51 protein-coding genes (2 of these 51 cut by a window edge) are annotated in these 57,671 nt (G+C 61.1%); 11 read left to right on the top strand and 40 right to left on the bottom strand.

Features of this window, described 5'->3' with window-relative positions; genetic code table 11:
• On the bottom strand, positions 1–396 hold the beginning of the coding sequence (locus tag C9422_RS24770) for a sensor histidine kinase KdpD (protein ID WP_116582472.1). The gene continues 732 nt to the left of window position 1, outside the view; the window shows 396 of its 1,128 coding nt (coding positions 1–396); its start codon is at positions 394–396; its stop codon lies off the left edge, out of view.
• Between the two features lie 250 nt (positions 397–646).
• Between C9422_RS24770 and C9422_RS24765 the strand changes: the two genes are divergently transcribed.
• Positions 647–5,917 (top strand): dermonecrotic toxin domain-containing protein, encoded by a 5,271-nt coding sequence (locus tag C9422_RS24765; protein ID WP_116582471.1) that lies wholly within the window; start codon positions 647–649, stop codon positions 5,915–5,917.
• A gap of 66 nt (positions 5,918–5,983) precedes the next feature.
• Here C9422_RS24765 and ureC read toward each other — a convergent pair whose 3' ends face one another.
• The 25 genes from ureC to cbiE form a co-directional block, all read right to left on the bottom strand.
• Positions 5,984–7,684: an urease subunit alpha gene (gene ureC, locus C9422_RS24760; protein ID WP_116582470.1), complete on the bottom strand. Its 1,701-nt coding sequence runs from the start codon at positions 7,682–7,684 to the stop codon at positions 5,984–5,986.
• A gap of 153 nt (positions 7,685–7,837) precedes the next feature.
• Positions 7,838–8,146, bottom strand: a complete 309-nt coding sequence (locus C9422_RS24755) for an urease subunit beta (protein ID WP_116582469.1) — start codon at positions 8,144–8,146, stop codon at positions 7,838–7,840.
• Positions 8,146–8,679 carry a GNAT family N-acetyltransferase gene (locus C9422_RS24750; protein WP_116582468.1) on the bottom strand — a complete coding sequence of 178 codons (534 nt, stop codon included), beginning with the start codon at positions 8,677–8,679 and terminating at the stop codon, positions 8,146–8,148. The genes C9422_RS24755 and C9422_RS24750 overlap by 1 nt, the downstream gene beginning before the upstream one ends.
• 6 nt (positions 8,680–8,685) lie before the next feature.
• On the bottom strand, positions 8,686–9,219 hold the full coding sequence (locus C9422_RS24745; RefSeq protein ID WP_116582467.1) for a GNAT family N-acetyltransferase: 534 nt from the start codon (positions 9,217–9,219) through the stop codon (positions 8,686–8,688).
• Between the two features lie 9 nt (positions 9,220–9,228).
• Entirely contained in the window at positions 9,229–9,531 is a 303-nt protein-coding gene (locus C9422_RS24740) for an urease subunit gamma (RefSeq protein ID WP_007945249.1), read from the bottom strand.
• A gap of 151 nt (positions 9,532–9,682) precedes the next feature.
• On the bottom strand, positions 9,683–10,522 hold the full coding sequence (locus C9422_RS24735; RefSeq protein ID WP_116582466.1) for an urease accessory protein UreD: 840 nt from the start codon (positions 10,520–10,522) through the stop codon (positions 9,683–9,685).
• 165 nt (positions 10,523–10,687) lie between these two features.
• Positions 10,688–11,386 (bottom strand): urea ABC transporter ATP-binding subunit UrtE, encoded by a 699-nt coding sequence (gene urtE, locus C9422_RS24730; RefSeq protein WP_116582465.1) that lies wholly within the window; start codon positions 11,384–11,386, stop codon positions 10,688–10,690.
• A gap of 108 nt (positions 11,387–11,494) precedes the next feature.
• Positions 11,495–12,364, bottom strand: coding sequence for an urea ABC transporter ATP-binding protein UrtD (urtD, locus tag C9422_RS24725; protein ID WP_116582464.1), 870 nt, complete (start codon positions 12,362–12,364; stop codon positions 11,495–11,497).
• On the bottom strand, positions 12,361–13,440 hold the full coding sequence (gene urtC / locus C9422_RS24720; protein WP_102700441.1) for an urea ABC transporter permease subunit UrtC: 1,080 nt from the start codon (positions 13,438–13,440) through the stop codon (positions 12,361–12,363). Before urtC ends, urtD begins: the two co-directional genes overlap by 4 nt.
• Complete coding sequence (urtB, locus tag C9422_RS24715) at positions 13,440–14,942, bottom strand: urea ABC transporter permease subunit UrtB (protein WP_116582463.1); 1,503 nt, start codon at positions 14,940–14,942, stop codon at positions 13,440–13,442. Before urtB ends, urtC begins: the two co-directional genes overlap by 1 nt.
• A gap of 162 nt (positions 14,943–15,104) precedes the next feature.
• Positions 15,105–16,370 carry an urea ABC transporter substrate-binding protein gene (gene urtA, locus C9422_RS24710; RefSeq protein WP_007979634.1) on the bottom strand — a complete coding sequence of 422 codons (1,266 nt, stop codon included), beginning with the start codon at positions 16,368–16,370 and terminating at the stop codon, positions 15,105–15,107.
• A gap of 328 nt (positions 16,371–16,698) precedes the next feature.
• Positions 16,699–17,121 (bottom strand): hypothetical protein, encoded by a 423-nt coding sequence (locus C9422_RS24700; protein ID WP_116582462.1) that lies wholly within the window; start codon positions 17,119–17,121, stop codon positions 16,699–16,701.
• A gap of 201 nt (positions 17,122–17,322) precedes the next feature.
• On the bottom strand, positions 17,323–18,333 hold the full coding sequence (locus tag C9422_RS24695) for an iron ABC transporter permease (RefSeq protein WP_102700446.1): 1,011 nt from the start codon (positions 18,331–18,333) through the stop codon (positions 17,323–17,325).
• Positions 18,330–19,289, bottom strand: a complete 960-nt coding sequence (locus C9422_RS24690; RefSeq protein ID WP_116582461.1) for an ABC transporter substrate-binding protein — start codon at positions 19,287–19,289, stop codon at positions 18,330–18,332. The genes C9422_RS24695 and C9422_RS24690 overlap by 4 nt, the downstream gene beginning before the upstream one ends.
• Entirely contained in the window at positions 19,286–20,074 is a 789-nt protein-coding gene (locus C9422_RS24685; protein ID WP_116582460.1) for an ABC transporter ATP-binding protein, read from the bottom strand. Before C9422_RS24685 ends, C9422_RS24690 begins: the two co-directional genes overlap by 4 nt.
• A 180-nt stretch (positions 20,075–20,254) precedes the next feature.
• Complete coding sequence (locus tag C9422_RS24680; RefSeq protein WP_116582459.1) at positions 20,255–21,634, bottom strand: PepSY domain-containing protein; 1,380 nt, start codon at positions 21,632–21,634, stop codon at positions 20,255–20,257.
• 106 nt (positions 21,635–21,740) lie between these two features.
• A complete protein-coding gene (locus tag C9422_RS24675) occupies positions 21,741–23,858 on the bottom strand; it encodes a TonB-dependent copper receptor (RefSeq protein ID WP_116582458.1) in 2,118 nt (705 codons plus the stop codon).
• Between the two features lie 191 nt (positions 23,859–24,049).
• Entirely contained in the window at positions 24,050–24,493 is a 444-nt protein-coding gene (locus C9422_RS24665; protein WP_116582457.1) for a DUF2946 domain-containing protein, read from the bottom strand.
• Positions 24,494–24,514: 21 nt separating this feature from the next.
• Positions 24,515–24,994 (bottom strand): copper chaperone PCu(A)C, encoded by a 480-nt coding sequence (locus tag C9422_RS24660; RefSeq protein ID WP_007979618.1) that lies wholly within the window; start codon positions 24,992–24,994, stop codon positions 24,515–24,517.
• Positions 24,995–25,041: 47 nt separating this feature from the next.
• The gene (locus C9422_RS24655; protein ID WP_116582456.1) at positions 25,042–25,440 is read right to left on the bottom strand and encodes a DUF2946 domain-containing protein; all 399 of its coding nucleotides are present in this window, start codon (positions 25,438–25,440) and stop codon (positions 25,042–25,044) included.
• A gap of 110 nt (positions 25,441–25,550) precedes the next feature.
• Positions 25,551–25,874 (bottom strand): DNA-binding protein, encoded by a 324-nt coding sequence (locus C9422_RS24650; protein WP_007979614.1) that lies wholly within the window; start codon positions 25,872–25,874, stop codon positions 25,551–25,553.
• 4 nt (positions 25,875–25,878) lie between these two features.
• On the bottom strand, positions 25,879–26,214 hold the full coding sequence (locus tag C9422_RS24645; RefSeq protein WP_116582455.1) for a type II toxin-antitoxin system RelE/ParE family toxin: 336 nt from the start codon (positions 26,212–26,214) through the stop codon (positions 25,879–25,881).
• Between the two features lie 56 nt (positions 26,215–26,270).
• Positions 26,271–26,996: a cobalt-precorrin-6A reductase gene (locus C9422_RS24640; RefSeq protein ID WP_116582454.1), complete on the bottom strand. Its 726-nt coding sequence runs from the start codon at positions 26,994–26,996 to the stop codon at positions 26,271–26,273.
• Positions 26,993–28,090 carry a cobalt-precorrin-5B (C(1))-methyltransferase gene (locus tag C9422_RS24635; protein WP_116582453.1) on the bottom strand — a complete coding sequence of 366 codons (1,098 nt, stop codon included), beginning with the start codon at positions 28,088–28,090 and terminating at the stop codon, positions 26,993–26,995. Before C9422_RS24635 ends, C9422_RS24640 begins: the two co-directional genes overlap by 4 nt.
• Positions 28,083–29,294 (bottom strand): precorrin-6y C5,15-methyltransferase (decarboxylating) subunit CbiE, encoded by a 1,212-nt coding sequence (cbiE, locus tag C9422_RS24630; RefSeq protein WP_116582452.1) that lies wholly within the window; start codon positions 29,292–29,294, stop codon positions 28,083–28,085. Before cbiE ends, C9422_RS24635 begins: the two co-directional genes overlap by 8 nt.
• Positions 29,295–29,462: 168 nt before the next feature.
• Here cbiE and cobG point away from each other — a divergent pair, with 168 nt between their 5' ends.
• The 6 genes from cobG (at position 29,463) to C9422_RS24600 (ending at position 35,567) form a co-directional block, all read left to right on the top strand.
• On the top strand, positions 29,463–30,785 hold the full coding sequence (gene cobG / locus C9422_RS24625; protein WP_116582451.1) for a precorrin-3B synthase: 1,323 nt from the start codon (positions 29,463–29,465) through the stop codon (positions 30,783–30,785).
• A complete protein-coding gene (locus C9422_RS24620) occupies positions 30,778–31,404 on the top strand; it encodes a precorrin-8X methylmutase (RefSeq protein WP_007979603.1) in 627 nt (208 codons plus the stop codon). The genes cobG and C9422_RS24620 overlap by 8 nt, the downstream gene beginning before the upstream one ends.
• Complete coding sequence (locus C9422_RS24615) at positions 31,404–32,135, top strand: precorrin-2 C(20)-methyltransferase (RefSeq protein WP_095964814.1); 732 nt, start codon at positions 31,404–31,406, stop codon at positions 32,133–32,135. Before C9422_RS24620 ends, C9422_RS24615 begins: the two co-directional genes overlap by 1 nt.
• Positions 32,135–33,838: a precorrin-3B C(17)-methyltransferase gene (cobJ, locus tag C9422_RS24610; protein WP_116582450.1), complete on the top strand. Its 1,704-nt coding sequence runs from the start codon at positions 32,135–32,137 to the stop codon at positions 33,836–33,838. Before C9422_RS24615 ends, cobJ begins: the two co-directional genes overlap by 1 nt.
• A 206-nt stretch (positions 33,839–34,044) precedes the next feature.
• Positions 34,045–34,860: a hypothetical protein gene (locus C9422_RS24605; protein WP_116582449.1), complete on the top strand. Its 816-nt coding sequence runs from the start codon at positions 34,045–34,047 to the stop codon at positions 34,858–34,860.
• A gap of 155 nt (positions 34,861–35,015) precedes the next feature.
• Positions 35,016–35,567 (top strand): hypothetical protein, encoded by a 552-nt coding sequence (locus C9422_RS24600; RefSeq protein WP_256590027.1) that lies wholly within the window; start codon positions 35,016–35,018, stop codon positions 35,565–35,567.
• 84 nt (positions 35,568–35,651) lie between these two features.
• On the opposite strand, the gene C9422_RS24595 is transcribed toward C9422_RS24600, so the two are convergent.
• From C9422_RS24595 to gcbA, 14 genes are all read right to left on the bottom strand, one after another.
• Complete coding sequence (locus C9422_RS24595; protein ID WP_116582447.1) at positions 35,652–36,248, bottom strand: MarC family protein; 597 nt, start codon at positions 36,246–36,248, stop codon at positions 35,652–35,654.
• A 65-nt stretch (positions 36,249–36,313) separates the two neighbouring features.
• Positions 36,314–39,091 carry a hybrid sensor histidine kinase/response regulator gene (locus C9422_RS24590; protein ID WP_116582446.1) on the bottom strand — a complete coding sequence of 926 codons (2,778 nt, stop codon included), beginning with the start codon at positions 39,089–39,091 and terminating at the stop codon, positions 36,314–36,316.
• Between the two features lie 100 nt (positions 39,092–39,191).
• Positions 39,192–40,487: a phosphoribosylamine--glycine ligase gene (gene purD / locus C9422_RS24585; RefSeq protein ID WP_116582445.1), complete on the bottom strand. Its 1,296-nt coding sequence runs from the start codon at positions 40,485–40,487 to the stop codon at positions 39,192–39,194.
• 155 nt (positions 40,488–40,642) lie between these two features.
• The gene (purH, locus tag C9422_RS24575) at positions 40,643–42,250 is read right to left on the bottom strand and encodes a bifunctional phosphoribosylaminoimidazolecarboxamide formyltransferase/IMP cyclohydrolase (protein WP_015093300.1); all 1,608 of its coding nucleotides are present in this window, start codon (positions 42,248–42,250) and stop codon (positions 40,643–40,645) included.
• Positions 42,251–42,332: 82 nt separating this feature from the next.
• Complete coding sequence (gene fis, locus C9422_RS24570; RefSeq protein ID WP_015093301.1) at positions 42,333–42,653, bottom strand: DNA-binding transcriptional regulator Fis; 321 nt, start codon at positions 42,651–42,653, stop codon at positions 42,333–42,335.
• A complete protein-coding gene (dusB, locus tag C9422_RS24565; RefSeq protein ID WP_007971370.1) occupies positions 42,650–43,660 on the bottom strand; it encodes a tRNA dihydrouridine synthase DusB in 1,011 nt (336 codons plus the stop codon). The genes fis and dusB overlap by 4 nt, the downstream gene beginning before the upstream one ends.
• Before the next feature lie 184 nt (positions 43,661–43,844).
• The gene (locus C9422_RS24555) at positions 43,845–45,089 is read right to left on the bottom strand and encodes a DUF3426 domain-containing protein (protein WP_116582444.1); all 1,245 of its coding nucleotides are present in this window, start codon (positions 45,087–45,089) and stop codon (positions 43,845–43,847) included.
• 30 nt (positions 45,090–45,119) lie between these two features.
• Positions 45,120–45,998: a 50S ribosomal protein L11 methyltransferase gene (gene prmA, locus C9422_RS24550; RefSeq protein ID WP_007971366.1), complete on the bottom strand. Its 879-nt coding sequence runs from the start codon at positions 45,996–45,998 to the stop codon at positions 45,120–45,122.
• Between the two features lie 273 nt (positions 45,999–46,271).
• On the bottom strand, positions 46,272–47,630 hold the full coding sequence (gene accC / locus C9422_RS24545; RefSeq protein WP_007971365.1) for an acetyl-CoA carboxylase biotin carboxylase subunit: 1,359 nt from the start codon (positions 47,628–47,630) through the stop codon (positions 46,272–46,274).
• 17 nt (positions 47,631–47,647) lie between these two features.
• The gene (gene accB / locus C9422_RS24540) at positions 47,648–48,112 is read right to left on the bottom strand and encodes an acetyl-CoA carboxylase biotin carboxyl carrier protein (protein WP_007971363.1); all 465 of its coding nucleotides are present in this window, start codon (positions 48,110–48,112) and stop codon (positions 47,648–47,650) included.
• A gap of 24 nt (positions 48,113–48,136) precedes the next feature.
• Positions 48,137–48,592, bottom strand: a complete 456-nt coding sequence (gene aroQ, locus C9422_RS24535; RefSeq protein ID WP_007971361.1) for a type II 3-dehydroquinate dehydratase — start codon at positions 48,590–48,592, stop codon at positions 48,137–48,139.
• Between the two features lie 132 nt (positions 48,593–48,724).
• A complete protein-coding gene (locus C9422_RS24530; protein ID WP_116582443.1) occupies positions 48,725–50,473 on the bottom strand; it encodes a protein-disulfide reductase DsbD in 1,749 nt (582 codons plus the stop codon).
• A 182-nt stretch (positions 50,474–50,655) separates the two neighbouring features.
• Positions 50,656–51,699 (bottom strand): methyl-accepting chemotaxis protein, encoded by a 1,044-nt coding sequence (locus C9422_RS33005; protein WP_371924842.1) that lies wholly within the window; start codon positions 51,697–51,699, stop codon positions 50,656–50,658.
• A gap of 955 nt (positions 51,700–52,654) precedes the next feature.
• A complete protein-coding gene (gcbA, locus tag C9422_RS24515) occupies positions 52,655–54,325 on the bottom strand; it encodes a diguanylate cyclase GcbA (protein WP_104451493.1) in 1,671 nt (556 codons plus the stop codon).
• 485 nt (positions 54,326–54,810) lie between these two features.
• Here gcbA and C9422_RS24510 point away from each other — a divergent pair, with 485 nt between their 5' ends.
• The 4 genes from C9422_RS24510 to speA all read left to right on the top strand — a co-directional run.
• On the top strand, positions 54,811–55,878 hold the full coding sequence (locus tag C9422_RS24510) for a DUF2333 family protein (protein ID WP_116582441.1): 1,068 nt from the start codon (positions 54,811–54,813) through the stop codon (positions 55,876–55,878).
• 3 nt (positions 55,879–55,881) lie between these two features.
• Entirely contained in the window at positions 55,882–56,439 is a 558-nt protein-coding gene (locus tag C9422_RS24505; RefSeq protein WP_116582440.1) for an NUDIX hydrolase, read from the top strand.
• Positions 56,440–56,725: 286 nt separating this feature from the next.
• Positions 56,726–57,097, top strand: a complete 372-nt coding sequence (locus C9422_RS24500) for a translation initiation factor Sui1 (protein WP_007971354.1) — start codon at positions 56,726–56,728, stop codon at positions 57,095–57,097.
• A gap of 219 nt (positions 57,098–57,316) precedes the next feature.
• Positions 57,317–57,671, top strand: partial view of an arginine decarboxylase gene (gene speA / locus C9422_RS24495; RefSeq protein ID WP_007971353.1) — the start only. 1,559 nt of this gene lie beyond the right edge of the window; the window shows 355 of its 1,914 coding nt (coding positions 1–355); its start codon is at positions 57,317–57,319; its stop codon lies off the right edge, out of view.

Raw genomic sequence — 57,671 nt, 5'->3', positions numbered from 1 at the left:
TTCGTTGAAGCGGATCATGTCCTGGAAGTAGGCCAGGTCAGGCGATTGCAGGCTGTTGACCCACAGACGGATGACACAGGCGCGCAAATGACGGAACTCACTGGTCATCTGCACCAGGTCAAAACCCACGGTATGGCGCAACTCGCCATGGCTGGCACCGGCCTCGTCGAGGCTCGGGGTTTTCTCCGGGCCTTCGCCGCGTGCCTTGGCCGCTTGTTCGGCGGGTGTCTGGGGTTTGCACATGTCCCGGGCCGCGGCCAGCAGGATCGACCGGGCATGGTCGCGCAAGGCGGCGCTGTCCATGGATTCGGCGGCCGGGGTGATGGTTTTGGCGAACTGCTCCCACTCATCGACGATGCGATCAACCTGTAGCACGATGAATTCGGAAAGACGCATGGTGGTTACCTGAGCATGAATCGCGGGGGCAGCGAATCGAATAGTAGTCCCTTTACCGGAAAAAACACGACCGCTCGTTCGGTGGCATAAGTCCAGGTCTCTATGGCGGTACTTATGTATTGAAGGCTCTTTGAATTTCGAACGGTGGAGGCCTTTTTCCAGGGGCGGCCCAACGGTTATTTGGGCTTTTGTTTGGCGGGCGGGTTGGCGAAGCTGTGGGTTCAAATCCAGCCATCAAGGTGATGTAACAGTGTCTGAATTGCATGGAAGCCATTCACAGCAAACGATTGAAACCACAGACGTCGAACACCAGGGCGTGCATTACCGTCGCGTATTCGACGGGATACCGGGCGCCCTGAAAAATGCCCCGCCTGCAAGGCTCAAATCCCTCGAAACCCTGAAGCCGGCGATGCCCGAGTGGTACAGCGGAGCACGGGCCATCGACCGCCAGTACCTGAAGCAGTTGATCGAGGAGCGCTGGCGCGTGCAGGGCGTACTGGACAAATCCCTGGGCAGCTTGCAACACGACATCGAGGCCTTCGCCGAACCGCTGCTCAGGGAGATGTTGCAGGCGAATTTCAACTCGGTTGAACGCGCCGACGAACTCAGCGTGCAGCTCGAGGTGCCCAGTACGATTATCTTCGGCATCGACACCGGTGCCAGTCGCGTCCGTCAGTCGACCTTGCTGGAGGCGGCACTTCACAACTTCGAAGAGTCCGAGACCGTCAAAGGGGCGTTCCGAGACAGTTCCGGTATTTACCGCAAGGACAACCGGGGCAGTCTGCGCCTGGAGTCGGCCATTGCCCTGCCGGATTTTGCCGCGTTGTGTCGCAGCCTGGACATAGGCGGGCAATACCAGCGGCACATCAAGTCCGTCCTGTTGCCCGATACCCCGCAAGCACAGCGAACCTTGCAACAAGACTCGGTGGCCAGTGAACAGGCGGCCTTTCATGTGGCCGCACTGATTGCCCGATTGAAGGGTGATATCAGTGACCATGCCTACTTCAAACTGGGCCAGGTGCGTGAAGGGCAGGCAAACATCACGCTCTACGACCGGCCGTTGCAGAGTCATCGATTGTCGCTGATGGGGTTTCGCTTGACCGGTATCGTGTTGTTCAGCGCGGTCAGCGAGCCATCGCAAATAAAGCGCGAAATTGAAGCGTTGACACCGGCCCTGTTGAAATTCTGGATCGACTGGTCGCACCGCGTCCCGGTTCTTCCGGGCCGGGAATACGATCAATTCAAACTGCTGCAAGCCTTCTTCGCCAATGGGCCGCAGGGGTTGAACGATGAGCTGTTGCGCCGCGAGGACATCTATCAACAGAGCCGTGTTACCGGGCCGTTGATTGCCTATGTGCCCGATGATCCTGACCATCCGTTGAAAGAGTATCCCTCGCTGACCGCGTTCATGAAGGCGCTCCTGGGTCAGTTGAGAAGTACCGATTACCAGGCCTTTTTCAGCCGCTTTGTGGCGCAGAAGGACAAGGGGCTGTTTTTCGCCCGGGTCAAAGAACGTCTCACGACCTACACCTGGCACGAGCGCGAACCGCTGGACATGGGCCCATGGTGGCGTGAAACGGCGGTCGAAAATCCTGATACGGAACCGGTAACCAACCAGATAGCGGATGATCTGTGGATCACCCTGTTTGTGGAACGGCGTAACAAGGCCATCGCCGATGCCCGGCTGATCGCCGTACCGACCGGTGACGAGGATGCCAACGCACGCTTCAAGCGCCTGAGCGGTTACCTGTCGATAGGCTGGAATGTTTTCAATTTCGCCGCAATGCTGGTGCCGGGGCTGGGCGAAGCCATGCTCGGCATCATGGTCGCGCAAATGCTCGCCGAGGTTGCCGAAGGTGTAGAGGACTGGAGCAAGGGTGACAAGGAACAGGCTTCGGCGTACTTCAACGGGGTCTTGATCAACTTCGCGCAACTGGCACTGATGGGCGCCGGACATGTGTTGCCCGGCACTACTGTCGCACCGATCAAGGTGTCGCCATTTGTCGAGGGGCTCAAGCCAGTGGAAGTCGGCGGCAAGGAGCGGTTGTGGAACCCTGACCTCGCGCCTTATGAGCAATCGATCACATTGCCCGATGGGGCGAAGGCCGGTGACACCGGACTGTACCGTCATCAGGAACAGGACCTGCTGCGCCTCGATGACAAATGCTATGCCGTCAGACAAGACCCGGAAACCGGCCGGCATCGGCTGCAACACCCGACTCGCGCCGAGGCCTATCAGCCGCTGTTGGAACACAACGGTGCCGGCAGCTGGAAGACCGAACTCGATCAACCGCTCGAATGGGATCGGCGTGCGGTGCTCAGGCGTCTGGGCGCTTCGGTGCAGGGGCTTTCCGATGAGACCCTGGAACAGATTTTGACTGCCAGCGGCGTGCATGAAAACGTGCTGCGCCGACTTCATGTCGAACATGAAACCCCGCCCGCGTTGCTGCTCGACACCCTGAAACGCTACAAGACCCACGCCGATGCCGACGCTTGCGCAGCGCATATCCTGGCGAACCGGGTCGATGCGGAATGGGCCGGTTTTCTGCCACGTTTCATGACTGAACTGCAGGGCTGGCCCGAAGGTAAAGCCATCGAAATCTTCGAAGGCGCGGACCTGTCAGGTGCGTCGATCAAGGAGGGTTACGCCGATGCGCTGCCGGCCGAGACCTTGCGCATGAGCCGGCAGGATCTGCTCGCCGGTGAGTTGACCGAACGGGTCGTCGGGTTCCTTGATGAACAGGCCCTGCGCGATGTACTCGGACAGCGGTACTCCGGGGACCGGCAGATGCGTGTCGTAGCAATGCGCGAGCAACTGGCGGGGCAGGCACGCCTGCACAAAAGGCGTCTGTTCGATGGACTGTATGCAAGTCGCACGCGTTCGGCCGACCCCTTGGTGAACCTGCTCAAGAATGATGGTGCAGAACTCGCGACCGCCCAGGCGGAAGAACTGCTGCGTGATGCGCAGCCATCGGACGTGCAACACCTGAGCGAAAAACAGCGCGTTCCCTTGAGATTGACTGAACAAGCCCGGGAGGCTGCACATCAGCTGCGGGTGACGCGAGCCTATGAAGGCTTCTACCTCGACTCATTGCATAACGCCGATACCGCGCGCCTGGAACTGCATTCTCTGGCCAACCTGCCGGGCTGGCCGGCGGATTTGCGTCTGGAAATCCGCGAGTACTCATTCGAAGGTCCGCTGGCCGACAGTCTCGGTCCAGAGGATGCATCGATCCGCAAGGTATTGGTGTTGAATGAACATGGTCGTTACGAGGCGCGTGATGCGCTCGATCAACATCTGCACGGTGCGGACAATCTTTACGCGGCGGTGCTGCATGCCTTGCCCGACGCTGAGCGCACAGCGCTTGGCTTTGAAATCCATGAGTCTTCACGCCTTGAGCAAGCGGTCAGGGCGCAGCCGCTGGATCGATCCCGGTTTGAGCTGATTCTGCGGGACCACCCGATCACCAGGCCGGCTTACGACCCGAGCGTCATGCGCTTGCGTGGCGGCATGCGTGGCTATGCCCGACAAGCACCGCAAGGCGTGGGGCTGCGACAACGGGCTCATGCACTGTATCCGGATTTTACCTCGGAGGAAGTGGAGACACTGCTGGCGGGTTTCGGTCAGGGCGAAGGGGCGGTGCATGCGCGGCTGACCTTGCTGGAGGCCGAGTTCAACCAGTTGAACCGCACCCTGCAACGCTGGATGAATTCGCCGACGCAATCCGCTCGGTTTACCCCGGCGGGCGTGGCGGAGTGGCATGCGCGAAACAACATCTACAAAACGCTCAGGCAATGCTGGCAGCGCACCGGGCCGGAGGGCATCGAGGCTTACGGGGTAGTGCGGCCGCAGGCGTTGAGTCTGGACAACATTCCCAGGCTGAGCCGACTGCTGGAAACCCTGCCGAAACTGGAGGCCAACTTCGATCATGTCACCAGCCTGAGCCTGCGCGGTGGGCAGCTGCGTTCCGGGAACCTGTCGTTCCTCGATCCGTTCCATCAGGTGCGCTACCTCAACCTGCAAGACAATCTGCTGAGCGCTTTTCCGCCGGTACTGAAGGACATGCGTCATCTCACCGACCTGTACCTCAACGACAACCGAATCGAGCTGGATCCAGTGGCAGTTGATCGCCTGAAGAATCTGACACGCCTGAGGTCGTTGGCGCTGCGCGGCAACCCGCTGAAGCTCATTCCTGATGTCAGCCGGATGCCGCATTTGCAGGTATTGGTATTGAGCGATACCGGACTAGACAGTTGGCCTGTCGGTCTGTTTTCCCAGTCGCGACCACGCAGTATTTTCATTGAATTGAGCCGCAATCCGATCAGCCGGATACCGCAAGTCGCGCCCGGATCCTTTCGCGCCGAGCTGCTGGCACGCACGGTGATCAGTCGGGAGCCGCACTGGATATTGCCGGAAAACCTCGACACCCTCAGGTTGTACATCGAGTCGGTCGGCATGGACCCGGACCGCCCTTACCCTCCCCGAGGCCTGCTCGACAGCGCGGATTGGTGGATGGGCATGACCGAGCGGCAATGGCAGGAAAAGCAGGAAGTCTGGAACGAGGTCGAAGACGAGTTTGGTTCGGTGCCGTTTTTCAATGAGCTGCGCAAGCTCACCCAATCCGCCGACTTCAAGGACGGCGGTACCTATCAGACGGAACTGACGACCAAGGTCTGGCGCATGCTCGAAGCCATGGCCAGCGACAGCGAACTGCGAAGCAAACTGTTCAATGAGGCGGCAACGCCCACCGAGTGCGTGGATGGCGGCACGCAACTGTTCAATGCCATGGGCGTGCAGGTGATGGTGCATGAAGCCTACGCCCTGGTGCGTGCGGACCTGATCGAGGCGCAATTGCTGGAACTGGCCCTGGGCAAGTCCCGGCTCGATGAACTCGGTGCCATTGCCCGTCAGCGGGTGTCTGCGCGGTTGGCTAACGGCGAACGGTTCCGTCGCTACGACGCCAATGGCGATGTGATCGGCACTATCGATGAAGTGGAAGTGCACCTGGCCTACATGACCGATCTGGCGGAGCGTCTGGATTTGCCGTGGCAGGCGCGGGGCATGCAGTTTCGCAACATCGCCGGTGTGAGCAAGGAGATGATCGAAGCAGCGTTCCAGCGGATCAAGGCGCTGGAGGAAGGTGATCTGCTGATCGATCGCCTCTTCGAGCAACCGCTCTGGCGAACCTGGCTGGAGTCTACTTACCGCGAAGAATTGAACGGCTTGAAGCGACGGATCGACGCCACCACCGATTTGCAGGATGCGTTACAGCGCCGGGCCGAAGGTACGCGGCTCACCGCCGAGGAAAAGGCGGCGGTGGAGGCGGAAATCAAGGAGTTGTGCAGTGAGTTGGGCAAAAGTGAAACTGACTTTGCGAACGGCAAGCTGATGACTGACGAGGAGTATGTTCAAGCCTTGGATGACATCGATCTGCAGATTACGCAGTTGCTGAAAAAACTGACACGGGAAGCGATGATTCGGGCCAAGCTGGATCGGCTGCGGATTGAATCCGTTCAGTAATCACGGAAAAAACAAAGGCCTCGACACAGGGTGTGCGAGGCCTTTGCTCGTGTCGTGGTTGTCGGTTCAGAACAGGAAGTAACGCTGGGCCATCGGCAATGTCTCAGCCGGTTCACACCACAGCAGAACCCCATCGGCCTTGACCTGATAGGTTTGCGGATCGACGTCGATTTTCGGCAGGTAGTCGTTGTGGATCAGGTCGGTTTTCTGCACGTCGCGGCAACCTTTGACCACAGCGATTTTCTTCTTCAAACCCAGCGCTTCAGGCAAGCCTGCCTCCTGCGCCGCCTGACTGATGAAGGTCAGGCTGGTGGCGTGCAGTGAACCGCCGAAGCTGGCGAACATCGGGCGGTAGTGCACCGGTTGCGGTGTCGGGATCGAGGCATTGGCGTCTCCCATCAGGCTGGCTGCGATGGCGCCGCCCTTGAGAATCAGCGTCGGTTTCACGCCGAAAAACGCCGGCCGCCAGAGCACCAGGTCTGCCCATTTACCCACTTCGACCGAACCCACTTCATGGCTGATGCCGTGGGTGATCGCCGGGTTGATGGTGTACTTGGCGATGTAGCGCTTGGCGCGGAAGTTGTCGTTGCCGGCGCCATCGCCGGGTAGCGGCCCGCGCTGTTTTTTCATCTTGTCGGCAGTCTGCCAGGTGCGGGTGATGACTTCACCGACCCGCCCCATGGCCTGGCTGTCGGAGCTGATCATCGAGAACGCACCGAGGTCGTGGAGGATGTCTTCGGCGGCAATCGTCTCGCGGCGGATGCGGCTTTCGGCGAAGGCCACATCCTCGGCAATGCTCGGGTCGAGATGATGGCAGACCATCAGCATGTCGAGGTGTTCGTCGATGGTGTTGCGGGTGAACGGCCGGGTCGGGTTGGTCGAACTCGGCAGCACGTTGGTAAAACCGCAGGCCTTGATGATGTCCGGTGCGTGACCGCCACCGGCACCTTCGGTGTGATAGGTGTGAATGGTGCGGCCCTTGAAGGCGGCGAGGGTGGTCTCGACGAAACCGGATTCGTTGAGGGTGTCGGTGTGGATCGCCACCTGCACGTCGAACCGGTCGGCCACGCTCAGACAGTTGTCGATGCTCGCGGGTGTGGTGCCCCAGTCCTCATGCAACTTGAGGCCGATGGCACCGGCCTTGACCTGTTCGATCAACGGCTCCGGCAAGCTGGCGTTGCCCTTGCCGGTGAGGCCGATGTTCATCGGGAAGGCGTCGGCGGCCTGGAGCATGCGCGCCAGGTGCCAGGGCCCGGAGGTGCAGGTGGTCGCGTTGGTGCCGGTAGCCGGGCCGGTGCCGCCACCGATCATGGTGGTGACACCGCTCATCAACGCCTCTTCGATCTGCTGCGGGCAGATGAAGTGGATATGGGTGTCGATGCCGCCGGCGGTGAGGATCATGCCTTCACCGGCGATGACTTCGGTGCTGGCGCCAATGGCGATGTTGACGTTGGGCTGGATGTCCGGGTTGCCAGCCTTGCCGATCGCCGCGATGCGCCCGTCCTTGAGGCCGACGTCGGCCTTGACGATACCCCAGTGATCGATGATCAGCGCGTTGGTGATCAGGGTGTCGACCACGTCGGCGGCCAGCAACTGGCTCTGACCCTGGCCGTCACGAATGACTTTACCGCCACCGAATTTCACTTCTTCGCCGTAGGTGGTGTAGTCCTGTTCCACTTCGATCCACAACTCGGTATCGGCCAGGCGCACCTTGTCACCGACGGTGGGACCGAACATGTCGGCGTAGGCTTGACGGGAAATCTTCATTCGTTCGCCTTGAGATTCAATTGAATTTGGAACCGCTCGCGTTGCTCGCTATCGCAGCCTCGCTTCGCTCGACAGCTCCTACAGGGGGCCGCGATCACATTGGAGAATTCTGTAGGAGCTGTCTCGCGAAGCGAGGCTGCGATCTTTTGATCTTTAATCAAGATCGCCCATGATCCGCCCGGCAAACCCGAACACCCGACGATGCCCCGCCAGATCCACCAACTCCACCTCGCGACTCTGTCCCGGTTCGAAACGCACCGCCGTGCCGGCCGGGATGTTCAGGCGCATGCCGCGACTGGCGGCACGGTCGAACGCCAGGGCGTCGTTGGTTTCGAAAAAGTGATAATGCGAGCCGACCTGGATCGGCCGGTCACCGCTGTTGGCCACCTTCAGGCTGATCGTGCGGCGGCCGACATTGAGTTCGACGTCGCCGGGCTGGATCTGGTATTCACCGGGAATCATCAATGGGCTCCTTGGAGAATCTTGTAGTAGAGGGCGGTCGGCTTGTAGCGGCCGCTCGGGTCGCAGGCGTAGTCGGGGATTTCACCGGCGCGGGTATAGCCCAGCGATTGGTAGAAGGCTTCGGCGGGCGAACCGGCCTCGGTGTCGAGGTACAACATGCCGCGCTTGTGCTGCAGGGCGGCGGCCTCGAGAGCGCTCATCAGTTGCTGGCCCAGACCGCGACGCCGGGCATGTTCGCGCACCAGCAGCTTCTGCACTTCGGCGCGGTTCAGGCCGTTGGCTTTCTGGCACAAACCCAATTGCACGCTGGCCTGCACCTGTTCGTCCTTGACCACCACCCACAGCAACAGATTGCCCTTGTTCAGGTTGTCCTGGACCTCATCGAAATAGGCGTGGGCCTGGGTCGCATCGAGGTCGGCCATGAAGCCGACACTGGCGCCATAGCCGACGGCATCGAGCAGCAGCTCAATCAATCCCTGACGATAGTGCGCAAAGCTTTCAACGTTGACGCGTCGCAGTTGAGCGGCGTTCATCGGGCATTACTCCTGGTTGACGCTCGGCGGTTGCGCGCCGGGGTTGAGGGTCAGTTGCATGAAGGTCAGGTCCAGCCAGCGGCCGAATTTGGTGCCGACCTGAGGCATTTGCCCGGTGATCACGAAGCCGATGCGCTCATGCAAGCGAATGGAGGCGGCGTTACCGCTTTCGATGGCGGCGACCATCACGTGTTTGCCGCAGTCTTTGGCGCGTTCGACCAGCGCTTCCATCAGTTGTGGGCCGAGGCCGTTACCGCGCTGGTCGCTACGCACGTAGACCGAGTGCTCGACGGTGTGGCGGAAACCGTCGAAGGGTCGCCAGTCACCGAATGAGGCATAGCCCAGTACCGAGTTTTCACCATCGACGATCACCAGAATCGGGTAAGCCTGGGATTGCCGGGCGCTGAACCAGGCCTGGCGGTTGCCGAGGTCGACCGCCTGTTCATTCCAGATCGCCGTGGTGTTGAGCACGGCGTCGTTGTAGATGTCGCAGATGGCCGGCAAGTCGGCAGGCACGGCATCGCGGATGTGGTAAGTCATGGCGCGGCCTCAGGCGATGGGTTGGTGGACGGTGACCAGTTTGGTGCCGTCGGGGAAGGTGGCCTCGACCTGGATTTCCGGGATCATTTCCGGGATGCCTTCCATCACTTGTTCGCGGGTCAGCAGGGTGGTGCCGAAGTGCATCAGGTCGGCCACGGTCTGGCCGTCACGGGCGCCTTCGAGCAGGGCCGCGGAGATGTAGGCCATGGCTTCCGGGTAATTGAGTTTCACGCCGCGCGCCAAACGCCGCTCGGCCACCAGGCCTGCGGTGAAGATCAGCAGCTTGTCTTTTTCGCGTGGGGTCAGGTCCATCGTAGACATCCATAATCGGCAGTTTAAAAGGTTAAATCTTGCAACCCATACCACTGTAGGAGCTGCCGAAGGCTGCGATCTTTTTCCCGTATCGCTGAAGATCAAGATCAAAAGATCGCAGCCTTCGGCAGCTCCTACAGGGGATGCATATTCAGGTGCTCCATATTCTCGGGGGGACCGCTTCGCGGCCAAGCAATGCTGGCCTGAGCAATCGCCACAGATCAATCAGCCAGCCCCGCGCCAACAACGCCTCACTCGCCAGGCACCGTGCAACCAGCAACCCCGGCAATTGGGTCAAATCCCCGCGCACGTCGTTGGGCAGCGAGCGGCAGCGCTCCAGCAGTTCGCTATCGATTTCACCCGTCACCAATAACGTGGCAAACACCGGTTGCCCGTCGAGCCCGATGGGCGAATCAAGTAAACCGTCCGCTCCGACAATGCGCTGACGTTCATGCCAGAGCAACTGGCCGTCGCGGCGCACATCCAGTCGTGCCTGGAAATGCCCAAGGTCGAAGCGCTCGCCACTGGCCGGACGGCCCAGGGCCACGACGTCCCAGTAGAACAGGCGCGCATCGCCTTCAAGGTCGATGGCGGTGCTGAGTTCAGCCTGGGCCGCACTGAAAATGATCGTCTCCTGGGGCAGCCATTCCAGTGTCGCACCGGCCGCCACCTTCAGATTCAGCTGCTGAAAGGCTGGGCCGGCAGCGCGATACCACTTGGCCGCGCCGGGGCTGGTGATTTGCGCCCAGGCGTTGCCCTCGACGTTGACCGAAATATCCAGACGATCGCCGCCGGCAATTCCGCCGGGTGGGTGGACGATGATGTGCTGGCAGACTTCCGGCCCTTCGGCATACAGGTGTTTTTGTACCCGCAGCGGACCTTTGTGCCGGCGCTGGACCGGGCGTGTGGTGTTGTCGAATCGGGCATAGCCCAGCTCCAGTTCGGCGTGCCAACTGGGGGTGAACAAAACGCCTGAAGCCGGAAGAGTCATAGTCAATGCTTGTCGAGAGGTCATCAGGATGTTTGCAAAGGCTGTGCCGCAAGGCATTGCAGGCAGGAGGTGGCTGTTTAGTGTTGTGATGCACCAATAGCGTGCGCAGTCGCAAATTCGGCGCGACAAATTGGTGCCGTGTCAAAAGAAGCGGACCGTGACGCCTCAGATGGTAACGAGCCCGCGCACGCCCTCGGCTTCCATATTTTCACCACGCCCCTGTTGCACGATTTCGCCCCGGGACATCACCAGGTATTGGTCAGCCAGTTCGGCGGCGAAATCGTAGAACTGCTCCACCAGCAAAATGGCCATGTCGCCCCGGGCCGCGAGTTTTTTGATCACGGCGCCGATCTCCTTGATCACCGACGGCTGGATGCCTTCGGTGGGCTCGTCGAGGATCAGCAGGCGAGGGCGGCTGGCCAGTGCGCGACCGATGGCCAGTTGCTGTTGCTGGCCGCCGGACAGGTCGCCCCCCCGGCGTTGTTTCATTTGCAGCAGCACCGGGAACAGCTCGTAGATAAACGCAGGCACTTCCTTCGCTTCGCTGCCGGGAAAACGCGAAAGGCCCATCAGCAGGTTTTCCTCGACGGTCAGGCGGCCGAAGATCTCCCGGCCCTGCGGGACATAGGCAATGCCGGCATGCACGCGCTGATGCGGTTTGAATGTGGTGATCGGCGTGCCCTCCCAATTGACCGCGCCTTCTTTGGCCGGCAGCAGGCCCATCAGGCATTTGAGCAGGGTGGTCTTGCCCACGCCGTTGCGCCCGAGCAGACAGGTGACTTCGCCGACCTTCACGTCAAACGTCAGGCCGCGCAGGATGTGGCTTCCGCCGTAGTACTGGTGCAGTTTTTCGACTTGGAGCATAGGGCCCTCCGGGCAGTTGTAAGCGGCAAGCTACAAGCTGCAAGAAAAAGCCGGACCGCTTTTCGCTCTTAACTTGCCGCATGTAGCTGAAAGCTTGTAGCTGTCGCGTCAGCGACCGAGATACACCTCGATCACCCGCTCGTTGTCCTGCACCTGCTCAAGTGAGCCTTCGGCCAGCACGCTGCCCTGATGCAACACGGTGACGTGGTCGGCAATCGAGCCGACGAAGCCCATGTCGTGTTCCACGACCATCAGCGAATGCTTGCCGGCCAGGCGCTTGAACAGCTCGGCGGTGAATTCGGTTTCGGCGTCGGTCATGCCCGCCACCGGTTCATCGAGCAACAGCAATTGCGGGTCCTGCATCAGCAGCATGCCGATCTCGAGGAACTGCTTCTGGCCGTGGGACAACAGTCCGGCCGGGCGATTGACCGAGCTGGTCAAGCGAATGGTTTCCAGCACTTCAGCGATGCGGTCTTTCTGCTCGCCATTCAAGCGCGCCCGCAGGCTGGCCCACACCGACTTGTCGGTTTTCTGCGCCAGTTCCAGGTTCTCGAACACGCTCAAGGCTTCGAACACCGTCGGCTTCTGGAACTTGCGGCCGATGCCGGCCTGGGCGATCTGCACTTCGCTCATCTGCGTCAGGTCCAGGGTTTCGCCGAACCAGGCCTTGCCGTGGCTGGGTCGGGTCTTGCCGGTGATCACGTCCATCAGCGTGGTCTTGCCCGCGCCATTGGGGCCGATGATGCAGCGCAGTTCGCCGACGCCGATGTACAGGTTCAAATCGTTCAGCGCCTTGAAGCCGTCGAAGCTGACGCTGATGTCTTCCAGGGTCAGGATGGTGCCGTGGCGCGTATTCAGGCCTTTGCCGGCGCGCTGGCCGAGACCGATGGCGTCACGGCTGCTGCCGGCGTCCTTGTTGGGTTCTACGGGGAAAAACGCCGGTTCGAGCATGAATTCAGCGGTTGCCGTGACTCTCATGATTCACCTCTTTTCTTCAGCAGACCGATCACGCCTTTGGGCAGGTACAGGGTCACGACGATGAACAGCGCGCCGAGGAAGAACAGCCAGTATTCGGGGAAGGCCACGGTGAACCAGCTCTTCATGCCGTTGACCACGCCAGCACCGAGCAACGGACCGATCAGCGTGCCGCGCCCGCCGAGGGCGACCCATACGGCGGCTTCGATCGAGTTGGTCGGCGACATCTCGCTCGGGTTGATGATGCCGACTTGCGGCACGTACAGCGCACCGGCCAGGCCACACAACACCGCGCTCAGCACCCAGACAAACAACTTGAACCCGCGCGGATCGTAGCCGCAGAACATCAGGCGGTTTTCCGCATCGCGCAACGCGGTCAGCACCCGGCCGAACTTGCTCTGTGCCAGGCGCCAGCCGATGTAAAGGCTCGCTACCAGCAACAACACCGTGGCGAAAAAAAGCACCGCGCGGGTGCCCGGTTCGGTGATGCCAAAGCCGAGAATGGTGCGGAAGTTGGTGAAGCCGTTGTTGCCGCCAAAACCGGTTTCGTTGCGGAAAAACAGCAACATGCCGGCGAAGGTAAGGGCCTGGGTCATGATCGAGAAATACACGCCCTTGATCCGCGAACGGAAGGCGAAGAAACCGAACACCAACGCCAGCAACCCCGGCGCCAATACCACCAGGCACAGGGTCCAGAGGAAGCTGCTGGTGCCGGTCCAGAACCACGGCATTTCAGTCCACGACAGGAAGGTCATGAACGCCGGCAAGCCATCGCCCGAGGCCTGGCGCATCAGGTACATGCCCATGGCATAGCCGCCGAGGGCGAAGAACAGGCCGTGCCCGAGGGACAGCAGGCCGGCGTAGCCCCAGACCAGATCGAGCGCCAGGGCGACGATGGCGTAGCAGAGAATCTTGCCCACCAGCGTCAGCGTATAGGCTGAAACATGCAGCGTGCTGTCCACTGGTAACAACGACAGCAGCGGTAACGCCAGCAGCACAATGAGGATCACTGCGCCAATGGCAATCGAGACTTTGGGGCCGGCTTTTTGGGTCGCGGTAACGAGCAGGGGCTGGTTCATCAGTCGATCACCCGTCCTTTGAGTGCGAAGAGGCCTTGCGGACGTTTCTGGATAAACAGAATGATCAGCGCGAGGATGAGGATCTTGCCGAGCACCGCACCGATCTGCGGTTCGAGAATCTTGTTGGCTATCCCTAAGCCGAAAGCCGCCAGCACGCTACCGGCCAACTGGCCGACACCACCGAGCACTACCACCAGGAACGAGTCGATGATGTAGCTCTGGCCGAGGTCCGGGCCGACGTTGCCGATCTGGCTCAGGGCCACGCCACCGAGGCCGGCGATGCCCGAGCCAAGACCGAAGGCGAGCATGTCCACGCGTCCGGTGGGCACGCCGCAGCAGGCGGCCATGTTGCGATTCTGGGTGACCGCTCGCACGTTCAGGCCGAGGCGCGTCTTGTTCAGCAGCAGCCAGGTCAGCACCACCACAAACAGCGCAAAGGCAATGATGACGATGCGGTTGTAGGGCAGCACAAGATTGGGCAGCACCTGAATCCCGCCCGACAGCCAGGCCGGATTGGCCACTTCGACGTTCTGCGCGCCGAACAGCAACCGAACAAGCTGAATCAGCATCAGGCTGATGCCCCAGGTGGCGAGCAGGGTTTCCAGCGGGCGACCATAGAGGTGGCGAATCACCGTGCGCTCCAGCGCCATGCCGATGGCGGCGGTGACGAAAAATGCCACGGGTAGTGCGATCAATGGATAGAACTCGATGGCCTGCGGGGCGAAGCGCTGGAACATCAGTTGCACCACATAGGTCGAGTAGGCGCCGAGCATCAGCATCTCGCCGTGGGCCATGTTGATCACGCCGAGCAGGCCGAAGGTAATCGCAAGGCCCAATGCCGCGAGCAGCAGAATCGAACCGAGGGACATGCCGCTAAATGCCTGGCCAAGCATCTCGCCGATCAGCAGTTTGCGCTTGACCTGGGCGAGGCTGGTTTCAGCGGCGGTGCGCACCATCGCATCGGTCTCAACGCCCGGCTCCAGCAGGCTTTCGAGGCGGGTGCGGGCCAGCGGATCTCCGGTTTCACCGAGAAGGCGTACCGCAGCGAGGCGCACGGCCGGATCGCCGTCGACCAGTTGCAGATTGGCCAGGGCCAGGCTGAGGGCGGCGTGGACGCCTTCATCCGTTTCGCCCGCCAGTTGCCGGTCGAGGAATTTCAACTGCGCCGGTTTGGCACTCTTCTGCAATTGCTGCGCGGCGGCCAGACGGATTTTGGCGTCGGCGGCGAGCAACTGATGACTGGCCATGGCCAAGTCGATCAGCCCCCGCAGGCGGTTGTTCAGGCGCAGGGTTTTCGGTTGCCCGTCGATGGTCAGTTCGCCTTGCTGCAGGGCATCGATCAACTCGATACGGGCCGGATCGGGCTGCGCGGCCCAGGCCTCCAGGAGTTTGGCTTGCTGCACGGGATTGGCGGCGACGAAGTCTTCGGCGTCGCCGGCGTGGGTGGCCATCGGTAATAGCAGTGCGATAGCCAGAAGAATTCGGTAAAGGGCGGTGGACATAGTTAGTCGCCTTGACGCGGACATTGTGGGAGCTGGCTTGCCAGCGATGCAGGCGACTCGATGTATCTGCTGCACCGAAGTGATGCCATCGCAGGCAAGCCAGCTCCCACAGGGATTTGTGTCGGCCTGAGACAAAGTGCCCGGGCCCGACATCCTGTGGCTTTAGTTGCTCTTCACCGCATACTCCGGCTTCTTGTCGTTGCCCTGGATGAATGGGCTCCACGGTTGGGCGCGGATCGGTCCTTCGGTCTGCCACACCACGTTGAACTGACCGTCGGACTGGATCTCACCGATCATCACCGGCTTGTGCAGGTGGTGATTGGTCTTGTCCATGGTCAGCGTGTAACCGGACGGCGCGGCAAAGGTCTGGCCGGCCAGGGCTTCGCGGACTTTGTCGACGTCGGTGGATTTGGCTTTTTCGGCGGCTTGCGCCCACATGTGGATGCCGACATAGGTGGCTTCCATCGGGTCGTTGGTCACCGCTTTGTCGGCGCCCGGCAGGTTGTGTTTCTTGGCGTAGGCTTTCCAGTCGTCGACGAACTTCTTGTTCACCGGGTTCTCGACCGATTCGAAGTAGTTCCACGCGGCGAGGTTGCCCACCAGTGGCTTGGTGTCGATGCCGCGCAGTTCTTCTTCGCCGACCGAGAACGCCACGACCGGAACGTCGGTGGCTTTCAGGCCCTGGTTGGCCAGTTCTTTATAGAACGGCACGTTGGAGTCGCCGTTGACGGTGGAGATGACGGCGGTCTTGCCGCCCGCCGAGAACTTCTTGATGTTGGCGACGATGGTCTGGTAGTCGCTGTGACCGAACGGGGTATAGACCTCTTCGATGTCCTTGTCGGCCACACCTTTGGAGTGCAGGAACGAACGCAGGATCTTGTTGGTGGTGCGCGGGTAGACGTAGTCGGTGCCGAGCAGGAAGTAGCGCTTGGCGCTGCCGCCTTCTTCGCTCATCAGGTATTCAACGGCAGGGATCGCCTGCTGGTTCGGCGCGGCGCCGGTGTAGAACACGTTCGGCGACATTTCTTCGCCTTCGTACTGCACCGGGTAGAACAGCAGGCCATTGAGCTCTTCGAACACCGGCAGAACCGATTTGCGCGACACCGAAGTCCAGCAACCGAACACCACGGCGACCTTGTCCTGGGTCAGCAACTGGCGACCCTTTTCGGCGAACAGCGGCCAGTTCGACGCCGGGTCGACCACCACCGGTTCCAGCATCTTGCCGTTCACGCCGCCCTTGGCGTTGATCTCGTCGATGGTCATCAGCGCCATGTCTTTCAACGACGTTTCGGAGATCGCCATGGTCCCGGACAACGAATGCAGAATACCGACCTTGATGGTCTCGGCGGCCTGGACGGTCCAGGTCATGCCCATTGCGGCAATGGATGCCGAGAGAGTGAAAGCCTTGATCAAACTGCGACGCTTCATTGTGCGATCTCCATGAACTTATGAATTTTCTTGGTTGGCAGATGCGGACTACTGAAGGGTCTTTAGCAAGGGCTGTGCCCGGTCGGGGAAAGGTACGGGAATGGCGTTTTAGAGCGGTTGTGCGGATTGATGACGCACCAGGAAGGATCGCGGCAGGCGTGTTGGTGCGAAGCGTTGCGCCAGATTGGGGCGCAGATTGTGTGAGCAACAACAATCGATTGTGGGAGCGGGCTTGCTCGCGAAAGCGGTGGATCAGTCGACACTGTAATCGACTGACCTGACGCTTTCGCGAGCAAGCCCGCTCCCACAAGGTCAGCGGTGCATCAGATCAGCTTTTGATGCAGGTTTCAAAACCATGTCCGCCACCTTTGTACTCCGGGCCGTAGTAGTACTTGGTGAATGAAGTTTTCCCGTCAGGCGTGGAAGCGATGTTTGCTATCCCAACACCGTAGTCCTTGTGCGACGGATCCGTATGGGCAAAGTAAATCGCCAGGGAACTCGAGTTGGCGGCGGCAAAACCGTCATACAGGGAGTTGCCGGGCAACGTCAGGGTAAAACCGTAGGCGCCATGTTCGCCGGTACTTTGTTCGGCATTGAATTTCATGTCGACCACACCTTCAAACGCACCGATATGGCTGTCCATTCCGGTGCATTGATATCGGCCGCTGTAGTCAACGCCAGTAAAGGGGGGCTTGGTGGCCCATGCAGGCGTTGAGACAAGTGCGATGGATATGATGAGTTTTTTGAACATGCTTACCTCTTTCCGCTCTTGTAAGAGTTGTGACGATTAAGATGTAGGAATAATCGTCATTGAAGTGCGCGAGTATTTTTTATTATTCAACTCGCGGGAGCGGAGTATGAGCGTGGTAATGGATTTGTTAAGTGCGAACTCAATACGAGGTTTTTCCAGGCATACCTGCAGTTTTGAAGTTTGTTTTAATTAAACATGGCGTTAACGACGTCGCATCAAGCCGATGAAGAACAACCCGCCAATCGCCGCCGTGGCCACCCCGATGGGCAAGTCTTCGGGCGCGATCATCGTCCGGGCAGCAACGTCGACCCAGACCAGAAACACGCTGCCAAGCAACACGCACACCGGCAGCACTCTTCGGTGTTCAGCCCCGACCAGACGCCGCGCGATGTGCGGCACCATCAGCCCGACAAAACCGATCGAGCCGCTGATCGACACCAGCACCCCGGTCATCAGCGATGCAATCAGAAATACCCGCAAGCGCACGGTGCGCGCATTCAGGCCCAGGGTCACTGCCGTCTGCTCGCCGGCCATCAGCGCATTCAACGGTCGCGCCATGCCCAGCAGCAACACCAGCCCGAACAACACACTGGCGGTCGGAACCGCCAGCAATTCCCAGCGCGCCAGCCCAAGTCCGCCGAGCATCCAGAACATCACCGCGGAACTGGCTCGATGGTCGCCCAGGAACAGCAACAAATTGGCGATCGCCATCATCACGAACGACACCGCCACGCCGCACAACAGCAGACGGTCACTGTCGAGGCGACCGTGGCGGCTGGCGATCATCAGCACTACCAGCATGCTCAGCAATGCACCGATGAAGGCGGCGATCGGCAAGGTCAGCAGGCCAACGATTTCTCCGACATGCAACACCACGATCACCGCGCCCAACGTCGCGCCGGAGGTGACGCCGAGTAAATGCGGATCAGCCAGCGGATTGCGCGTCACCGCTTGCAGCACCGCGCCGATCAAAGCCAACCCGGCGCCCACCAGTGCGCCGAGCAGCATGCGCGGGACGCGGATCAGCCAGACGATATGCTCCTGCCCGGGGCTCCAGTCCGGCACACCGAAGCCGAACAGTTTGTGCAACAGAATGCGCCACACCACGTCCAGCGGTACCCGCGCCGGGCCGAAACCCAGGGACACTACGCAAGACACCAGCAACAGGGCACCGAGGACGATCAGCAACAAGGCGTAGCGACGGTTGATCATTCGCCGTGGAAACCCTTGGCCAATGTAGCGACCGCCAGCACGTTATCGATCCCCGGCGTGGCCTGCACGTAAGGAATGACGATGAAGCGCCGCTGCTTGATCGCTTCCACCGATTGCAGGGCCTTGTTGGCCAGCAGGAACTGAATCTTCTGTTCGGCGGTGATTTCGCTGTAGTCGACGATCACGATCACCTGCGGGTTGTGTTCGACCACGCTTTCCCAGTTGACCCGGGTCCAGCTTGCGTCGACATCCTCGAGGATGTTGCGCCCGCCAGCGGCGTCAATCAGTGCTTGCGGCATGCCCAGTCGGCCTGAGGTCATGGCCCGGTCTTCGCCGCTGTCGTACAGGAAGACCCGCGGTCTTTGCGCGGGCAGGGTTTTGCGAATGTCCGCCACTTGCGCCTGCATGTGGGCGACCAGGGCGTTGGCGCGGTCCTGCACGTCGAAGATCCTGCCGAGGTTGCGCAGGTCGTTGTAGGTGTCTTCGAGGCTGGCCGGTGGGCGCTTCATCACGAAGGCGCAGGATTCGCTCAGCTCATACACGTTGATGCCCAGCGGCTGCAGGGTTTGCGGAGTGAGATCGCCGCCGACGCGCATGCCGTAGTCCCAACCGGCGAAGAGGAAATCGACGTTGGCATCGAGCAGGGTTTCCACCGACGGGTACTTGGCCGCCAGTTCCGGCAGACCGTCGAGCAGCGACTGCATGTCGGGTGTCACGGCCTTCCAGCCACTGACGCCGCTGTAGCCGGCCATTCGTGGCTTGAGGCCGAGGGCGAGCATCATCTGGGTCATGTTGATGTCGTGGCTGAGGGCGTGTTGCGGTGCTTGCGTGAAGGTCACTTCGCGGTTGCAGCTTTTGACTGTCAGCGGGTAGTGGGTGGCTTCGGCCAAGGCTTGGCCGCAGCCCGACAGCATCACGAGGCAGAGGCCGGAGCGCAGCAGGGAACGCAAATTCATGGTTGGGTTATCCAGGTGATTCGTGGGTAGCCGTGCAGCGGATGGTCATCGATAAGCGCTTCGACGCCAAACACGTTGCGCAGCAGAGCGGCGGTGAGCACCTCTTGCGGCGTGCCGCTGGCGACGATGCGGCCATGGTTGATCACGTACAGCCGATCACAAAAAGCCGCCGCCAGGTTGAGGTCGTGGATGCTCGCCAGGGTGCCGATGTTCAAGCGCCTGACCAACTTCAACAGCTCAAGCTGATAGCGTGGGTCGAGGTGGTTGGTCGGCTCGTCGAGGATCAGCAGTTGCGGTTGCTGGGCCAGGGCGCGGGCGAGGATTACCCGCTGTTTTTCACCGCCTGAGAGGGTGGCGAACTCATGGTCGTCGAAGCCCTTGAGGCCGACGGACTCCAGTGCCTGATGAATGAGTGTCGAGTCCTCAAGCGTGTCGCCATCGAACAGTCCTTTGTGCGGCGTGCGGCCCATGGCGACCACCTCCTCGACGGTCAGGCCGAAGGCGTCGGGGAACTCCTGCAAGACCACGGCGATGCGTTGCGCACACCAGCGTGAAGACTGTTTCCAGACATTCTGGTGATCGAGCCTGACCTCGCCGTGCTCCGGTTTACTGAAGCGCCAGGCACAACGCAACAGGCTGGTCTTGCCACTGCCGTTGGGGCCGATCAACCCGACGAACTCACCGGCGGCGACGTGCACGGAGGCATCACGCAGCTGGAATTGGTGGTGACAATGGCCGTGGCCCAGTGGGGACCAGGTGAGGTTGGTGAGGTGCAGCGAGGTCATGCCGTTACTCTTGAGGTGAAGCTGATGGCCTCTTCGCGAGCAAGCCCGCTCCCACAGGTATTGTGCAAATCCTGTGGGAGCGGGCTTGCTCGCGAAGAGGCCCGAAAGGACACCCTGAATACGAGAGGGTGACGCGCGGGGCAGTTTACAGCCCCTTGCGCCCCGCGCATCTCAGCTGTTTCATGATGAAGATGAGGCGCTCTCAGTCTGCCGGGTAAAACGCGACAGCAGCACACGATCCAGCACCCACACCACCACCAGCGAAGCACCCACCAACGGGAAGGCCACCGCGAGAGCGAACATGATCACCATGGCGGTTTTCCATTTCGGCAGGTCGTGGCGCAGCGGCGGTACGCCGAGTTTTCCTTGCGGACGACGCTTCCACCAGATCACCACGCCGCTGACCGCGCTGAGCAGGATCATCAGGCAGATCAGCAACACGATGATCTGATTGAGGGTGCCGAACATCTTGCCTTCGTGCAGCATCACGCCGATTTCCGTGGCGCGGGCGACGGTGCCATATTGCTCGTAACGCACATCGGCAAGGACCTTGCCGGTGTACTGGTCGATGTGCAACGTGGCGTCATTGCGCGGGTCATCGGCGAACACGGCGATGGTGAACACACCGGTGGCGGTCGTTGGCAAGGTGATGCTGTAGCCAGGCTCGACCTTGCTTTGGGTGGCGATGTTTTGCACGTCCTGCAGGCTGATGGTCGGTGCGGCCGGGCCGGCTTGCGCGCCATCGTGGGCCATGTGCTCGGCGTGGTCGCCGGACATGGGCATCGGCGTGTTTTCCATGGCCCAGGGCACGGTCTGGCGGGTGGCGCTGTTGAGGCTGCGCGCCTCGACGTCGGACTTCGGCACGTTGTCCCACATTGCCGCCGGAAAGACGTTCCACACGGCCGCGTATTGCTGGCCCCAGAAGCCGGTCCAGGTCATGCCGCTGAGCAGCATCACCAGCAGCAGGGAGGCGCCCCAGAATCCGGTGACGGCATGCAAGTCACGCCAAAGCACCCGCCCGCGACTGCTCAGGCGTGGCCACAGAATGCCGGCGGCCTGACCGCGCGGCCACCACAGGAATACCCCGGACACCACCAGCACCACACCCCAACCGGCGGCCAGTTCGATCAGCCGGTCGCCGACGGTGCCGATCATCAGCTCGCCGTGAATCGCGCGCGCAATGGCTTGCAGGTTCTTCTTGGCGTCTTGCTCGCCGAGGATGTCGCCTTGGTACGGATCGACAAAAACGTTCAGCTCGTTGCCGTCGTTGAGCACGACAAACTGAGCGCTGCGTTCGGCATTGACCGGTGGCAGGTACTGTTTGATCGTCGCTTGGGGATACGCATCTTTTACCCGCTTGAGCAGATCGTCGGCCGGGACAGTGTGATGACCGGCCGGTACGTTGAGCAGGCTGCTGTACATCAGCGAATCGAGTTGCGGCTTGAACAGGTAAATGGTGCCGGTCAGGGCCAGCATCACCATGAATGGCGCAACGAACAATCCGGCATAGAAATGCCAGCGCCAGGCCAGGTTGTAGAAGTTCACTTTGGGCTGTTTCATCACGTGTGCTCCGCTTGGCTGGATCTTTTAGTTGTTTGTTTTGCGGTTGCTGCGCAACCGATCGCGGGCAAGCCCGCTCCCACAGAGGGAGCGGGGCCCTCAAGGGTTAGAAACTCATGTCCACCTTGGTCCAGAGCGTGCGCCCCGGCTCCTTGATGGCTTGCGGGTCATTGGCGGGGTAGCCGAAACCTGCGTTGCCGGCCAGGTTCAAGTGCTCGGCGTAAGCCTTGCCAAACAGGTTGTCGACGCCGCTGCTGACCTTCCAGTGGCTGTTGATCCGATAGGCACCGTTGAGGGAGAACACGCCGAACCCCGGCGTCTTGCCGAAGTCCTTGCCGACTACGTTGCCCTTGTTCTGGTCGATGCGGTTTTGTGCGGCGACCACTCTCCACAGTGCGCCGGCACTCCAGTTGTCTTCGCTGTAGGTCAGGCCGAAACGGGTGTCCAGCGGCGGCATCTGCGGCAATGCAGAGCCATCGCTGCTGTTCTTGCCCCAGGCGTAGGCCAGGGTCGCGTCGGCTTTCCAGTGTTCAGTGAGTGTGTACGCGGCGCCCAGTTCGCCGCCCATGATTCGTGCATCGATGTTCTCGGCTTGCGAGGTCGTGCCCATCATCGTCGGGGTGTAGTTGAACAGGATGTAATCGCGCACCTGCCCGACGTAACCCGAGGCCCAGGCTTCGAGTGCTCCGGTCTTGTATTGCAGGCCGAAATCGAGCTGGGTGGTTTTTTCCGGCTTGATCGAATCGAAGGCATTCACCGAACCGGCGGGGCCGGAGTTGGGCGAAAACAGCTCCCAGTAATCCGGGAACCGCTGGGTGTGACCGAGGCCCGCGTACAAGGTGGTCGGGCTGTCGGCCAGGTCATGCTCGTAGCGGATGAAGCCGCTTGGCAGGGTGTCGGCGCGGGTGTCGTCGGCGGTCGGATTCGGGCGGGTCATCATTCCCGAGCCGATGGTCTGCCGATAGTCCTTGGCCGAGGCGCGGTCCAGGCGTGCGCCGCTGATCAAGCGGTCACGGTCGGCGGCGTACCAGGTCACTTCGCCGAACACACCGTAGTTATGGAAGTCGGCATCCTTGGTATAGGGCAGGTCCTTGTAGGTGTCGATGCCCATGGCGCTGCGCTGGCGATGTTCGTTGGTCTGTGCGTCGATGCCGCTGATCAGCTGCACATCAGCCCAGCGCCAGGTGGCCTTGATCCGTGCGCCGAGGGTGCGGCGGTCGACGTTGGAGGCCATGGGACCGGCCATCATGCCGGTACCGGACGGCGTGCGCAGGGTGTAGTTGTCCATCACGTGGTCGGCGTAGTTGTAGTAGACCTGCGCCTCGACCGTATCCAGCACATCGCCGATGTTGGATTTCTCGAAGCGCAGGCCGAGGCTTTCGCGCAGAAACTGCGAACCGTCCATGCTGCGCCCGGCGTAGCGCGCCTCACCGTCACCTTTGCCGGCGGTCAGCTCCAGCAAGGTATCGGCATCCGGGGTCCAGCCGAGTGCGACGTCGCCGTTCCATTTGTCGTAGCGCGATGGGACGGTGTCGTTGTTGCCATCCTGATAGTCGTCTGCATGTGCGGTGTTGCCGATTACCCGCACGTAGCCCAGTGGTCCGCCGGCAGCGGCGTCCACCAGTTTGTCGAAGCGCCCGTTGGAGCCGGCCAGCACACTGGCGTTGACCCGTGTGCCGAGCTCGCCGAAGTGTTCCGGCTCGCGCTCGAACAGGATGGTGCCGGCCGACGCGCCTGGTCCCCAGAGCACGGTTTGCGGGCCTTTGATCACGGTCAGCTTGTCGTAGGTTTCCGGCGAAATGTAGGAGGTCGGCGCGTCCATCCGGCCCGGGCAGGCGCCGAGCATCATGCCGCCGTTGGTGAGGATGTTCAGCCGCGAGCCGAACATGCCGCGCAGCACCGGGTCGCCGTTGGTGCCGCCGTTGCGCACCTGGGCGAAACCGGGAATGGTTTTCAGATAATCCGAGCCGTCGCTGGCCGGCACCGGTTGGCGCGGGTCCTTGGGGTTGGTGACGATGGTCAATGGCGAGCTGGGGGCAACGGCGGTAATCACCGTCGGGCTCAGTTCTTCAGTGTGACCGGCGTGTTCATCGGCCAGCGCGGAAGGCGCCAGCAATGCACTGCACAAAATCGCAGTGGCGTGCCTGAAACGAATGCCGGATTCGTTTTGGGTTATGGAGACTTGGGTTGGACTCAAGCCTGTGTCAGCAGAAAACCTGGACATGAAATTTCCATCGAACAGTCGTAAACGACACGGCCGGCAGCCTGAAGCTGTCCCTGTGGGAGCGGGCTTGCTCGCGAAAGCGGTGTGCCAGGCGACATCTGCGTTGACTGACACTCTCTCTTCGCGAGCAAGCCCGCTCCCACCGGATGCTTGGGTTGTCTTGCGGACCGTGTGAGATCGGAGGTGGGTGTTTACGCGACGGCAGGCGGGGCGCGGGTGCGGGCGCCGGGGAAGAAGGTTTGCCGGGCGTGGCCCAGGCGTGGAGAAGGCGTGGTGAAGGTGTTGATGGGTGGAATGATGAAGTTGGCGAAGGACACGCCGCCGGTCAGCGCCGGGCAATTGAACAGCAGGCTGCAATAGCCGCACTTTTCCCACAGCACATGGTGCCCCGGGGCAGGCGGGCAATGCTCGGCGGAGGTTTGCTTGCCGTGGTCGGCATGCTCCATTGCCGACATGTCCATGCTCATATCCGCCGGCATGCTCATCGACATGGCGCGCGAATCCATCGGCATCGACTGGGAAATCAGCGGACCGATAAAGATCATCAGCATGGCGAACAGGCTGATCCAGCTGCCGCGTGTCCGGCTCAATGCCTGACTGCGTGGCCTGGATGACCTGGCACTAAGCGGGCGCATGGGCGTTTTCAGCTCAGGCGATTACGGATTGTGCGCGTGCGCCTGCATGCCGTCCGGCGCCTGCTTCTGCACCGCGACTTCGACCGTCACGTCACCGGCCTTCTCGAAGTGCAGCGTCATGGGGAAGCGCTTGCCGTCGACCAGCAGGCTGCGGTCCTTGAGGCCCAGCAACATCACGTGATAGGCCATCGGTGCGAAAGTGACTTCGCCACCGGCGGGCACTTCCACGCTCGGTACGTGCTGCATTTTCATCATGTCGCCTTGCATCACGTGCTCATGCAATTGCGCTTCGCCGGCGATGGGGGTGTCGACGCTGAGCAGGCGGTCGGCGGTCTTGCCTTCATTGTCGATCACGAAATACGCCGCAACGGTGGGCGCATTGGGTGGCAACTCCTGGGACCACGGATGGGCGATTTCCAGCGTGCCGACCTTGTATTCGTGGGCATTGGCAAAGCAGGCAGGCAGCAGCAACGCAGCCAGAACGATGAGTTTGTTCAACATGGCAGTTCTCCGGAACGATTTAAACGCAGGTCAATTGCGAGAAAAAATCACACCAGAGGGGACGCGCGGGGGTTGAGACTCGGCCATTGCTGGCGCGGTGACGGGCTGGTGAGCGAAGTGGCAGGCAGGCTTCGGTTGGATTCGAAGTGCGCGAAATACAGCTGTGGCGAATGCCCCGGCAACGCCATCAATGGCGCAGAACCCGAGCAGCACCAGCAATGCTGCATGTTGGAATGATCGTCGTTTTGCGGGGCTTTCTGTTCAAGGTCGCCGATGGACGTCGCCACCATCCTGGTGCCGCTGGAACTGCAGAAGCTGCCCCACAACAACTGTTCGGCAGGTGACTTCGATGTTTGCGCCATCGCTCCGGACATCGGCATGGCGAGCAAATTGAACAGCACTGCGAAGCAGGCTATCCAGGCAATTGCGAGCCGTTGTCGGGACATGGGACAAAATCCGTTTGGGTGGGCGATCAGGCGCGGGCTATTTAGCCTGATCAGGGCCGATAAGTAAAAACGCGGCGTGCGGTTTGGTGTCGCAGTAAAAAGACACTGACTCAGTGTGCACGTACCGCATGTACTTGTATTTCTACTCCTAGCGTAGCGCGAATTACGGCGAATATTGCAGCCAGGTTGTCCATGCTCGGGTTGCCTTTGGCAGACAGCATGCGGTGGAGGCTTTTGCTGGGCTTTGCCGTTTCCTTTGCCAGTTCTTCAAAACCTACGGTGGCGTTGATCAGGTCGCGCAGGATGATACGGGCCATTTCAGGTTCGCCGTTAAGAAACAGAGTAGCAGCCTCGTCCAACAATGCCTGGGCGAACTCGGGATCACGTTGGGCACGCTCGGCGATGGTGTGTTTGTAGTTTCGGGTGAGCGCCATGACGTTATCTCCGGTGCCGTTCAGTCTTTTTTCGGGATCGAAACTCGGCTATCAGTGTTTTCGCCTGCTTGATGTCAGTTTTTTGTGTGGACTTGTCACCACCACCAAAAAGGATGATCAGGCGTTTCCCCTCTTGGACAAGATAGATTCTGTAGCCAGGCCCCCAATTGATCCGGTACTCGCCGAGACCATCGAACCACTTGATGTTTGATGTGTTTCCCAGTTCCAGGCGAAGCAACGCACTGGATACCTTAAGCGCTGCCTGTGCATCCAAGGTGGAAAACCAGCGGCCAAAGGGGCTTTTTTCGTTGTCCTGAACGTATTCTTCGAGTGTGATCACAGGCGGCTCTGAAGGTAACAAATAGGTTACTTATCATGCAAGCCAATGATCCTGACCTATCGGACGAAGACCGACAACGCGTCAAGTATTTCCTCAAGCGTCAGGAACTCCCGCTCAACCCCCGGCAACACCGGCCGCTGCAAAACAATCACCGGCACTCCACGCTCTCGCGCCACTTCCAGCTTCGGCTCGGTCGCCGTGCTGCCGCTGTTCTTGCTGATCAATACGTCGATCTGTCGACGCTCGAACAACGCACGTTCATCGTCGATCAGGAAGGGCCCACGTGCGCCGATCACTTCGCAGCGTTCGTTGCCCGGATACATGTCCAGCGCACGCAGGGTCCAGAATTGCTCCGCAGGAATTTCATCCAGGTGTTGCAGGGGCTCGCGACCTAGGGTGAACAGCGGTCGGCGGAAGGGTTTCAGGGCTTCGATCAGTTCGGCCCAATCGGCAACTTCCCGCCAATCGTCTCCCGCCCGGGCTTGCCAGGCCGGACGTCGTAGCGCCCAGCAGGGAATACCGCTCAAGTGCGCGGCGGTCGCAGCGTTCTGGCTGATTTGGGCGGCGTAGGGGTGAGTGGCGTCGACCAGCAGCTCGATACCTTCATCACGAATGAATTGCGCCAGACCCTCGGCACCGCCGTAACCTCCCACGCGGATCTGACATTGCAGGTCCGTCGGCACCCGGCCGATACCGGCCAGGCTGTAAATGTGCTGCGGCCCCAGCGTGCGGGCAATGGCCAGGGCTTCGGTCACACCGCCGAGCAACAGGATGCGCTTCATTGGAAAGCGCCTGCATGGCCGACAATCCCGCCCTGGCGATCGATGGCAAAGACTTCCACTTGAACCTGCGCCGGCACCACGCTGCGGGCGAAGTCCAGGGCGTGCTGACAGACTGCGTCGCCCAGGGCAACCCCGGCTGCGGCGGCCATGGCCAGTGCGTGCTGACTGGTGTTGGCCTCGCGGATACTTTGTTGCAATGCCGTATCGGCGCCGAGCTGTGCGGCCCATAGCGCCAGTTGCGGCAGGTCGATGCTCGAATGACGACTGTGCAAATCCATATGCCCGGCCGCCAGTTTGCTGATCTTGCCGAATCCACCGCACAGGCTGAGCCTGTCCACGGGTACTTTGCGCAGGTGCTTGAGTACGGCACCGACGAAGTCGCCCATTTCGATCAGGGCAATTTCCGGCAGGTTGTAGACCTGGCGCATGGTGTCTTCGCTGGCGTTGCCGGTACAGGCGGCGATGTGCAGGTAACCGTTGGTTTTCGCCACGTCGATGCCCTGGTGGATCGAGGCGATGTAGGCCGCGCATGAAAACGGCCGGACGATGCCGCTGGTGCCGAGGATCGATAGTCCACCAAGAATGCCCAGGCGTGGGTTCATGGTTTTCAGTGCCAGTGCCTCGCCATTCTCGACATTGACCGTCACGTCGAAACCGCCGGTATAACCGAGCTCGTCGGCCAGCGCGGCCAGGTGGTCGCCGATCATTTTGCGTGGCACCGGGTTGATCGCCGGTTCGCCGACACCCAGCACCAGTCCGGGCCGGGTCACGGTGCCGACGCCGCGACCGGCATGGAAGCGAATCCCCGGCTCGGCGCTCAGGCGCACCTGCGAGTAGAGCAGGGCGCCATGGGTCACGTCGGGATCGTCTCCGGCGTCCTTGAGGGTTCCCGCTTCGGCACCGTCCCCGGTGAGGCGGCAGAACTCCAGGCGCATCTGCACGTGCTTGCCTTTGGGCAGCACGATGTCCACCGCGTCGGCTGTTACACCGGCCAACAGCAAGCGTGCGGCAGCGAGGCTGGTAGCGGTGGCGCAACTGCCGGTGGTCAGGCCACTGCGCAGCGGGGCGGGTTGTTCGGCGGTTTCGTCACGCATCGAAAGGCTTCGTCACGTCCAGCAAGGTAATCGGCAGGGCCTGACGCCAGGTGTCGAAGTCGCCCAGCGGCTGTGCTTGCGCGATATGAATCCGCGTCAGCTCTCCGCCGTGTTGCTCGCGCCAGGCCATCAGGGTCATTTCACTTTGCAGGGTGACCGCATTGGCAATCAGCCGGCCACCGGGCTTGAGTTCGGCCCAGCATGCATCCAGCACGCCTTCACGGGTGACACCGCCGCCGATGAAAATCGCGTCCGGTCGCTCCAGGCCGGCCAAGGCCTGCGGCGCACTGCCACGAACCAGCTGCAGGCCGGGAACGCCAAGGGCATCGCGGTTGTGTTCGATCAGCGCCTGACGGCCGTTATCTGCCTCGATGGCCAGTGCACGGCAACCAGGGTGGGTGCGCATCCATTCGATGCCGATCGAGCCACTGCCGGCACCGACATCCCACAACAATTCGCCGGGGATCGGGGCCAGACGTGCGAGGGTGATGGCGCGCACATCGCGTTTGGTCAATTGGCCATCGTGTTTGAAGGCGGAGTCCGGCAGTCCGGCCAGTCGGGACAGGCGAGGTGTATTCGGTTCAGCGATGCATTCGATGGCGACCAGGTTCAGGTCGGCAATCGGCGGATCGTTCCAGTCGCTGGCGATACCGTCGATACGCCGCTCGGCTTCGCCGCCCAGGTGTTCCAGCACGGTGAGACGACTGGGACCGAAGCCTCGTTCGCGCAACAGTGCAGCGATGGCGGCGGGGCTGCGGCCGTCGTTGCTCAATACCAGCAAGCGCACACCGCTGGACAACTGGGCGTTGAGTGCAGCGACCGGCCGGGCCACCACCGAAAGGGTAACCACGTCTTGCAAGGGCCAACCCATTCGCGCTGCGGCGAGCGAGCAGGAGGAGGGCGCGGGAAGCGTCAGCATCTCGGCGGCGGGGAGTTGCCGGGTCAGGCTGGCGCCGACGCCGAAGAACATCGGATCGCCACTGGCCAGGACACAAACGGGTTCGCCACGGTGCGACAGCAGCGACTCAAGGCAGAAGGGGCTGGGCCACGGCTGGCGCTCGCCGCGAATGCACGGCGGGAGCAAATCCAGATGCCGCTGGCCGCCGAAGATTTTCGCGGCGCGCAACAGCGCATGCCGGGCGTTCTTGCCCAGGCCCTTGAAACCGTCTTCGCCGATGCCTACTACCGTCAGCCAGGGTGTCATGCCGTTCCTCAATCACGCGTTCAACATTGTTGGGCGGCATGATAGCGCGGGTTCCTTGAGCTGACTGCCTTCTCTTCCCGACCGGAGTCTTTTCATGCGGCGAAGTAAAGCAGGCATAATACCGCGCACTTTCGCCGTGAATCGCCTCGCCACCTGAACGGGTCCGCCTTGAACGAACGTCCGCTGTCCGCTGCCTTACGCCCCTCGGCTTGCCCGGGGTTGCTGCGTATTGTGCCGGCGCTGGATGGCGGCATCTGTCGGATCAAGTTGAACGGTGGTTCGATCAACAGCGTCCAGGCCGAGGCCGTGGCGTCTGCAGCCGAGCGTTACGCCAGCGGAGCGATCGAGGCGACCAACCGGGCCAACCTGCAGATCCGCGGCATTGGCAACGAGCAATCGGCGTTGATCGACAGCCTGCTGGCTGCCGGTCTGGGACCGCGAACGGCGGCTGGCGACGATGTGCGCAACCTGATGCTCAGCCCCGGTGCCGGGATCGACCGGCGCATGTTGTTCGACACTCGGCCGCTGGCCGGGCAGATCCTTGCCACATTGCAGAGCCACGAAGTTTTTCACGACCTCAGTGCCAAGTTCGCCGTGCAGCTTGATGGCGGTGAAGACCTTGCGATGCTCGAACATCCCCATGACCTGTGGCTTTCGGCGTTTGACCAGGGCGGCGAGCAACGGTTGGCGTTCGGTTTGGCGGGATGCCCGACGGACAGCCCCGCCGGTTCGGTTGCACTCGCTGACGGGCATGCGCTGGTGGTCGCGGTCCTTGAGTTGTTCCTTGAACTGGCGCGCCCCGAGCAGACGCGGATGCGTCATTTGCTGGCCGAGCATTCGGCCGAGGGTGTTTTGCTTCGGCTGGCTGAGCGATTACCGATGCAAGCGGTTGTTGGTTGGCAGCGGGTTGGGGGGCACAGTGATTTGCACATCGGTGCGCATCCCCAGGCCGAATCCGGTGTTGTCTATGTAGGGGCTGTCCCGCCATTGGGACGGCTCGATCCGGCGATGCTGCGGGGTGCGGCACAACTGGCACGGGAGTTCGGTGATGCCAGTCTGCGCTTCACGCCTTGGCAAAGCCTGCTATTGCCCAATATCCGCGCGGAAGACGCCGCCGAGGTCATTCGGCAGTTGCACTGTCTGGGCTTGCAGTGCGATGCCGATCAGCCATTGTCCCGGTTGATCGCCTGCACCGGTTCAAACGGCTGCGGTAAAGGCCTGGCCGAGACCAAGGGCGATGCCCTGCAACTGGCCACATTGCTGCAACGTCACGGGCAAACGCCGAGCGTGCATTTGAGCGGGTGCGCGCGTTCCTGTGCCGCCGCGCATACGGCGCCCGTCACCTTGCTGGCCGTCGCCCCCGGTCACTACGATCTCTATTTTCGCGATGCAGCGCAGCCGGGTTTCGGCGCGCTGCACGCACACAACCTTACTATTGAAGCGGTCGCGGCCTTGCTCGACGCCCACTCACGGAGCCCCCTTGATGCTTGATTACATCCGCGACGGTCAGGAGATCTATCGCAACTCCTTCGCGATCATTCGCGCCGAGGCCAACCTCGACCGAATTCCGGCCGATCTGGAGAAACTCGCAGTCCGTGTGATCCACGCCTGCGGCATGGTCGAGGCCATCGACGGTTTGCAGTTTTCCGAAGGGGCGGGCAAGGCCGGGCGTGATGCGCTGGCGGCCGGCGCGCCGATTTTGTGCGATGCGCGAATGGTCTCCGAAGGCGTGACCCGCGCGCGGTTGCCGGCGAACAATCCGGTGATCTGCACCTTGCGCGACGAAAGCGTTCCGGAACTGGCCCGTGAGTTGGGCAACACCCGCTCAGCCGCTGCGCTGGAACTGTGGCGTCCCCATCTGGAGGGTAGCGTGGTGGTCATCGGCAACGCCCCGACGGCGCTGTTCTATTTGCTGGAAATGCTCGACGCCGGTGCGCCGAAACCGGCGCTGATCCTCGGCTTCCCTGTGGGTTTCGTCGGCGCCGCCGAATCCAAGGCAGCGCTGGCGGCTGACAGCCGTGGCGTGCCGTTTGTCATCATGCAGGGTCGCCTGGGCGGTAGTGCCATGGCCGCCGCCGCCGTCAATGCCCTCGCCACGGAGATCGAATGATGCAGCAACCTGGACGTTTGATCGGCCTTGGTGTCGGTCCCGGTGATCCGGAACTGATTACCGTCAAGGCGCTGCGGTTGCTGCGCGAGTCGCCTGTAGTGGCGTACTTCGTCGCCAAGGGCAAGAAGGGCAACGCCTTCGGTATCATCGAGGCCCACCTGCAGGACGCACAGAATTTGTTGCCACTGGTGTACCCGGTGACCACCGAAGCCTTGCCGGCGCCGTTGTCCTACGAGCAAGTGATCAGCGACTTCTACGATGACGCTGCCGCAGAACTGGCCGCGCATCTCGACGCAGGCCGCGATGTGGCGGTGATCTGCGAGGGCGACCCGTTCTTCTACGGCTCCTACATGTACCTGCACGACCGGCTCGCCCAGCGTTATCAGGCTGAAGTCGTGCCTGGCGTGTGCTCGATGCTCGGTGGTGCCTCGGTGCTCGGTGCGCCGCTGGTGTATCGCAATCAGAGTCTGTCGGTGTTGTCCGGTGTGCTGCCGCACGACGAACTCAAGCGTCGCCTGGCCGATGCCGATGCGGCGGTGATCATGAAACTGGGACGCAACTTTCCCAAGGTCCGCCAGGTGCTGGAAGAGCTCGGCCTGGCCGAGCGTGCGCTGTACGTCGAACGCGCGACCATGGCCAATCAGAAGATCGTGCCGCTGGACCAGGTCGAGCCGATGTCTTCGCCGTACTTCTCGTTGATCATCGTTCCCGGTGAAAGGTGGCAAGGCTGATGACCCGTCCAGTTCCGGCGATTGTCATTCTCGGCAATGGCAGCCTCGCGACCGCGCGCAGGATTCAACAACTTTATCCCGATGCGCTGATCCACGGCCTGGCTGAACGGGTTGACGGCGCGGACCGGGTCTATCACGAATTCGGTGCGACCCTGCGCGAGCTCTATCAACAGGGCACACCGGTGATTGCCCTGTGCGCCGCCGGGATTGTGATCCGCACGCTGGCGCCGTTGTTGCTGGAAAAGGGCGCCGAGCCACCGGTATTGGCTGTGGCCGAAGACGGCAGCGCCGTGGTTCCACTGCTTGGTGGTCTCGGCGGGGTGAATGTGATGGCGCGGGAGATTGCCGCTGCGCTTGAAGTCGCTGCGGCGATCACCACCAGCGGCGAGTTGCGTTTTGGCACTTGTCTGCTCAACCCGCCCAGCGGTTATGCCCTTGGCGATCTGGAACTGGGCAAGCGTTTCGTTTCCGATTTGCTCGCCGGTGAAACGCTGCGCATCGAGGGTGATGCCCCGTGGCTGGCGCAGGCGCAGTTGCCTGAAGATGCACAGGCCCGCTTGGCGGTGCATGTCAGTCATGTCGAACGGACACCCGCGGCCAACGAATTGTTGATCTACCCGCGCAATGTGGTGGTCGCTGTGGATGCTGGGCTGGTGAACGTCGCGGGGGCGGTGCGCGAGGCATTGCATCAGGCAAAAATCGCCGTGCCGTCGCTGGCCTGCCTATTGGCTCCCGACACCGAAATGGCCTGCCCGGGGTTGCGCGAAACGGCGCTTGAATTGGGCGTGCCGCTGCGTTTTGCCAGCGCTGAGAAGGTGCTTGGCGAACGTCTGAGTACTGCCATAGCCCAGCCCGTTTCCATGCTGGGTAACGACACCGTTGCCATTGCGGTGGCAGAGCAGCCATTGGACCCGTTGCAGATCGGCCGCCCGCGTGGACGGCTGGCAGTGATCGGCCTCGGGCCGGGCGCCGCTGAGTTGATGGTGCCGGCCGTGAAGGCGGAACTGGCCCGCGCAACCGACGTGCTGGGTTACGAAACCTATGTGCGCATGGCCGGGCCGTTTCGTGCCGATCAGGTGCTGCATTGCACCGACAACCGCGAAGAGATGCAACGCGCCCGCCACGCCTTCGAACTGGCAGCCCAAGGGCGTTCGGTGGTGGTGGTTTCTTCGGGGGATCCGGGGGTTTTTGCCATGGCTGCGGCGGTGCTGGAAGCGCTGCATGAAGCCACCGACGTCCATTGGCATAACGTTGATCTCGAGATTCTGCCGGGGGTTTCTGCCTCCCTGGCGACGGCCGCCCAGGCTGGCGCACCGCTGGGTCATGATTTCTGCGTGCTGTCGCTGTCGGATAACCTCAAGCCTTGGGCAATCATCGAAAAACGCCTGGACCTGGCGGCTCAAGCCGATCTGGCCCTGGCGTTCTACAACCCGATTTCCCGTTCGCGGCCATGGCAACTGGGCCAGGCGCTTGAAATCGTCGCCCGGCACCGTATGCCGCAAACACCTGTCGTGTTGGGGCGGGACATTGGCCGGCCCGGTCAGACACTGCGCGTCACGACTCTTGGCCAATTGACTCCCGATCAGGTTGATATGCGCACGATGGTATTGATCGGCTCATCCCTGACCTGTGTTTTTCCGCGGGTCGACGGCGGTGATTGGGTGTACACGCCGCGCTGGTACCCAAGCAAGCCAGCCATCTGAGTAAAAGCGGCTTTGTTCAAAGTCGCCGATGTTCAAGGCAATAACTAACGATAGGGCCTGCGATTGACGAAAGTTGTCGCGGGCCTTTTTGTTATCTAGTAACTCCTGAAATAAGTCCTGAGTGTTTTTACTTTGACCGACTCAATTCTTCGCTTTAGTTTTCAGCGGGTCGCATGAAGCGGCTTATTGATTAAATGGAGATTTAAATGGTCGATATAAAAGATTATTCAGTGGCTCAGGTCGCATTTGATGATGCCTTGCAGGATAAGTATTTCGAAGGCATTGCGGCAGAACTTGAAAACGTCGTGCCACGGGCGCGAACCAGGCGTTCCACCTCGACCCTGGGCGCAGTATCGGGTGACTCGTCAGCGAAAGGTTTAGGGGCTTCGGTAGTAGGCCCCTCGCTGGTGGTGTTCGACCAGGCGCTTTCGGAGGAGGACAGGCAGGATGCACTGGACTGCCAGCAGTTTGCCGAAGCGGTGGTCCGGCGCCTGCCCAACGAAACCAGCAACGAAGACCGCTACAAGAAGTACAACGAGGCATTGTTGGCGGTGGGCTGGGTGACGGAAAGCTTCACCTACAAGAAATACGTCAGCAAAAAGCTCACCATCACGATGAATGAAGCCATTTTGCAAGTGCTTGAGACCGTTGTTTCCGGTGGGGCAAGCAGCGTCCTGAACCTGGTGGCGTCGGGTTTCAGCACGCTCAAAGGCGATAAGGATGCATTGAAGATTGTCGATGCTGGCAGCAAGAAAAACGATGTCATCAGCTTCAAGGCTGTGCCGTGCATTACGACACCAGGCGGTGGCATGTCCATGTTGATGGGTGGCTTGGACTTGGTGGACAAGGAATACAACGGCAACTTTTTATTCGTGACTTACAAGACTCAAGGTTTGCAAGTTTTCCAGGGCGCCGGCGTGCGAAAGTTTAATCGACGTGCCTTCGAGCGGAAGAAGAGCATGGTATATGCCTATAACGACGAATTTGCCGATGGTCTTTTCAAACAATTGACAGGTCAATAAGTCGGGCAGGCTTTGATCAATTTAACCGATTAAAGCACTGACTGTATGGGGTGAATATGCCGGCGTCTGTTAATGCTGTCGTCGTGGGTGGTTGCCTGTTGTCCTTTACCCAGCAGGTAAGTTCGCAAGATCAGGAGGATATACAGGATTGCCTGTTGTACGCGGAACTGGCGGCTAATGAGAAATACCCTGGCCAGGTGTCGAGGAAGGCCTGGTTCGATTATTTTCAAGGGCGATTGATCAAGGCGGGATACAGGCTCAAGACCATCGTTCCAGCCGATCCGATCCGGGTCACGAGTGTCCGACAATTGCTCGGTGCCAGTTACAGCATGATCGGCGACCTGGGCGTGGAGCGTTTGAGCCAGCTTCTCGAGGACACCTATCAGGCATTGCGGCTGGATGAGTTTGCCTGGGACTTCTTTCGCGGCAATGTTGCCAATGGCGGCTCGGGTATCCTCAAGTGCGCACCTTGCGAGCGGCTCGACTCGGGTGAAGTGGTCGTCTGTCTGCTGGGCTTGCGCTACAGCGCGACCGTGATTGAAAGTGACTTTTTCCTGTGGAGCGAGTTCGATCGAGAGCTGGCGATCATTCCCGGTGGCGGGGTGTTTGTGTTCGACCGACGGGCGTTTGAAAACTACCGTAAACGGGTCCACGAAAAAATCGAAGCTTATTCAAACAAGGTCTTCGTGCGCAAACTCCAGTCCTGACTCAAAGGCTGTGCACGTAATAAAAGACAAGGCCCTGTGATTGATGCACAGGGCCTTGTTTTCGGGTTCGGCCAAGCCGCCGCTTCAAGGCACCAGGTAGCCTCTCACCCCGGTGAAGATGATCTGCGCCGCCAGTGCGCAAACGAAAAGCCCCATCAAACGGCTGACGATCTGTAATCCCTGATCACCGAGAATGCGCTCGATTCGACCGGACAAAAACAGCACCACGCCCACGGTAAAACTGGCCATGGCAATGCCGACAATGGCGGTGAGTTTGTCGTCCCAATGCGGCTGACTCACGCCCATCACCAGTAACGCACCGATGGTGCCGGGGCCGACGGTCAGTGGAATGGTCAGCGGGACGATGGTCACATCCTGCTGCACGTTGTCGGTCTGTACCGCCGATTTGCCTTGTGCCATCCCCAGTGCCGAGATGAACAGGACGCTACCGGCGCCGATGCGGAATGCGTCCACGGTAATGCCGAAAACACTGAAAATCACTCGGCCGAACAAGTACAGCAGCACACTGGAGACCAGTGTGGCGACCGCCACTTTCCAGGCCAGTCGTCGCTGTTCCTTGCGCGAATAACCACGGGTCAGGCTGATGAAGCAGGACAATACGAAGAATGGGCTGTAGAGCACCAGCATCTTCAGGTAAACGCTGAACAACACATGGAGCATGGTGCCGGGCTCACTGGCGAGGGAAGTCGAGGGGGAGTCTATCAGGGGTTGTGCAGTCTGTCGGCTCAGGACGTTTGGGTCGTTGCGCGATTCTGCTGGTCACGCTGGGCGACCCAGTGTTCGATCAACTCACGCAGTTGTGACAGTTCGACTGGCTTGGCCATGTGTCCGTCCATGCCGGCCTGGCGCGCACGCTCTTTGTGTTCGGCCAGGATGTGGGCGGTCAATGCCACCACGGGGGTTCGGACCCGCTGGTTGCCGACTTCCCAGGCACGCAATTGCTGGGTAGCCGAGAAGCCGTCGAGGATCGGCATTTCGCAGTCCATCAGCACCAGGTCATAACGCTGGGCTTTCATCGCCTGCAAGGCTTCTTCGCCGTTGCAGGCGGTATCCGGTTGCAGGTTGAGCTTGCTCAGCATGCCGCGGATCACCTTGGTCGAAATGCTGTTGTCTTCGGCCACCAGAATGCGGAAATCGCTGGGGACCTTGACCGGCGGGGGCGGGCCGCTTGGCAGTGATTGTGTGACGACCTGGCCTTTGTTGCGTTGGGTCAGTTCGTCGGCCAGGGTGGTCTTGAGGGTGTAGCCGGCCACCGGTTTGGCGAGGATGCGCTTGATCCCGGAGTTGCGCGCAATGATCTTGCTCGGCGCATTGCTGATGCCGGTGAGCATGATCAGCAGGATGTCATGGTTCAGGCTCGGGTCTTCCTTGATCTTGGCCGCCAGTTGCATGCCGGTCATGCCGGGCATGTTCTGGTCCAGCAGGACCACATCGAAGTAATCGCGCAAATGCGCCTTGGTGCGCAGCAGTGCCAGCGCTTCCTTGCCGGAAGGCGCAGCGCTGACGTTCAGGCCCCAGGCGCTGCATTGCTGCACCAGCACCTTGCGACAGGTGTCGTTGTCGTCCACCACCAATACCCGTGCACCTTGCAGCGGGCCGTCGAGGTCGGAGGTCGGGTGCTCGAGGCGATCCGGATCCAGCGGCAGGGTCAGCCACAGGGTGCTGCCCTGGTTGCTGCCACTCTTGATGCCGAATTCCCCTTGCATCAAGCGTATCAGTTGCCGGGCAATCACCAGGCCCAGGTTGCCGCCCAGGTGGGTGGCCGACAGAAAATGCCGGCTGTGCAGTTCGGCATGCATCAGGGCGTCGCGTTCTTCGGCGTCCATCGGCTCGCCGCTGTCCTGCACGGCGATACGCAGGCGCGGTTTGGCGTTGCGTTCGTCGAGCGCCACGACGATCAGGATTTCGCCTTCATCGGTTTTTTTCAGGGCGTTTTCGAGCAGGCTCAACAGGGTCTGGCGCAGGCGTGTCGGGTCACCGCTGATCACCCGTGGCACTTGCGGCTGGATGAAGCTGATCAACTCGACGTTTTGCTGCTCGGCCTTGGCGCGGAAGATACTCAGGCAGTCTTCGATCAGCGCGTTGAGGTCGAACTGCACATCGTCCAGCTCGATCTGCCCGGATTCGAGTTTGGAAATGTCGAGGATTTCGTTGATCAGTGTCAGCAACTCGTTACCGGCGCTGTGGATCGTCTGCACATAGTCGCGTTGCTTGACCGACAGCGGTGTGCCCAACAGCAGCTCGGTCATGCCGAGAACGCCGTTCATCGGGGTGCGGATTTCATGGCTGATCTTCGCCAGGAACTCGGCCTTGGCATTGATCTCGGCATTGCTGGCCGCCAGGTCGCGGCTGATGCTGAAGCGGTCTTCGGTGATGCGGCGCTGGCGCTCGCTCAACGCGATGCTCATCAGCAGGCCGCTGATGCAGATGAACACCAGCAAGGTGGTGATCAGGCCATGGGGTTCGACCAGGGTCAGCCCCAACAGCGCAGGCAGGATGACGAGGGTGCCGAGGTTGAACACCACCATGGCCGCCACGAAGAGACGAGCCGGGCGATAGCCTTTTTGCCAGTGATAGGCGCTGATGAACAGCATGGTCAGGCCAGCCAGGGCTACCAGGCCGTAGGTAATGAAGTTCAGCGGCAAGGTATTGACGAACAGCAGCATCAGGCCGCAGGCGGTGATCAGCAGGACCTCGCCGAGCAGCAACCGGTTCAGCGGGTGCGGCCCGAGCGGGGAGAAGAAGCGATAGGCAAGCATCAGGCCGCAGGGCGCCGTCAACAGCAATGCCAGGTAAGCCCCCGGTGTTTGCAGTGCGTGCCAGTCCGGTAGCCAGGGGCCAGCGAGGTTCAGCAACAGCAGCAGGCTGAGCATCAACAGCCCTTCGCACGCTGCCAGCCAGAGGGCGCTGTGCGAGCGGGTGTAGGCGTAGCGGATGAGGTTGTGCAGGATCAGCATGGCGATGCAACCGAACAGCAGGCCATAGATCAGCGTCTGGTTCTGGTTGGCAGCCGCGATGACCGCCGATTGCAGAGTGATGTAGGGGCGTAACTGGTGATCGGAGGCCAGTCGCAGGTAGATGTCCAGGGGGCTGTCGCTTTGCGGCAGGGGCAGCATGAAGTCGCTGCTGGGCAATGGACGCTCGGATTGGGGTTGTTCGTTGCCTGTGCTGGATTGGTCGATCAGCTTGTCGCCGTCCAGTACGTACATGTTGAACTGGCGCAGGTCAGGCGCGAACAATCGCAGCACCTGTTCGTGCTTGCCCGGTGCAAGCTTGAATCGCAACCATAGCGCGCCATCGGGTTCAGCCGCGGTAATGCGGTCGAGTTCGATGGGGCTGAATTGATTGGTGTAGCGTGCGGAACGGATGTCGCTCAGTTGCAGGTCGCCCTGTTCGTCGAGCAATACCGCCCAGCCACTGCCTTGCGCGGCCTGGGCCGGTAGCATGCAGAGCAGGGTCAGCAATGTGACGGTTAAGCTTATGGCAATCCTGAGCCAGCGCACGGCGAAATCCCTTCGTTAGGTTGATGCCAGAATATAACGATGCGCGGCGCCGGAATAGCCAGGCAATGAACCGTGTTCATTGCCTGGTGCGGTGTCTACCTTATTCCTGGCTTTCGCCACGCTCGCGGGCAATGGCGCGGTAGCCAATGTCCTTGCGATAGAAACAGCCTTCCCAGTCAATCGTTGCCGCCAGCTTGTAGGCCTGCTGCTGTGCAGCGTCGACGCTGGCACCCATGGCTGTGGCGCACAACACACGACCACCGGCGGTGACTACCTGACCGTCCTTGAGCGCCGTACCTGCGTGGAAAACCTTGCCTTCCAGTGCGGCAGCTGCATCCAGCCCCTTGATGGCTGTGCCCTTGGCGTAGTCACCAGGATAGCCGCCAGCGGCCAGAACGATGCCGACGCTCGGACGTGGATCCCATTGCGCTTCCACTTTATCCAGCGCCTGGGCCAGGGCGGCTTCGACCAGCAACACCAGGCTCGACTGCAGGCGCAGCATCACCGGCTGGGTTTCAGGGTCGCCGAAACGGCAGTTGAATTCGATGACTTTTGGGTTACCAGCCTTGTCGATCATCAGGCCGGCGTACAGGAAGCCAGTGTAGACGTTGCCTTCCTCGGCCATGCCGCGCACGGTCGGCCAGATCACCAGGTCCATGACGCGCTTGTGCACGTCGGCGGTGACCACTGGCGCCGGGGAGTAAGCACCCATGCCGCCGGTGTTCGGACCGGTGTCGCCGTCACCGACGCGTTTGTGGTCCTGGCTGGTGGCCATCGGCAGTACGTTCTTGCCGTCGACCATGACGATGAAGCTGGCTTCTTCGCCGTCCAGGAACTCTTCGATGACCACGCGCGAACCCGCATCGCCAAAGGCATTGCCCGCCAGCATGTCGCGCACGGCGTCTTCGGCTTCGGTCAGGGTCATGGCGACGATCACGCCTTTACCGGCGGCCAGGCCGTCGGCCTTGATCACGATCGGAGCGCCTTTTTCACGCAGGTAGGCGAGGGCCGGCTCGATTTCGGTGAAGTTCTGGTAGTCGGCAGTCGGGATCTTGTGGCGAGCCAGGAAGTCCTTGGTGAAGGCTTTCGAACCTTCCAGCTGCGCAGCGCCAGCGGTCGGGCCGAAGCAGTCGAGGCCGCGGCTGCGGAACAGGTCCACAACACCGGCAACCAGCGGCACTTCAGGGCCGACGATGGTCAGGGAAACGTTTTTCTCGGCAAAATCCGCCAGTTGCTCAAGCGCCAGCACGTCGATGGCGACGTTCTCGCACTTGGCTTCGATGGCGGTACCGGCGTTGCCCGGCGCCACGAACACTTTCTGCACGCGCGGATCCTGAGCCACTTTCCAGGCCAGGGCGTGTTCACGGCCACCGCTGCCAATGATCAAAACATTCATTTCAAAAACCTCAAGATTCTGTGGGGCGCTGCTAAACCGCTGTGTACCGTGTAGGAGCTGCCGAAGGCTGCGATCTTTTGATCTTTGAAAGCAAGATCAAAAGATCGCAGCCTTCGGCAGCTCCTACACAGCTCCTACACAGAGGGAGCGGTGTATCAGTGACGGAAGTGGCGCATGCCGGTGAAGACCATGGCGATGCCGGCTTCGTCGGCCGCAGCAATCACTTCAGCATCACGCATCGAGCCGCCTGGCTGGATCACGGCAGTCACGCCTGCCTTGGCCGCATTGTCCAGACCGTCGCGGAACGGGAAGAATGCGTCGGAAGCCATCACCGAACCGGCTACCTGCAAACCGGCATGTTCAGCCTTGATGGCAGCAATGCGCGCGGAATTCACGCGGCTCATCTGGCCGGCGCCGACACCGATGGTCTGGCGATTCTTGGCGTAGACGATGGCGTTGGATTTCACGTACTTGGCGACTTTCCAGGCGAAGATCAGGTCGTTGATTTCCTGTTCGGTCGGTGCGCGCTTGGTCACCACTTTCAGGTCGTCGGCGCCGATCATGCCGATGTCGCGGCTCTGCACCAGCAGGCCACCGTTGACGCGTTTGTAGTCCCAGGCAGCGGCGCGATCAGCCGACCACTCGCCGCAGGCCAGCAGGCGTACGTTGGCTTTGGCGGCAACAATGGCGCGGGCTTCTTCGCTGACGCTCGGGGCAATGATCACTTCGACGAACTGGCGCTCGACGATGGCCTTGGCGGTCTCGGCGTCCAGTTCGCGGTTGAAGGCGATGATCCCGCCGAAGGCGGATTCGGTGTCGGTGGCGTAGGCCAGGTCGTAGGCCTTGCGGATGCCGCCTTCGGCGTCAGGGCTGACAGCCACGCCGCACGGGTTGGCGTGCTTGACGATCACGCAAGCCGGCTTGACGAAGCTCTTCACGCATTCCAGCGCGGCGTCTGTGTCGGCCACGTTGTTGTACGACAGTTCCTTGCCTTGCAACTGGGTTGCGGTGGCGATGCCGACTTCGGCAGGCTTGGCTTCCACGTAGAACGCCGCGCTCTGGTGCGGGTTCTCGCCGTAGCGCATTTCCTGGGCCTTGATGAACTGACTGTTGAAGGTGCGCGGGAATTCGCTGCGGCCTTCTGTGCTCAGGGTGTCGGCCGCCTGGTTCACGGTGCCCATGTAGTTGGCGATCATGCCGTCGTAGGCGGCGGTGTGTTCGAATGCCTTGAGCATCAGGTCGAAGCGCTGAGCGTAGGTCAGGCCGCCGGCCTTGAGGTTTTCCAGGACGCTGGCGTAATCGCTGGCATTCACCACGATCGCTACGTCTTTATGGTTTTTCGCGGCCGAACGAACCATGGTCGGGCCGCCGATGTCGATGTTCTCGATGGCGGTCGGCAGGTCGCAGCCTGGCTTGTTGATGGTGGCTTCGAACGGGTACAGGTTGACCGCGACCAGATCGATCGGCTTGATGCCGTGTTCGTTCATGATCGCGTCGTCGATGCCGCGACGACCGAGGATCCCGCCGTGGATTTTCGGGTGCAGGGTTTTCACCCGGCCGTCCATCATTTCGGCGAAACCGGTGTAATCCGCGACTTCCACTGCGGCAACGCCGTTGTCCTGCAGCAGCTTGAACGTCCCGCCGGTGGAGAGGATCTCGACGCCCAGGGCTTCAAGCTCCTTGGCGAATTCGAGGATCCCGGTCTTGTCGGAAACGCTGATCAAGGCGCGGCGGATCGGCAGGCGGGTAGTCTGGTCGGTCATCTCAATTTCCATCAAAAGCAAAGGAAGTCAGCAAAAAAGGCGACCGGTTTTACGCGGGCGCCTTTCTGGTTTGATTGAATGCTTACAGCAAATCGTACTGCTTGAGTTTCTTGCGCAGCGTGCCCCGGTTCAGTCCGAGCATCTCGCTGGCCTTGGTCTGGTTGCCCTTGACGTAGTTCATCACGCACTCGAGCAGGGGAGCCTCGACTTCGGAGAGCACCAGGTTGTACACATCAGTGACGGCAGCGCCCTCAAGGTGGGCGAAATAATTGTGCAGCGCCTTCTCGACACTCCCGCGAAGGGTCTGGCCCTCTTCGCTCGGTGTATTGAGGTGCTGTTTCAAATTCACGTTGTCGCTCACGGGTGTTGTTCCACTCACTAAAGTCTCGGTCATCATCGTCATGCGGCCACCCACTCTCCGTCCCCTGTCAGGCTCTTGTAACGCTCGGCGAAAAACGCCCGAACGTTGGCGCATTGTGTATCCGTACCATCCAAACGATTGAAGTGGGCGCGAAACTCCCTGGCGCCCGGCAGGGTTGCGAGATACCAGCCCACATGCTTTCGAGCAATGCGTACACCCATGACATCGCCATAAAAGGCGTGCAGGGCAGCCAGATGCTCTAGCAGGATGCGTTCCACCTCGATCAGTTCCAGCGCCGGGAGTTTCTCGCCGGTACGCAGGAAATGGTCGATCTCGCGAAAAATCCATGGCCGCCCCTGGGCAGCCCGGCCAATCAACAAACCATCGGCACCGGTCGCGTCGAGCACGTACCGGGCTTTTTCCGGCGAATCGATATCGCCGTTGGCGAAGACCGGGATCGACACCGCCTGCTTGATCGCGGCGATGGTGTCGTACTCGGCCTCACCGGTATACAGGTCGGCACGGGTGCGGCCATGCACTGCCAGCGCCGTAATGCCTGCCTGCTCGGCGATCTTCGCCACCGTCAGGCCGTTCTTGTTGTCCCGGTCCCAGCCGGTCCGGATCTTCAGGGTAACCGGCACATCGACCGCAGCCACGACGGCCTGCAGGATCTCGGTTACCAGGGTTTCATCCTTCAACAGTGCAGAACCGGCAGCCTTGTTGCAGACTTTCTTGGCCGGGCAGCCCATGTTGATGTCAATAATCTGCGCGCCCATTTCAACGTTGGCACGGGCAGCGTCCGCCAGCATCTGTGCGTCCCCACCGGCGATCTGTACCGAGCGTGGCTCGGGGTCACCTGTATGGATCATGCGCATGCGCGACTTGCGGGTGTTCCACAGACTCATGTCGCTGGTGACCATTTCCGAGACGACCAGTCCCGCGCCCAAGCGCTTGCACAGCTGACGAAAGGGCTGGTCGGTGACACCCGCCATGGGGGCGAGAATCAAGCTGTTATGTAATGTGTATGGGCCGATGCGTACCGCCGACATAGGACTTCCCTGTTGTGGGGCCGGATCATGAGAGTTCGAAAAAGGGTTGGCATGATACCCGCTCTCGATGACTGGATAAAGGCTGAATTGAACAAAATCTGAACAGTTATTCTGTTATTACCCGTGGTTTGGTTGGCCAGGGGGAGTCAGAAAGCCGACTTCAATCGGGGAACGATGAAGCGTTTCACTCCGGAGAGTGGAAGCTCAGACTGTAGTTCACGGCCTTGGCGCCGGGGTCGAGAATGTCCAGGGCGATGTGGATCGGCGTCTGCGGAGGCATTTCCGCCATGCCTTCGAGATCGCCATTGAGGTACTCGCCGGGTTTGAAGCGGCGACTGGCGATCAGATGGCCATTGAGGTCGGCGAAGCGCAATTCCAGCAGCGGGAAGGGCTGGGAAAAGGGTGCGCGGTTATAGATGATCGCATCGACCACCAGCGCGCCATTGAATTCGGGATGGCTGCGCACCACCAGGTTGCTGCTTTTGATTTTTGCAATGTCGACCTTGGAGGGCACGGTGCAGCCGATTTGCGGGCACAGTTGCTGGAACCACGGGCGATATTGATCCTGTCGCGCCAGTTCGTCGAAATGGTAGGCGATGTACTGGCCGGCGAGCGCGCCAGCGGCGATCAGCACCAGCAGCAACCACAACAGCCGTCGGCCCCAGGGCGAGCGGCGTTTTTGCCAGTCCAGTTGCAGCGGGTCGTCGGTCAGGTCTTGCAGCACTTCGGCACGCGGGCCCGTCTCGCGGCGCTTGCGTAGCGGTTCGATCGAGGGCAGGTTGTCGTCGAGTCCGTTCTCGTCGGCGGCCGAAAGGCGTTCGTGGTGCAGCGGCGCATCGAGTGGGTCGTGCAAGCGCAACTGGGGTGGTTGCAGTTCGTCGTCGAGATCGACCGGTTCCAGGGTCAGCGAAGGTTCGGTGCGCGAGGTTTTGCCCGGTTCGACCGTCGGCTCTGGCGTTTCTAGGTGGTCGAACGGTTCGTCGACTTGCGCACGATCGGCCGCCGACTCACTGAACAGGCTGTCGGACCACGGCTCCTCGTCATCCTGCCCGGTGCTGTCGCGGCGGGCGCTCAGCGAGTCGTCGCGATGGCGGCCGAGCTCGGTGGCGGGCTGGATTTCCCGCTGTTCGAGCCGGGCGAGTTCTTCGTCGAGGTCGAGACTGTCCAGGTCCAGTTCGGTCGCGCTCCATTGCTTTTGGCTGATGGCGCGCGGTGCCGATGCCTCAAGCGGTTCGGCAGGCTGCACAGGCGCTAGCGGCGCCGCTACCGGTGGCTCCTTGCCGGCCTGCTCAAGCAACTGCCTGGCGGCATTGAACACCTGCAGGCAGGAGCCGCAGCGAACCACGCCGCGAGCCACGCTCAATTGGGCATGGCTGACGCGGAAGCTGGTTTGGCAATGCGGGCACTGAGTGACGAAGCTATCGGTCATGCGGCGTTCCGGATTATGCAGGCGGCCATTCTAGCGCCGACGGCCAGTGATGCGCACCCAGCCATCGCGATTGGCGATCGGATCCAGATCGAAGTCCTTGGCGTAGGCGGCAGCGACTTCGTCACCCTGTTCGGCGAGGATGCCCGACAGCGCCAGGCGACCGCCCGACTTGACCAGACCGGACAGCTGCGGCGCCAGGGAAACCAGCGGGCCGGCGAGGATATTGGCCACCAGCACGTCGGCCTGCACTTGTGGCAGGTCTTGCGGCAGGTACAGCGGGAACAGGTGATCGGCGATGTTGTTGCGCCCGGCGTTGTCGCGGGAGGCTTCCAGCGCCTGCACGTCGATGTCGGTGCCCACGGCTTCCCTGGCGCCCAGCAACAGCGCGGCGATCGCCAGGATCCCCGAGCCGCAGCCGAAGTCCAGTACGTTGCAGTCTTTCAGGTCCTGGCCGTCGAGCCATTCCAGGCACAGTGCGGTGGTCGGGTGGGTGCCGGTGCCGAACGCCAGGCCCGGATCAAGCAACAGGTTCACTGCGTCAGGTTCCGGTGCGGCGTGCCAGCTCGGCACGATCCACAGGCGCTGGCCGAAACGCATCGGCTGGAATCCGTCCATCCAGCTGCGTTCCCAATCCTGGTCTTCGATGACTTCGCTGTGGTGTTCAGGCAGCGGGCTGCCGGTCAGCAGCTCCAGGTGGGCCAGTACCGGGCCCGGCTCGGTGCCACCTTCGAACAGGGCCAGCAGGTGCGTGTGCGACCACAGCGGAGTGGTATTGAGTTCCGGCTCGAAGATCGGCTGGTCTTCGGCGTCCATGAACGTCACCGACACGGCGCCCACTTCAAGGAAAGCGTCTTCATAGGTTTCGGCTTGTTCTGGGCTGATGGCGAGACGTACTTGCAGCCAAGGCATGGCGGGCACCTTTGAAAAATGTTGATTGCAGCCTGGCGGGCTGCGAGAAGGACGCAAGTTTACGCGAGAGCGGGGGGTTTGTGGGAGTCCGCTGTGCCTGTGGGAGCGGGCTTGCTCGCGAATGCGTACTGTCTGTCGCATTGATGTCGGATGTGCCGACGTCTTCGCGGGCAAGCCCGCTCCCACAGGGATTGTGCAAGGCCATCTATCTGATGAAATGCCCAGATACAACAAAGCCGCCCGAAGGCGGCTTTGTCGTGTACCAGCTGAAGCTTAGTGCTTCTCGCCAGCCAGCTTGTGCTCGAGGTAGTGAATGTTCACGCCCCCTTTGCAGAAGCCTTCATCGCGGGTCAGGTCGCGGTGCAGCGGGATGTTGGTCTTGATCCCGTCAACCACGATCTCGTCCAGCGCATTGCGCATGCGCGCCATGGCTTCGTCACGGGTTGCGCCGTAGGTGATCAGCTTGCCGATCAACGAATCGTAGTTCGGCGGAACGGCATAACCACTGTACAGGTGCGAGTCGACGCGAACGCCATTGCCGCCTGGAGCGTGGAAATGCTTGACCGTGCCAGGGCTCGGCATGAAGGTTTTCGGGTCTTCGGCGTTGATCCGGCATTCCAGCGCGTGACCGCGGATGACCACGTCATCCTGGGTGAACGACAGCTTGTTGCCGGCGGCGATGCTGAGCATCTCCTTGACGATGTCGATGCCGGTGACCATTTCCGAAACCGGGTGCTCTACCTGGACACGAGTGTTCATCTCGATGAAGTAGAAACGACCGTTTTCGTACAGGAACTCGAAAGTGCCCGCGCCACGGTAACCGATGTCGATGCACGCCTTGACGCAGCGAGCCAGAACTTCCTGGCGGGCCTGTTCGTCGATGCCCGGTGCCGGCGCTTCTTCCAGAACCTTCTGGTGACGACGTTGCAGCGAGCAATCGCGGTCGCCCAGATGGATAGCCTGGCCCTGGCCATCGGAAAGAACCTGGACTTCCACGTGGCGTGGGTTGGTCAGGAATTTTTCCAGATAGACCATTGGGTTGCCGAACGCCGCACCGGCTTCGGAGCGGGTCAGTTTCGCCGAGGAAATCAGGTCTTCTTCCTTGTGCACAACGCGCATGCCGCGACCACCACCGCCGCCAGCGGCCTTGATGATCACCGGGTAACCCACTTCGCGACCAATACGCAGAGCGGTTTCTTCGTCTTCCGGCAGCGGGCCGTCAGAACCCGGAACGGTCGGTACGCCAGCTGCGATCATGGCGTGCTTGGCCGATACCTTGTCGCCCATCAGGCGAATGGTTTCGGCTTTCGGGCCAATGAACGCAAAGCCGGAATTCTCGACCTGCTCGGCGAAGTCGGCGTTTTCCGCAAGGAAGCCGTAGCCCGGGTGAATGGCGGTGGCGCCCGTCACTTCGGCTGCGGCAATGATTGCCGGAATGTGCAGGTAGGAGTGGGCGGCCGATGCCGGTCCGATGCAGACGGATTCGTCTGCCAGGCCCAGGTGCATCAGTTCCTTGTCAGCCTTGGAGTATACGGCGACGGTCTTGATGCCCATCTCTTTGCAGGCGCGCAGGATCCGCAGGGCGATCTCACCGCGGTTGGCGATCAGAACTTTTTCCAACTTCGCAGTCATCAAAGGCTCTCCGCGGTTCAAACGATGGTGAACAGCGGTTGGTCGTACTCAACCGGCTGGCCGTCTTCGACGAGGATGGATTCGATCACACCGCTGGTTTCAGCTTCGATGTGGTTCATCATCTTCATGGCTTCAACGATGCACAGGGTGTCGCCTTTCTTCACGGTCTGGCCGACTTCAACGAAGGACGGCGAGGTTGGCGAAGACTTGCGGTAGAACGTACCGACCATCGGCGAACGGGCAACGGTGCCGTTCAGCGCTGGTGCGGCGGCAGCAGCAGGTGCGGCAGCGGCAGCCGGAGCGGCGGCAGCGACAGGCGCGGCAGCCGGAGCAGGCATTGGAGCCGGTGCGTAGTACTGCTGAGCCGGAGTCTTGCTATGACGGCTGATGCGTACGGACTCTTCGCCTTCCTTGATCTCGAGCTCGTCGATGCCGGACTCTTCCAGCAATTCGATCAGTTTCTTAACTTTACGGATATCCATGAATCATCAACTCCCAAGGGTCGGTCAGGGGCGGTTAACTTGTTGTTCAAGCTGTTCCAGGGCGGCCTCCAGGGCCAGTCGGTAACCGCTGGCGCCAAGGCCGCAGATCACTCCCACCGCTACGTCGGAGAAGTAAGAGTGATGGCGGAAAGGTTCGCGTTTGTGCACGTTGGACAAATGCACTTCGATGAATGGGATGCTCACCGCCAGCAGCGCGTCACGTAATGCGACACTTGTATGTGTAAAAGCTGCCGGGTTAATCAAAATGAAGTCCACGCCTTCGCTGCGGGCAGCGTGAATACGGTCGATCAATTCGTACTCGGCATTGCTTTGCAGGTGCAGCAGGTGGTGACCGGCTTCGCGGGCACGGCGTTCCAGGTCCTGGTTGATCTGCGCCAGCGTCGTGGCGCCGTAGGTGCCCGGTTCACGAGTGCCGAGCAAGTTCAGGTTGGGTCCGTGCAGAACCAGTAGGGTCGCCATCGGCTGTTCCTTTATTTTCCGTGAGCAGTTGTCAGAACCCGGCGACTATGCCGCAAAGCCTTTGTGACTGTCCAGTTCTCTGCAATAGGCAGCACGATGACCGATGTTTGCGCGAAATATATGACTGCTTGATTAAATGTGGTCATTCGCCCTGGCAACACGTTCGGCGAAGTCTTTGGCGTTGATCTCGCCGATCACCCGCACATCGGCGCGTTCGACACCGTCCTTGCCGAAAAACATCAGGGCCGGGGGGCCGAACAACTGGTAGCGGTCGAGCAGGGCGCGTTGCTCTGCGTTGCTGGCGGTGATGTCGAAGCGGATCAGTCGGTAACCCTTGAGGCGTTCGATGACGACAGGGTCCTCCAGCACCTCACGCTCGATGACTTTGCAACTGATGCACCAGTCGGCATACCAGTCGAGCAGCAGCGGTGTGCCGGAGGAGCGTGCGTCGGCGAGTGCGCGATCCAGATCGGCCGGCGTGCTGACGGTTTGCCAGGCGCTGAAGATTTGCTCCTGGCCGCGGTTGTCGACGATGCGAGGCTGGCCTATCGGGTTGAACGGGTCGGTCTGGCCGCTGAACGCGCCGTACCAGCAGACCAGCGCGTAAAACACCAGGAACATGCCGAGCAACTGTCCGAGGCGTTTGCGTGGTGGTTTATAGACGAATTCCAGCGCCCCCATGAACAAGCCGACGCCGCCGGCCAGCAAGCCGATCAGCAGCAAGGTGACCTGACCCGGCAGGACGCGACTGAGCAGGCCGACGGCCAGGCCGAGTAACAACACGCCAATTGCGTTTTTCACGTAGACCAGCCACGGACCGCTTTTTGGCAACCAGGCTGCGCCACCGGTGGCCACCAGCAACAGCGGTGCCCCCATGCCGAGGCCGAGCATGAACAGTTTCAGGCCGCCGCCCAGCGCATCGCCACTGGCGCTGATGTACAGCAACGCGCCGGCCAGTGGTGCCGAAACACAGGGTGAAACCAGCAAGCTGGAGACCACGCCCAACACCGCGGCGCCCCACAGTGATCCGCCTTCGGTGCGGCCGGCGATGCGGTCCAGGCGACTGCTGATGGCGTGCGGCAGTTTCAGTTCGAAGACGCCGAACATCGCCAGTGCGAACAGCGCAAAAAACATCGCAAAAGGCACCAGCACCCAGGCCGATTGCAGCCGCGCCTGCAGATTGAGCTGGGCACCGAACAGGCCCATCAGCGCACCGAGCAGGGCAAAGCACGCGGCCATCGGCAGCACATAGGCCAGTGACAGATTGAAGCCGCGCCAGCCGCCGACCTGGCCGCGCAGCACCACCCCGGACAGGATCGGCAGCATGGGCAGCACGCAGGGTGTGAAGGTCAGGCCCAGGCCCGCGAGGAAAAACAATGCCAGTTCGCGCCAGCTCCATTGAGATGCTGTCGTCGTCGCCGCGCCGCTGCCGTCGATGCTCAGGCGCTCGGTCTCGGGCGGGTAGCACAGGCCTTTATCGGCGCAACCCTGATAGGTCACGGCCAGGGTGAAGGCCCGCTGATCGGTGCGCGGTAGTTCGACGTCGAGAATGCCGTGGTAGACCTCGACGTCGCCGAAGTACTCGTCGTGCTTTTTCTGGCCATCGGGCAGTTTCGCCGCACCGAGCACGACGTCGGCCGGATCGGCGCGAAACTGGAAGCGGTGACGGTAGAGGTAATAGCCTTCAGTGGCGACGAAGCGCAGCTTGATCGATTGCGGCGTGCTTTCTACCAGGCTCAACTGGAAGGCTTCGCGCACGGGCAGGAAGTCGGCGCTGTTGTTGATCGAGCCCAGGCTGGCGCTGGGACGATTTTCCAGCAAGCCGGTGGCGCTGGCCGGCAGGGCGAATACTAAAAGCAGCAGGCAGAGCAAACGGCGCATGACAATCTCGCGTATCGGAATTGGGGGGATGATAGCTGAGAGCGCACTACAACGCCGACCCGCCTTCCGCATCTGCCCCCCCCCCACTGTAGGAGCTGCCGCAGGCTGCGATCTTTTGATCTTGATCTTTAAAATCAAAGTCAAAAGATCGCAGCCTGCGGCAGCTCCTACAGGGTGGTTGGTCAGACGCGGAAGGCTTGAACGGCCGTATGCAATCGCCCACCCAGCACCAGCAAATTCTCCCCCTGCTCGCGCCCTTCGCCAATGCGCAGCAAGTTATCCCCACCCAGCTGATGAATCCGCTCGCTGTGATCACGAATCTCGCTGACCGCGCCGCTTTGCTGGGCGGTGACATCGGCGATGCGCACCGCCGTGTCGGAAATGGTCTGGATCGCCGCGACGATTTTATCCAGCGCGCCGTCGGCGGCCTGGGCCTGGCTGGCCGTGGCTTCGGCGTGTTCGACCTGGGCACGCATGCCTTCCACCGACTGCCGCGCGGCGGTTTGCAGACCGGCGATCAGCGTCTGGATTTCTGCCGTGGCCCCGGCGGTACGTTGCGCCAGTGAGCGCACCTCTTCGGCCACCACGGCAAAGCCGCGGCCCATTTCCCCGGCCCGGGCCGCCTCGATGGCCGCGTTCAAGGCCAGCAGGTTGGTCTGGTCGGCGATCGAGCGGATCACCGTCAACACACCGCCGATGGTGGCCGACTCCTCGGCCAGGTGTTCGATCATTTGCGCATTGCCTTGCACTTCATCCACCAGCGCATGCAGACCGGTGAGGCTCAGACCGATGACTTTCTGTCCGTGCTCCACGGCCAGGCCGGCGTGGCGGCTGGCGTCAGCAGCCTGGCTGGCATCGCCGGCGACTTGCTGAATGGTCGCTTCCAGCTCGCTGAGGGAGTCGCGGATCAGCGCCGTATCGCCGGCCTGATGTTCCGCCCCGTCATGCAAATCGTTGCTCAGGTCGGCCAGGGTGCGGCTACTGCCGGCCACTTGCTCGGCATTGAGGCGAATGGTTCCCACCAGGTCCACCAGATAAGCGCGCAGGCGGTTGAGCGAGGCTTCAATGTCATGCAGTTCGCGGTTGGTGTTGCCCAGTTGAATGTCGCGGCTGAAGTCGCCTTCGGCCCAGGTCGACAGGGCCGGGGCGAGGTTGGTCAGGGTCCGGGCCAGTTTGCGCTGCAGGGTGTCGATCAGCAGCGCGATCAACAGGATCAAGCCGATCATCACGCCTTGCATCAGCCGTACTTCACCCTGGATCTGCCCGTGCTGGGCGCGTACCACCGGCTCCAGCCCGGCAATGGCCTGTTGCACGTCGGCGATTTTCAGGTGAGTCGCGGTACTCAGCTCAGCGCGTTTGCCGATTTGCTCGCGGGTGCGCGCGAGCTCGGCCGGGTAGCGGGTGAGCAGGCTGTTGAGCTCACGCTTGAGGCCGACGCCGGCATCTTCGGCGACGGTTTTCTCCTTGTTCTCAAGGCCCATCATCGCGGCGAAATCATCGGTGTTCGATTCGCTGCTGGAGGTCACGCCCAGCAAGGGCAGGGCATCGAGTTTCTCTGCCTGGGTGCGGATGTTGGTCACTTCGCGTTCGACGTCGGCGGCCAGCTCGCTGCGGCCGCTGCTGACCAGCTTTTCCCGCGCCAGGGACAATTTGCCCAAGTGCTGCGATGCGCTGAGCAGCGGTGTCAGATAGGCGGCATTGCCGCTGGCGTACTGGCTGAGCTGATCGAGACTGGCGCCCAATTCCCGTTCGGCCTGCAACAGCAGTGCCTGCGGATCGCCGGCCAGTTTGCCGGCTGCCAGCAGGTCGGTTTTGCTGAACTCTTCAAGGGTCGACAGGCTCGGGCGCAAGGTCTCGGCCAGGGCGGGTGGCAATTCGCCGAGTTGTTTTTGCAGGCTGTCGATGCCTTGGGCGGCACTGCTCAGGCGCAGGGCATCGCCGCTGCCAAGGTAATCCTCGACGCTGCGGGCGACTTCATGCTGAAACTGCTGCGACAGGCCCAGGTAGCGCTCCATTAATAGATACGGACGCTCAAGGGCTTTTTGCGACCACCACAGCGTGGCGCCGAGGGCCACGCACACGGCCACCAAAAGGAGGGTATTGAGATTGGTCAGCAGCTTCAGGCGCATTAAGGACTACCAACGGCAGAAATGGTAAGCGCCTGAAGTTATTGCGTTTCTGTTACAGGGTTATGACTGTATCGGTCGATTCCGATGAAAAAGTGGCACTTTGCTTTGATGTGCGAGCGGCCTGTACGCGATTGCGTCCGCCGCCCTTGGCACGGTACAGCGCCTCGTCTGCCAGGCTGGCCATCATCAGGCTGTCGGAGCTTTCGCAGAACTCCACCACCCCGGCACTGAAGGTGCACCAAAGGTCCTGGGGTTGGGCTGGGTAATGAATCTCGGCAAAACGCTGGCGGATTTCATCGAGCACGTTGTAGGCCGCTTCGATATCGGTGTCCGGCATGACGATGGCGAACTCTTCGCCACCGTAGCGGCCGATGAAGTCGGTTTTGCGCAGGCGTTGCTTGAGAAACAGCGCCAGGCTCTTGATCACCCGGTCGCCCATGGGGTGGCCGTGGCTGTCGTTGACCCGTTTGAAGTGGTCGATGTCGAGCATGGCAAAACTCAGCGGCTTGTTCTCGCGGCGGGCACGGAACGAGCAGTCTTCAAGCAATTGCAGGATGTGCGTGTGGTTGTACAGGCCGGTGAGGCTGTCGCGGACCATCCGTGCCTTGAGGTTGCGGGCCCTTGCTGCACGGTTGCGCACAGTGGTGATCAGGTGCCGGGGCTTGATCGGTTTGGTCAGGAAGTCATCGCCGCCCTCGCTCATGGCGTCGAGTTGCTTGTCCAGGTCGTCTTCGGCCGACAGGTAAATGATCGGCACGCTGACATAACGGTCGTTGTGACGGATCACCTTGGCCAGTTCCGTACCGGTGCAGGCCGGCATGTACATGTCGAGGATGATCAGGTCCGGCTGGAAGTCCGCCAGTTCGGCCATGGCCTGGATCGGCTCGATCAACGTCCGGGTGACGATCCCGGCACTGTTGAGCAGGCGCTCGGTGTGCAGGGCCTGGGCGCGGGAGTCGTCGATGATCAACACTTTATAAGGTTCGTATTGGGCGACGCAGGTCAGGACTTCGATTTTCTCCAGCAGGCTCGACGCTTCGAGGGTGCCGGTGAGGAACTCCTGGCCGCCGGCACGCACGGCGGCGAGGCGGGTTGGTGTGTCGGTTTCGTGCAGGCTGAAGAACAGCAGCGGCAAGCGATGGTCCAGGCCTTCCTGGGCTTCGGCGGCCAGCTTCAGGCCGACACCGGGGCCGCTGAAGTCCACGTCCATGACAATCGCCGCCGGCAGGCGCTCGACCATCGACGAGCGAAACGCGTCTACGCTGTCCAGCGACTGGGCGCTGAGCCCGAAGAATTCCAGTTGTTTGGCCAGGCGCTCGGCGCGGTCGTGATCCTGCAGCATCACATAGATGGGCTTGCGCAGTGGCGGCAGGAAGGTTTGATCGAGTTGGTCGCCATGGCGCAGGCCGGTGCGTGACAGGCGCTGCATCAAGCGATTGAGGTCGGTGATCAGGCCGCTGCTCAGGCGTCCGCGGTTGGCGTCGACCGCCTCCAGGGATTGACCGATATGACGCGCCAGTTGCGTGTGTTCCGGTTGCTCGAAGCGCTCGGCGAAACGCAGCAGGCGCAGATTGGCCTCGCTCAGTTCCGACAGGTCGGCGGTGGACCACTCGCTGCGTTGCAGGCGCTGCCATATCTCAAGAATCTGACGAGCCTGATGAATTACCCGCTGGGCAAAGTGGTGCTTGAGGCGCTCGCGGCTCGGGTCTTCTGGCTCGGTCATATCCTGACTACTAGTTAGGGTGCACACTGAGGTCGACTGGTGGCTCTATGCTAGCATCACTTTCCCATTACACGAGTGCTGTACGTCAATAATCTGCAATGCGACCTTATTCAGTTTGTGACCGGGTAGTCTGGTTCGGGCCTTTAAAGTCGCGGTGTGTGGGGGGGAAGTGCTTTATTCAGGGCACTTGGTGGGCGCGGGCCGGCAATTGGCGCGTGACTGATAGTTGATCATTCATGATCTTTGGCCCGTGCTGATCTGGCTGTTTTCTTTGGCTTCAGGGGATCAGGGATTCCCTTAGAGAGGACAATGCAAACCCTCAGGGGGATTTCGACGGCCGCCGCATCGTTGCGTGGGTAGAAATACTTTTCATCCACAAGCCCGGTAATTTCCCCCATTGATGCAATGGCGGGTGCCGGGCCAAGGCACGTTGTTGTATGGTTGTGGTCGAATCGTTGAACTCAAGAGATTGAAAGGATACCGCCATGCTGGACTGGAAGAACCGCACAGGCAGTGCGCCTGAACGTACCGCTGAACCGAAGTCGGAGGCCCGCAGTTACCTGGGGGGTCTGTTGTTCAGCCGGGCGCTGGCCACTCTACTGGGCATCTACCTGTTGGTGGCGAGTGTCCTGGGCTGGTACTGGAGCCAGGAGCCGGCGCTCTTCCCGGTCCAGCAAACCGCACAACTGGCGGCCGAGAAAGAAGGCAAGCAGATGGTCGTCGGCTACACCACGGTGGAAACCCTCAAGACCGTCGCCGGCACCTTGCTGACCAAGCCGGGCGGCTATATATCCAACGACCGTTTCCCGCCAGGCCTGTGGATGGACAACATGCCGAGCTGGGAATATGGCGTGCTGGTGCAGGTCCGCGACCTGAGCCGGGCGTTGCGCAAAGACTTCGCCCGTTCGCAGTCGCAGTCCGCCGAAGACGCCGACCTGGCCAAGGCCGAGCCGCGTTTCAACTTCGACAACAAGAGCTGGGTGCTGCCGTCCAGTGAGTCCGAGTACCAGGAAGGCATCAACTCCCTGAGTCGCTATCAGGCGCGCCTGTCCGATCCGAACCAGAAGAGCGCGCTGTTCTATGCTCGTGCCGACAACCTGAACAACTGGCTGGGTGATGTCGGTACCCGCCTGGGTTCGCTGTCGCAACGGCTGTCGGCCAGTGTGGGGCGGGTCAAGCTCAACACCGCATTGAAAACCGAAGTCGTGGCACCGGGCGAGGTGCCGCAGGTCGACGAAGAAATCGTCGAGACACCGTGGATGCAGATCGACAACGTGTTCTACGAAGCCCGCGGCCAGGCCTGGGCGCTGTCGCACCTGTTGCGCGCCATCGAAGTCGACTTCGCCGATGTGCTGGCCAAGAAAAACGCCACGGTCAGCGTGCGCCAGATCATTCGTGAGCTGGAAGCCTCGCAGGAGCCGGTATGGAGCCCGATGATTCTTAACGGCAGTGGCTTCGGCGTATTGGCCAACCACTCGCTGGTCATGGCCAACTACATTTCCCGGGCCAACGCCGCGGTGATCGATTTGCGTCAACTGCTCAATCAGGGCTGAGTCATGGTCGAAAACACCAGGGAAGCCGCACACCGTGCGGCTTCCGATGCCGAACACATCGCCTGGGTCGACGAGCAGGACAACCTGCTGGGCGCCCTGGTCCGTTCCGATTTGCGCGAGCGCGGGCTGATCGGGCGCGGTACCTACATCATGTTGTTCAATTCCGCTGGCGAGCTGTGCGTGCATCGCCGCACCCTGAGCAAGGCGATCTATCCCGGTTACTGGGACGTGGCAGCGGGGGGCATGGTGCTCGCTACCGAAACCTACGCCGAATCGGCAGCCCGGGAACTGGAAGAAGAACTAGGTGTGAGTGGCGTGGAGCTGACCGCCCATGACCATTTCTTCTTCGAGGACACGGGCAATCGCCTGTGGTGCTCGGCGTTCTCGGCGGTGTGGGACGGCCCGTTGACCCTGCAACCGGAAGAGGTGCTCGAAGCCCGCTTTATCCCCATCGATCAGGTCATGCAGGAGATCGAGCAAAAGCCTTACTGCCCGGACTCTCTGGCAGCGTTGAAGCGCTATCTGAAGGCTCAACAAAGCAACGTCGCAAAACAGCTATAAATTGGCGCCGATTGGCTCTTAGCAATCGGCGTTTTTGCCGTTACACTGCGCGACCTTTTCAAACTGAACCGGTATTGCTTCCTGTAGGAGCTGTCGAGTGCAACGAGGCGGCGATCTTTTAATCAAGATCAAAAGATCGCCGCCTCGTTGCACTCGACAGCTCCTACACAAGGTCGTAATTGGGTTGTACCGTTTCAGTAGCGCTGCCCCTGCCTGAGTGGGGCTTCGCGGTCGATAGCCTTCCCAAGTGCTGCGACCAGTCTTTGTCCTCCGAAGAGGATTGCCGGTGGCCAAAAAAGCCGCATCCTTCGCCGCCCTGGGCGGCCTGGTATTTTCCACCGACGCAGGTCGTCATTGCCCGGAATGCAGTAAACCGGTGGACGCCTGCATCTGCAAACAGACCGTTATCCCGGCCGGCGACGGCATTGCGCGCGTGCGTCGCGAAAGCAAGGGCCGTGGCGGCAAGACGGTGACCACCATCACCGGCGTGCCGTTGGCTGAAGAGGCGCTCAAGGACCTGGCCACGACGTTGAAGAAGCGTTGCGGTACCGGTGGGGCGTTGAAAGACGGTGTCATCGAAATCCAGGGCGATCATGTCGAGCTACTCTTGGCAGAACTGATCAAGCTCGGTTTCAAGGCGAAGAAGTCCGGCGGCTAGCAGCCTCTGTGAAAACCACCCTCGGCTTGACCCGGTCCTGATGGCATTCAGGTCTGGCGCCGTCCACATGGTTTTCACAGAGCCTGTTCATGACCGGTTTCTAAACTCACTGCGGTCGGCGGGGTCTATTGCCTCGTTGACGAACCGTCATTTTCATTATTTAGACTGCGCCGGCCTGAACCCAGGCGACGCACTATGACTTCTTTATAGGGGACTTCGATGTCCGTACGACGCACACGCAAAGACGATGGCAGCCAATGGACAGTTGCGGACAGCCGCAGTGTTTACGGGATTCGCCATTGGGGGGCCGGGTATTTCGCGATCAATGACGCCGGTCGCGTCGAAGTTCGTCCGAACGGTCCGAGCAGTTCGCCTATCGACCTGTTCGAGCAAGTCGACCAGCTGCGCAAAAGCGGCCTGTCCTTGCCGTTGCTGGTCCGTTTCCCGGACATTCTGCAAGACCGCGTGCGTCAGCTGACGGGCGCGTTCGATGCCAACATCGAGCGTCTGGAATACCAGAGCAAGTACACCGCGCTGTATCCGATCAAGGTGAACCAGCAGGAAGCGGTGATCG

The organism is Pseudomonas sp. B1(2018), assembly GCF_003097365.1.
Taxonomy (GTDB): Bacteria; Pseudomonadota; Gammaproteobacteria; order Pseudomonadales; family Pseudomonadaceae; genus Aquipseudomonas; species Aquipseudomonas laurylsulfatiphila.
This window is presented reverse-complemented; position numbering and strand designations above follow the sequence as displayed.

Coding starts and splice junctions, on each gene's coding strand:
- C9422_RS24655 (WP_116582456.1), bottom strand. CDS start 25,440: ATGTCCCGACAACGGCTCGCAATTGCCTGGATAGCCTGCTTCGCAGTG.
- purD (WP_116582445.1), bottom strand. CDS start 40,487: ATGAATGTTTTGATCATTGGCAGCGGTGGCCGTGAACACGCCCTGGCC.
- urtA (WP_007979634.1), bottom strand. CDS start 16,370: ATGAAGCGTCGCAGTTTGATCAAGGCTTTCACTCTCTCGGCATCCATT.
- fis (WP_015093301.1), bottom strand. CDS start 42,653: ATGACGATGATGACCGAGACTTTAGTGAGTGGAACAACACCCGTGAGC.
- C9422_RS24685 (WP_116582460.1), bottom strand. CDS start 20,074: ATGACCTCGCTGCACCTCACCAACCTCACCTGGTCCCCACTGGGCCAC.
- C9422_RS24530 (WP_116582443.1), bottom strand. CDS start 50,473: ATGCGCCGTTTGCTCTGCCTGCTGCTTTTAGTATTCGCCCTGCCGGCC.
- C9422_RS24615 (WP_095964814.1), top strand. CDS start 31,404: ATGCAGCAACCTGGACGTTTGATCGGCCTTGGTGTCGGTCCCGGTGAT.
- purH (WP_015093300.1), bottom strand. CDS start 42,250: ATGACCGACCAGACTACCCGCCTGCCGATCCGCCGCGCCTTGATCAGC.
- prmA (WP_007971366.1), bottom strand. CDS start 45,998: ATGCCTTGGCTGCAAGTACGTCTCGCCATCAGCCCAGAACAAGCCGAA.
- C9422_RS24640 (WP_116582454.1), bottom strand. CDS start 26,996: ATGAAGCGCATCCTGTTGCTCGGCGGTGTGACCGAAGCCCTGGCCATT.
- C9422_RS24745 (WP_116582467.1), bottom strand. CDS start 9,219: ATGACTTACCACATCCGCGATGCCGTGCCTGCCGACTTGCCGGCCATC.
- accB (WP_007971363.1), bottom strand. CDS start 48,112: ATGGATATCCGTAAAGTTAAGAAACTGATCGAATTGCTGGAAGAGTCC.
- C9422_RS24700 (WP_116582462.1), bottom strand. CDS start 17,121: ATGTTCAAAAAACTCATCATATCCATCGCACTTGTCTCAACGCCTGCA.
- C9422_RS24505 (WP_116582440.1), top strand. CDS start 55,882: ATGGTCGAAAACACCAGGGAAGCCGCACACCGTGCGGCTTCCGATGCC.
- urtD (WP_116582464.1), bottom strand. CDS start 12,364: ATGAGAGTCACGGCAACCGCTGAATTCATGCTCGAACCGGCGTTTTTC.
- C9422_RS24510 (WP_116582441.1), top strand. CDS start 54,811: ATGCTGGACTGGAAGAACCGCACAGGCAGTGCGCCTGAACGTACCGCT.
- C9422_RS24735 (WP_116582466.1), bottom strand. CDS start 10,522: ATGACTCTTCCGGCTTCAGGCGTTTTGTTCACCCCCAGTTGGCACGCC.
- accC (WP_007971365.1), bottom strand. CDS start 47,630: ATGACTGCGAAGTTGGAAAAAGTTCTGATCGCCAACCGCGGTGAGATC.
- C9422_RS33005 (WP_371924842.1), bottom strand. CDS start 51,699: ATGATCGGCTTGATCCTGTTGATCGCGCTGCTGATCGACACCCTGCAG.
- C9422_RS24665 (WP_116582457.1), bottom strand. CDS start 24,493: ATGCGCCCGCTTAGTGCCAGGTCATCCAGGCCACGCAGTCAGGCATTG.
- C9422_RS24690 (WP_116582461.1), bottom strand. CDS start 19,289: ATGAATTTGCGTTCCCTGCTGCGCTCCGGCCTCTGCCTCGTGATGCTG.
- C9422_RS24755 (WP_116582469.1), bottom strand. CDS start 8,146: ATGATTCCCGGTGAATACCAGATCCAGCCCGGCGACGTCGAACTCAAT.
- cbiE (WP_116582452.1), bottom strand. CDS start 29,294: ATGACACCCTGGCTGACGGTAGTAGGCATCGGCGAAGACGGTTTCAAG.
- aroQ (WP_007971361.1), bottom strand. CDS start 48,592: ATGGCGACCCTACTGGTTCTGCACGGACCCAACCTGAACTTGCTCGGC.
- C9422_RS24595 (WP_116582447.1), bottom strand. CDS start 36,248: ATGCTCCATGTGTTGTTCAGCGTTTACCTGAAGATGCTGGTGCTCTAC.
- C9422_RS24750 (WP_116582468.1), bottom strand. CDS start 8,679: ATGAACGCCGCTCAACTGCGACGCGTCAACGTTGAAAGCTTTGCGCAC.
- cobJ (WP_116582450.1), top strand. CDS start 32,135: ATGACCCGTCCAGTTCCGGCGATTGTCATTCTCGGCAATGGCAGCCTC.
- dusB (WP_007971370.1), bottom strand. CDS start 43,660: ATGTCGGCGGTACGCATCGGCCCATACACATTACATAACAGCTTGATT.
- ureC (WP_116582470.1), bottom strand. CDS start 7,684: ATGAAGATTTCCCGTCAAGCCTACGCCGACATGTTCGGTCCCACCGTC.
- urtC (WP_102700441.1), bottom strand. CDS start 13,440: ATGAACCAGCCCCTGCTCGTTACCGCGACCCAAAAAGCCGGCCCCAAA.
- C9422_RS24675 (WP_116582458.1), bottom strand. CDS start 23,858: ATGTCCAGGTTTTCTGCTGACACAGGCTTGAGTCCAACCCAAGTCTCC.
- gcbA (WP_104451493.1), bottom strand. CDS start 54,325: ATGACCGAGCCAGAAGACCCGAGCCGCGAGCGCCTCAAGCACCACTTT.
- C9422_RS24680 (WP_116582459.1), bottom strand. CDS start 21,634: ATGAAACAGCCCAAAGTGAACTTCTACAACCTGGCCTGGCGCTGGCAT.
- C9422_RS24740 (WP_007945249.1), bottom strand. CDS start 9,531: ATGGACCTGACCCCACGCGAAAAAGACAAGCTGCTGATCTTCACCGCA.
- C9422_RS24635 (WP_116582453.1), bottom strand. CDS start 28,090: ATGCGTGACGAAACCGCCGAACAACCCGCCCCGCTGCGCAGTGGCCTG.
- C9422_RS24555 (WP_116582444.1), bottom strand. CDS start 45,089: ATGACCGATAGCTTCGTCACTCAGTGCCCGCATTGCCAAACCAGCTTC.
- urtE (WP_116582465.1), bottom strand. CDS start 11,386: ATGCTCCAAGTCGAAAAACTGCACCAGTACTACGGCGGAAGCCACATC.
- urtB (WP_116582463.1), bottom strand. CDS start 14,942: ATGTCCACCGCCCTTTACCGAATTCTTCTGGCTATCGCACTGCTATTA.
- C9422_RS24605 (WP_116582449.1), top strand. CDS start 34,045: ATGGTCGATATAAAAGATTATTCAGTGGCTCAGGTCGCATTTGATGAT.
- C9422_RS24620 (WP_007979603.1), top strand. CDS start 30,778: ATGCTTGATTACATCCGCGACGGTCAGGAGATCTATCGCAACTCCTTC.
- C9422_RS24695 (WP_102700446.1), bottom strand. CDS start 18,333: ATGATCAACCGTCGCTACGCCTTGTTGCTGATCGTCCTCGGTGCCCTG.
- C9422_RS24650 (WP_007979614.1), bottom strand. CDS start 25,874: ATGGCGCTCACCCGAAACTACAAACACACCATCGCCGAGCGTGCCCAA.
- C9422_RS24660 (WP_007979618.1), bottom strand. CDS start 24,994: ATGTTGAACAAACTCATCGTTCTGGCTGCGTTGCTGCTGCCTGCCTGC.